The organism is Halorientalis salina, from assembly GCF_005049285.1.
Lineage (GTDB): Archaea > Halobacteriota > Halobacteria > Halobacteriales > Haloarculaceae > Halorientalis > Halorientalis salina.
In genome coordinates this window covers 1-57671 of the sequence record NZ_SOSC01000014.1, presented here as the reverse complement: position 1 = coordinate 57671, position 57671 = coordinate 1, and the positions used below count along the sequence as shown (strand labels likewise).

Annotated in this window: 48 protein-coding genes and 1 pseudogene; 18 read left to right on the top strand and 31 right to left on the bottom strand. The window is 60.2% G+C overall.

Features of this window, described 5'->3' with window-relative positions; translation table 11 throughout:
• Positions 1 to 372 precede the first annotated feature (372 nt).
• Both E2481_RS17230 and E2481_RS17225 read left to right on the top strand, forming a co-directional pair.
• Entirely contained in the window at positions 373 to 828 is a 456-nt protein-coding gene (locus E2481_RS17230; protein WP_136718405.1) for a hypothetical protein, read from the top strand.
• 106 nt (positions 829 to 934) lie between these two features.
• Positions 935 to 1765, top strand: coding sequence for a YihY/virulence factor BrkB family protein (locus E2481_RS17225; protein WP_136718404.1), 831 nt, complete (start codon positions 935 to 937; stop codon positions 1763 to 1765).
• A gap of 307 nt (positions 1766 to 2072) precedes the next feature.
• Here E2481_RS17225 and E2481_RS17220 read toward each other — a convergent pair whose 3' ends face one another.
• Positions 2073 to 2282: a pro-sigmaK processing inhibitor BofA family protein gene (locus E2481_RS17220; RefSeq protein ID WP_136718403.1), complete on the bottom strand. Its 210-nt coding sequence runs from the start codon at positions 2280 to 2282 to the stop codon at positions 2073 to 2075.
• 223 nt (positions 2283 to 2505) lie between these two features.
• On the opposite strand from E2481_RS17220, the gene E2481_RS17215 reads away from it, so the two are divergent.
• The 6 genes from E2481_RS17215 (at position 2506) to E2481_RS17190 (ending at position 10765) form a co-directional block, all read left to right on the top strand.
• Positions 2506 to 3543 carry an AI-2E family transporter gene (locus E2481_RS17215; RefSeq protein ID WP_136718402.1) on the top strand — a complete coding sequence of 346 codons (1038 nt, stop codon included), beginning with the start codon at positions 2506 to 2508 and terminating at the stop codon, positions 3541 to 3543.
• Between the two features lie 838 nt (positions 3544 to 4381).
• On the top strand, positions 4382 to 5734 hold the full coding sequence (locus E2481_RS17210) for a nucleotide sugar dehydrogenase (protein WP_136718401.1): 1353 nt from the start codon (positions 4382 to 4384) through the stop codon (positions 5732 to 5734).
• Position 5735: 1 nt separating this feature from the next.
• Entirely contained in the window at positions 5736 to 6764 is a 1029-nt protein-coding gene (locus E2481_RS17205) for a glycosyltransferase family 2 protein (RefSeq protein WP_136718400.1), read from the top strand.
• The gene (locus tag E2481_RS17200; RefSeq protein ID WP_136718399.1) at positions 6761 to 7840 is read left to right on the top strand and encodes a DUF354 domain-containing protein; all 1080 of its coding nucleotides are present in this window, start codon (positions 6761 to 6763) and stop codon (positions 7838 to 7840) included. The genes E2481_RS17205 and E2481_RS17200 overlap by 4 nt, the downstream gene beginning before the upstream one ends.
• Before the next feature lie 4 nt (positions 7841 to 7844).
• Positions 7845 to 8777 (top strand): glycosyltransferase family 4 protein, encoded by a 933-nt coding sequence (locus E2481_RS17195; protein ID WP_136718398.1) that lies wholly within the window; start codon positions 7845 to 7847, stop codon positions 8775 to 8777.
• A complete protein-coding gene (locus tag E2481_RS17190; RefSeq protein ID WP_250137867.1) occupies positions 8774 to 10765 on the top strand; it encodes a DUF2206 domain-containing protein in 1992 nt (663 codons plus the stop codon). Before E2481_RS17195 ends, E2481_RS17190 begins: the two co-directional genes overlap by 4 nt.
• Positions 10766 to 10864: 99 nt before the next feature.
• Here the strand turns inward: E2481_RS17190 and E2481_RS17185 are convergent, their stop codons facing one another.
• On the bottom strand, positions 10865 to 11359 hold the full coding sequence (locus E2481_RS17185) for a DUF7344 domain-containing protein (protein WP_136718397.1): 495 nt from the start codon (positions 11357 to 11359) through the stop codon (positions 10865 to 10867).
• Between the two features lie 414 nt (positions 11360 to 11773).
• On the opposite strand from E2481_RS17185, the gene E2481_RS17180 reads away from it, so the two are divergent.
• Both E2481_RS17180 and E2481_RS17175 read left to right on the top strand, forming a co-directional pair.
• Entirely contained in the window at positions 11774 to 12529 is a 756-nt protein-coding gene (locus E2481_RS17180) for a DICT sensory domain-containing protein (protein ID WP_136718396.1), read from the top strand.
• Positions 12530 to 12789: 260 nt separating this feature from the next.
• Positions 12790 to 14394 (top strand): methyl-accepting chemotaxis protein, encoded by a 1605-nt coding sequence (locus tag E2481_RS17175; protein ID WP_169302481.1) that lies wholly within the window; start codon positions 12790 to 12792, stop codon positions 14392 to 14394.
• Positions 14395 to 14703: 309 nt separating this feature from the next.
• Here E2481_RS17175 and E2481_RS17170 read toward each other — a convergent pair whose 3' ends face one another.
• The 11 genes from E2481_RS17170 to E2481_RS17120 form a co-directional block, all read right to left on the bottom strand.
• Positions 14704 to 15282, bottom strand: a complete 579-nt coding sequence (locus E2481_RS17170; RefSeq protein WP_443670012.1) for a DUF7344 domain-containing protein — start codon at positions 15280 to 15282, stop codon at positions 14704 to 14706.
• Positions 15283 to 15835: 553 nt separating this feature from the next.
• Positions 15836 to 17566, bottom strand: coding sequence for an asparagine synthase-related protein (locus E2481_RS17165; RefSeq protein ID WP_136718393.1), 1731 nt, complete (start codon positions 17564 to 17566; stop codon positions 15836 to 15838).
• A gap of 10 nt (positions 17567 to 17576) precedes the next feature.
• A complete protein-coding gene (gene glmS / locus E2481_RS17160) occupies positions 17577 to 19391 on the bottom strand; it encodes a glutamine--fructose-6-phosphate transaminase (isomerizing) (protein WP_136718392.1) in 1815 nt (604 codons plus the stop codon).
• 579 nt (positions 19392 to 19970) lie between these two features.
• Complete coding sequence (locus E2481_RS17155; RefSeq protein WP_136718391.1) at positions 19971 to 20315, bottom strand: HalOD1 output domain-containing protein; 345 nt, start codon at positions 20313 to 20315, stop codon at positions 19971 to 19973.
• 44 nt (positions 20316 to 20359) lie between these two features.
• On the bottom strand, positions 20360 to 20896 hold the full coding sequence (locus tag E2481_RS17150) for an alpha/beta hydrolase family protein (protein WP_136718390.1): 537 nt from the start codon (positions 20894 to 20896) through the stop codon (positions 20360 to 20362).
• 385 nt (positions 20897 to 21281) lie between these two features.
• Positions 21282 to 21854: a metal-dependent hydrolase gene (locus tag E2481_RS17145; RefSeq protein ID WP_136718389.1), complete on the bottom strand. Its 573-nt coding sequence runs from the start codon at positions 21852 to 21854 to the stop codon at positions 21282 to 21284.
• A 6-nt stretch (positions 21855 to 21860) separates the two neighbouring features.
• Positions 21861 to 22871: a DUF1616 domain-containing protein gene (locus tag E2481_RS17140; protein ID WP_136718388.1), complete on the bottom strand. Its 1011-nt coding sequence runs from the start codon at positions 22869 to 22871 to the stop codon at positions 21861 to 21863.
• A 102-nt stretch (positions 22872 to 22973) separates the two neighbouring features.
• A complete protein-coding gene (locus E2481_RS17135; RefSeq protein WP_169302479.1) occupies positions 22974 to 23897 on the bottom strand; it encodes a glycosyltransferase family 2 protein in 924 nt (307 codons plus the stop codon).
• Between the two features lie 70 nt (positions 23898 to 23967).
• Entirely contained in the window at positions 23968 to 25482 is a 1515-nt protein-coding gene (locus E2481_RS17130; protein WP_136718386.1) for a hypothetical protein, read from the bottom strand.
• Positions 25483 to 25676: 194 nt separating this feature from the next.
• Entirely contained in the window at positions 25677 to 27302 is a 1626-nt protein-coding gene (locus E2481_RS17125; protein WP_136718385.1) for an oligosaccharide flippase family protein, read from the bottom strand.
• A 224-nt stretch (positions 27303 to 27526) separates the two neighbouring features.
• A complete protein-coding gene (locus E2481_RS17120) occupies positions 27527 to 28462 on the bottom strand; it encodes a hypothetical protein (protein WP_136718384.1) in 936 nt (311 codons plus the stop codon).
• 212 nt (positions 28463 to 28674) lie between these two features.
• On the opposite strand from E2481_RS17120, the gene E2481_RS17115 reads away from it, so the two are divergent.
• Positions 28675 to 30021: a polysaccharide deacetylase family protein gene (locus E2481_RS17115; protein ID WP_136718383.1), complete on the top strand. Its 1347-nt coding sequence runs from the start codon at positions 28675 to 28677 to the stop codon at positions 30019 to 30021.
• A gap of 78 nt (positions 30022 to 30099) precedes the next feature.
• Here E2481_RS17115 and E2481_RS17110 read toward each other — a convergent pair whose 3' ends face one another.
• Together E2481_RS17110 and E2481_RS17100 are read right to left on the bottom strand one after the other, a co-directional pair.
• Positions 30100 to 31680 carry a right-handed parallel beta-helix repeat-containing protein gene (locus E2481_RS17110; protein ID WP_136718382.1) on the bottom strand — a complete coding sequence of 527 codons (1581 nt, stop codon included), beginning with the start codon at positions 31678 to 31680 and terminating at the stop codon, positions 30100 to 30102.
• A 750-nt stretch (positions 31681 to 32430) separates the two neighbouring features.
• Complete coding sequence (locus tag E2481_RS17100; protein WP_136718381.1) at positions 32431 to 33270, bottom strand: helix-turn-helix domain-containing protein; 840 nt, start codon at positions 33268 to 33270, stop codon at positions 32431 to 32433.
• A gap of 460 nt (positions 33271 to 33730) precedes the next feature.
• Between E2481_RS17100 and E2481_RS17095 the strand changes: the two genes are divergently transcribed.
• On the top strand, positions 33731 to 34072 hold the full coding sequence (locus E2481_RS17095) for a helix-turn-helix transcriptional regulator (RefSeq protein ID WP_136718380.1): 342 nt from the start codon (positions 33731 to 33733) through the stop codon (positions 34070 to 34072).
• Positions 34073 to 34141: 69 nt separating this feature from the next.
• On the opposite strand, the gene E2481_RS17090 is transcribed toward E2481_RS17095, so the two are convergent.
• A complete protein-coding gene (locus tag E2481_RS17090) occupies positions 34142 to 34912 on the bottom strand; it encodes a TrmB family transcriptional regulator (protein WP_136718379.1) in 771 nt (256 codons plus the stop codon).
• A 390-nt stretch (positions 34913 to 35302) separates the two neighbouring features.
• Here E2481_RS17090 and E2481_RS17085 point away from each other — a divergent pair, with 390 nt between their 5' ends.
• The gene (locus E2481_RS17085) at positions 35303 to 36103 is read left to right on the top strand and encodes a TrmB family transcriptional regulator (protein WP_136718378.1); all 801 of its coding nucleotides are present in this window, start codon (positions 35303 to 35305) and stop codon (positions 36101 to 36103) included.
• Between the two features lie 330 nt (positions 36104 to 36433).
• Positions 36434 to 36718: a winged helix-turn-helix transcriptional regulator gene (locus tag E2481_RS17080; protein ID WP_136718377.1), complete on the top strand. Its 285-nt coding sequence runs from the start codon at positions 36434 to 36436 to the stop codon at positions 36716 to 36718.
• Between the two features lie 70 nt (positions 36719 to 36788).
• On the opposite strand, the gene E2481_RS17075 is transcribed toward E2481_RS17080, so the two are convergent.
• Both E2481_RS17075 and E2481_RS17070 read right to left on the bottom strand, forming a co-directional pair.
• On the bottom strand, positions 36789 to 37199 hold the full coding sequence (locus E2481_RS17075; protein WP_136718376.1) for a TRAM domain-containing protein: 411 nt from the start codon (positions 37197 to 37199) through the stop codon (positions 36789 to 36791).
• A 271-nt stretch (positions 37200 to 37470) separates the two neighbouring features.
• The gene (locus tag E2481_RS17070; RefSeq protein WP_136718375.1) at positions 37471 to 37701 is read right to left on the bottom strand and encodes a hypothetical protein; all 231 of its coding nucleotides are present in this window, start codon (positions 37699 to 37701) and stop codon (positions 37471 to 37473) included.
• A 345-nt stretch (positions 37702 to 38046) separates the two neighbouring features.
• On the opposite strand from E2481_RS17070, the gene E2481_RS17065 reads away from it, so the two are divergent.
• A complete protein-coding gene (locus E2481_RS17065; RefSeq protein WP_136718374.1) occupies positions 38047 to 38748 on the top strand; it encodes an urease accessory protein UreF in 702 nt (233 codons plus the stop codon).
• Between the two features lie 188 nt (positions 38749 to 38936).
• Here the strand turns inward: E2481_RS17065 and E2481_RS17060 are convergent, their stop codons facing one another.
• On the bottom strand, positions 38937 to 39263 hold the full coding sequence (locus E2481_RS17060) for an SHOCT domain-containing protein (RefSeq protein ID WP_250137865.1): 327 nt from the start codon (positions 39261 to 39263) through the stop codon (positions 38937 to 38939).
• A 311-nt stretch (positions 39264 to 39574) separates the two neighbouring features.
• Between E2481_RS17060 and E2481_RS17055 the strand changes: the two genes are divergently transcribed.
• Positions 39575 to 40978 (top strand): permease, encoded by a 1404-nt coding sequence (locus E2481_RS17055; protein ID WP_136718372.1) that lies wholly within the window; start codon positions 39575 to 39577, stop codon positions 40976 to 40978.
• Positions 40979 to 41469: 491 nt separating this feature from the next.
• Here the strand turns inward: E2481_RS17055 and E2481_RS17050 are convergent, their stop codons facing one another.
• Positions 41470 to 42471 (bottom strand): potassium channel family protein, encoded by a 1002-nt coding sequence (locus E2481_RS17050; RefSeq protein WP_136718371.1) that lies wholly within the window; start codon positions 42469 to 42471, stop codon positions 41470 to 41472.
• A 279-nt stretch (positions 42472 to 42750) separates the two neighbouring features.
• On the opposite strand from E2481_RS17050, the gene E2481_RS17045 reads away from it, so the two are divergent.
• Positions 42751 to 43113 (top strand): SHOCT domain-containing protein, encoded by a 363-nt coding sequence (locus E2481_RS17045; protein ID WP_136718370.1) that lies wholly within the window; start codon positions 42751 to 42753, stop codon positions 43111 to 43113.
• Between the two features lie 351 nt (positions 43114 to 43464).
• Here E2481_RS17045 and E2481_RS17040 read toward each other — a convergent pair whose 3' ends face one another.
• The 8 genes from E2481_RS17040 to E2481_RS17005 all read right to left on the bottom strand — a co-directional run bounded on the left by E2481_RS17040 (position 43465) and on the right by E2481_RS17005 (position 52670).
• Complete coding sequence (locus tag E2481_RS17040; protein WP_136718369.1) at positions 43465 to 44718, bottom strand: phage integrase SAM-like domain-containing protein; 1254 nt, start codon at positions 44716 to 44718, stop codon at positions 43465 to 43467.
• Between the two features lie 64 nt (positions 44719 to 44782).
• On the bottom strand, positions 44783 to 45010 hold the full coding sequence (locus tag E2481_RS17035; RefSeq protein ID WP_250137864.1) for a hypothetical protein: 228 nt from the start codon (positions 45008 to 45010) through the stop codon (positions 44783 to 44785).
• Positions 45011 to 45235: 225 nt separating this feature from the next.
• A complete protein-coding gene (locus E2481_RS17030; protein ID WP_136718368.1) occupies positions 45236 to 46417 on the bottom strand; it encodes a tellurite resistance/C4-dicarboxylate transporter family protein in 1182 nt (393 codons plus the stop codon).
• A gap of 114 nt (positions 46418 to 46531) precedes the next feature.
• Positions 46532 to 47785: a Glu/Leu/Phe/Val family dehydrogenase gene (locus E2481_RS17025; protein WP_136718367.1), complete on the bottom strand. Its 1254-nt coding sequence runs from the start codon at positions 47783 to 47785 to the stop codon at positions 46532 to 46534.
• A gap of 121 nt (positions 47786 to 47906) precedes the next feature.
• The gene (locus E2481_RS17020; protein WP_136718366.1) at positions 47907 to 48209 is read right to left on the bottom strand and encodes a hypothetical protein; all 303 of its coding nucleotides are present in this window, start codon (positions 48207 to 48209) and stop codon (positions 47907 to 47909) included.
• Between the two features lie 22 nt (positions 48210 to 48231).
• Positions 48232 to 49536, bottom strand: a complete 1305-nt coding sequence (gene gdhB, locus E2481_RS17015; RefSeq protein ID WP_250137872.1) for a glutamate dehydrogenase GdhB — start codon at positions 49534 to 49536, stop codon at positions 48232 to 48234.
• Between the two features lie 2 nt (positions 49537 to 49538).
• The gene (locus tag E2481_RS17010; protein ID WP_136718364.1) at positions 49539 to 49682 is read right to left on the bottom strand and encodes a rubrerythrin-like domain-containing protein; all 144 of its coding nucleotides are present in this window, start codon (positions 49680 to 49682) and stop codon (positions 49539 to 49541) included.
• Positions 49683 to 49793: 111 nt separating this feature from the next.
• Entirely contained in the window at positions 49794 to 52670 is a 2877-nt protein-coding gene (locus E2481_RS17005; protein WP_136718363.1) for a bacterio-opsin activator domain-containing protein, read from the bottom strand.
• A gap of 228 nt (positions 52671 to 52898) precedes the next feature.
• On the opposite strand from E2481_RS17005, the gene E2481_RS17000 reads away from it, so the two are divergent.
• Entirely contained in the window at positions 52899 to 54536 is a 1638-nt protein-coding gene (locus E2481_RS17000) for a sensor histidine kinase (protein WP_136718362.1), read from the top strand.
• Between the two features lie 112 nt (positions 54537 to 54648).
• Here the strand turns inward: E2481_RS17000 and E2481_RS16995 are convergent, their stop codons facing one another.
• From E2481_RS16995 to sufB, 3 genes and pseudogenes are all read right to left on the bottom strand, one after another.
• Complete coding sequence (locus tag E2481_RS16995; RefSeq protein ID WP_136718361.1) at positions 54649 to 56184, bottom strand: sodium:solute symporter family protein; 1536 nt, start codon at positions 56182 to 56184, stop codon at positions 54649 to 54651.
• Positions 56185 to 56187: 3 nt separating this feature from the next.
• A complete protein-coding gene (locus E2481_RS16990; RefSeq protein ID WP_136718360.1) occupies positions 56188 to 56403 on the bottom strand; it encodes a DUF3311 domain-containing protein in 216 nt (71 codons plus the stop codon).
• Positions 56404 to 56551: 148 nt separating this feature from the next.
• Positions 56552 to 57544, bottom strand: a pseudogene (gene sufB, locus E2481_RS16985) (Fe-S cluster assembly protein SufB); the annotation flags it as partial.
• Between the last annotated feature and the right edge of the window lie 127 nt (positions 57545 to 57671).

Below are 57671 nucleotides of genomic sequence, written 5' to 3'. Positions count from 1 at the left end.
TGCAAACCAGCAAATCTTCCAACGCTGTGGTACGGGAAGCCCGGTCGTCGTCGGCCTCCGGCCGACTGCCTGAGGGATCTTCGATCCCTCTCCGTTCACGACGGGGAGGAGGTCACGTACCTGAATACCTGTTCAACCACTGGCTCGAAAACGGGTCTCTATCCGCTCGTGTCGAAATTATCGGCTCTATAGTAAGTCCGAGTGCCCTGCAAAGACCCCTGTATGAAGAGCCATCCCCTGGCGATCCTGGTGCTGGTGATCGTTGTGTTGTCTGCGGGCTGTGCAAGTCTGATCTCGGCAGGAGATTCGTCGACGTCGACGGACATGCCGGATCGGACAGCCATACCAACGACCCCTTCGGGACAATCGGATATGTCGACGCAAGCACCGGACCAGACTTCGACCGCGTACCCGGCGTGGAGTCAACCGAGACCTCCGAACCGACACCTCGAAAACAAGATCGAACCAGGGCGGGTCCCCGATGTCCAGTTCGTGAACACGGAACCGCGCCGGAACGGCGAGGGCTACGCGAACTTCGACCTCCAGGTGACCGCGGACACTCGGATGGAGAACGTCGACCCCGCGAGCCACGGCGATGTCGAGGGCGAGCCATACTTCATTGTCTACGTCAATGAGCAACGATTCGCGCGGATGGACAACCTCCAGATGCGAGAGAATGGAACGTTCTCCATCCGGATGGAGAAACGGGGACTCGAGCAGTTCGAGCGCGGCGAACTGGACATCAAAGTGCGCCTCTTCGATGAGGACAGCCAGTGGGACGACATCTACGGCGTCTGGACGGGCACGGTCAAGTACAATCCCGAGTGATGCCGACATATCGGCGGCCTGCCCTGCCGGGGCTTGCCATCCGGCGATGTTACGAATCGCATAATTAACCGCCGGGAGCGCTGGGTCTCTGTATGCGAAAAATACGATGAGCAGTGATACCACGATTCGCCGGTACGTTCCCGCTCCCCTGGAGAGTGCTGGCTCGACCATCCGTGGCGTCTTCGCGCTCGCAGTGGACCGCAATCTCACGTATCTGGCGGCCGCGCTCGCTTTCTACGCCTTCGTCTCGATCATCCCGCTGATACTGCTCGCTGTGGCGGTCGCCTCGTTCGTCGGTGGCGACGCACTGGTGAGCCGCGTGACGGCCACGTTCAGCCAGCAACTCTCCTCAGCGGGCCAGGACAGTGTGACGCAGGCGCTCACAGAGACCTCCGGCCGAGGGGCTGCGTCCGTCGTCGGATTCCTCGGGTTGGTCTGGAGTGCTCTGAAACTCTTCCGCGGCCTCGACCATGCGTTCGACGAGTTGTACCTCGACGACGCGGACACATCGCTGCTCGAACAGGTCCGGAACGGCTTCGTCGTGGTGGTCGGCATCACGTGCGCCATCGGACTGCTCGTCGCCGTTGGCGTCGTGCTCTCGCTCCTGCCGCCCGAAATACCCTTTATTGATGCTCTCGGGTCGCTACTGTTGATCGGCGTTCTCGGACTCGCGTTCTTGCCGATCTACTACGTGCTCCCGCCGGTTGACGTGTCGATCCGAGGGGTGTTTCCGGGGGCAGCTGTCGCCGCTAGCGGGTGGGTCCTTCTACAGATCGGGTTCCGAATCTACGCGGGGAACGCCACTCGCTACGCAGCGTACGGAGTGATCGGTGCCGTCCTCCTGTTCGTCACGTGGCTGTACTTCGCCAGTATCGTTGTCCTGCTCGGCGGTGCTGTCAACGCTGTCCTTCGAGAATCCAGGCTGGATATCGGGTAGCGTCCCCGGGATCGGTCTGGTGTATACGGGTCCACAGAAGATTTGATCCGCTACTCACTGACACCCCGTCCAACTCTGATCGTGCACCCGACCGCCGGCCAGCAGTGTCCGAACAGCCAGCCACCCCCGATAGCCACGCCAGTCCGGCAAGCGTCCGACCACATCGAAAATACGGCGTAATCCGTAAGCACCAGCAACAGACAGCGGCCAGGGCGGGTGAGTGAGAACTCAACTGTCGGTGCAGCACGCCCAGAATTCCCCCAGCTAGTTTCGACGCCAAGCGCGGGTGTCCGTCTTCGGGCCGGTCTCAACCGAGGAGCGCCGGAACGACCGCGGCCACGAAGGCGATATCAAACACTGCGAGCAGTATCACCAGGATCGCCCCGGGGACCCCGAAAACAGCACACACCAGCAGTGTGATGAGTGAGATCTGGACGCCCAGACCGACGGCGTTCGCGATGATCAGGGCAATCAGGCCGACGACCGCGTTAACGACGAGAGCTCGTAGAGAGATCATGGCCGTATATGCTGGCACTGGGCATATTATTATGTGTCAGCTAGTCACTAGCAGATGACGTATTTGTCCTGGTGTGCCCGTCTTCTCTCTATCCGCGACCTTTCGTATCTACCCAGCACGACATGCCAGATCAGCTCTCCTACCACTTTCACCCGGTTTATCAACACGTATTCTCTGATCAAAATGCTGATGATTGAAACATATGGTCACGTGTTGTGAGACGATGGCAAGTAGGCCCGAACCGCCGACGAGCTTCGTTGGGCAGTCCGGACTGACCGCGCTCGCACTGTTGGCCGGCCTTCTCGCACTTTTCGTTTTCCTGCCGTATCTCCAGTTCGTCCTGTTCGGTGTGGTTCTCGCATACATCTCTCTCCCTGTCCAGCACCGGGCCGAACAGTATCTCAGACCCACGCTCGCGGCACTTGCCACCGTCGTGGGGATGTTACTCCTCGTCCTGATCCCCCTCATTTTCGTCGTACTAGTCGCCGTCCGACAGTCACTGATGCTCGAGCGGGCCGTCAGGAGCGGTCAACTCGACGTCGCATCGATCGAGAACCTCATCGAAACTGCCGGCTACGCCGTCGATCTCACCGCTCTGTACGGGTCGAATCAGGGCCGGATTGCCAGTGCCCTCCAGACGGTCACGTCGAGCGTATTCGATTTCGTCGGCAGTTTGCCAGGGCTGTTCATCGGACTGACGATCACTCTGTTCGTCCTGTTCGCCCTATTGCGCGACGGAGCGAAACTGGTGGCGTGGGTCCAATGGGTCCTGCCGATTGATGGGGACGTTCTGGACGAACTTCGCGAGGGATTTGATGCGCTCATGTGGGCATCAGTCGTCGGGAACGTTCTCGTTGCGGTAATTCAGGCGGTGCTACTCGGGGCCGGATTGGCGATTGCCGGCCTCCCCGCCGTGATCTTTCTCACAGTCGCCACGTTCGTGCTGACGTTGCTCCCGCTGGTCGGTGCGTTCGGGGTGTGGATTCCAGCTGTGCTCTATCTGGTCGCAGCCGGGCGACCGGTTGCGGGCGTGGCAATAGCCATATACGGCATGCTCATCAGCGTCTCGGATCTGTATCTTCGACCCGCGTTGATCGGCCGGTCCAGCGCGTTGAACTCCGCGATCATCGTCATCGGCATCTTCGGTGGGCTCGTCGTGTTCGGTGCCGTCGGTCTGTTCATCGGCCCCGTCGTCGTCGGCGGCGCGAAACTCGTCTTCGATTGCTATGCTCGAACACACACGAACGAGTCGACTGCTTGAATCGGATTTCGACGCGTTAGAACTCCGTTTTGAAGGGCAGAACGCGGTCTGGGAACTGCAGAGAACGCGTCCGAATTGCCCCCGTCAGAAAACCGAACGGGCCGTCAGCATCTCGGCCCGATGAACAGCCTCGCGGTGACGGCAGCGACCTCCCCCACTTTTATCTCGACGTTCGCGGTAAGCTGTTTTTCGTCTGATGCGCTGCCTGGCGGGCGTGTTCAACCGCAGCTTTCGCGTTTTCGGTCGCGGTTTCGGGGGCTTCCCGGTTTTCGGTCGCGGTATCGGGGTCCTCCCGGTTTTCCTCTCGGGGTTCAGCTTCGGTATCGCTTGACCGTCGTTTGCGAAGGGACCGAAACGCGACTATCCCAACTACCGCCGTTCCAATAATCAATGGAGCTTTTTTCAGCTTTCCCATACTGGCTATACGAACACATCACACGTTATTATTGACACCCCAACACCGAGACCTGGAACCTGTCACCGAATTCGAGTTTCAATCAACCACCAATTCGGACCGCGGCTGTCATCCATCGTTCTTAATTGAAATTTAAGCGGGCTGAGACACAGCCCTGGCAATCGTGGATTCGCTGGAGGCCACTGGCCTGACCCCGTCCCGCGTAGCGGTTCGCCGGTGGTGTGGCAGGACGCATGCTTAGGAAGTTGCTCGTTGGGCGGCGAATCCGTGCTTGTGTGCAGGTATTTTCGCCGAAATACGGCGGAATGGCGGTCGATAGCCTTAGTGACCATATAGGAAACCCCGACGGAGACGGTGATGAATCATGGTCGGCCTGTCTCCGCTGCCGCCGATGGAATCCGGGCCGATTAGATCTGTGATTTCATGAACTCGCTTTCAAGCAATCAGGCGGTCGACGCTCGCACCCCAATCGACGAAACACGGCAAATCGTGCCACAGGAGACGACCGTGTGTGTCGTCGGCCTCGGCTACGTTGGGCTCCCGCTGGCAGTCAGGTTCGACGAGACGGGCTACGATGTCGTCGGCTACGACATCGATGCCGACACGGTCGCACAACTCTCCCAGGGAACCGACACGACGGGAGACCTCGGGGACGAGACAGTCAAGAGCGGTGACGTGGCATTCACCACTGACCCGGCAACGCTCTCGAATGCAGGCTACGTATTGCTGACTGTCCCGACCCCACTGGACCAGAACAACCGCCCGAGCGTCGAGTTCGTCAAGAGTGCCGCCGAGACGGTCGGCCAGCACATGACGCCCGACACGACGGTCATCCTCGAATCGACTGTCTATCCCGGGGCGACCCAGGAAGTACTCGTTCCCGCGCTCGAAGACGCGTCCGGACTGGAATGCGGTGAGGAGTTCTCCGTCGGCTACTCGCCGGAACGCGCCAATCCCGGGGACGAGGAACACGGGCTGCGAAACGTCGTCAAAATCGTCAGCGGACAGAACAGCACTGTCCGTGCGGACGTGGCGGAACTCTACGAGCATGTCATCGACGCGGGCGTGCATCGTGCCCCGACGATGGAGGCTGCAGAGGCGGCCAAAGTCGTCGAGAACGTCCAGCGCGACGTGAACATCGCGCTGGTCAACGAACTGGCGATGGTGTTCGACGACCTGGAGATCGACACCCAGGCGGTTCTGGCAGCGGCCGGGACGAAATGGAACTTCCACGACTACGGCCCAGGGCTCGTCAGCGGTCACTGCATCCCGGTCGACCCGCACTTCTTGCTTCACAGCGCACAGGCCGAGGGCTCGGTTGCGAACCTCATCCGAACGAGCCGGGAGGTCAACGAAGAGATGCCAGCCCACGTGGCCGACCAGATGGTGAAGGCGCTGTCCGAGGCTGGTCGGCCGCTCGCTGACAGTTGTGTGCTGGTTGCCGGTCTCACGTACAAACCAGACGTGCCTGATATCCGGAACTCGAAGGTCGCTGCGGTGCTGGATACGCTCCGAGAGTACGGCATCGACCTCGTCGGGTACGACCCGCAGGTACCGAACGAAACGCTGACCGAACAGTTCGATATCCCGGCGCTGGATTCCCTCTCGTTCGAGGAGTTCGACGGGCTACTGCTGGCGACACCTCACGAGGAGTTCCGGGGGCTGAACCCTGCGGCTGTCGCGGACCAACTCATCGCCCCGCCGGCTATCGTCGATGTGTACGGGACGTTCGAGTCGTCGCAACTGCCTGCCGATGCCATTTACCGGGGCATCTGAGATGTTTCGCAACCACACAGTCGGTGTCATCCTGCCGGCGTACAACGAGGCCGACCGCGTCGGCAAGGTCATCGAGGCGATGCCGGAATACGTCGACCGGGTCTACGCAATCGACGACGCTTCGACCGACGACACGTGGGGCGCCATCTGTGCCTACACGACTTCACGGGAAGCGATACTGGGACCAGCGCCCGAGGACGGGGACCCCTCCGAAGTCATCGCGGCGGACGGGAGCGGACACGGGGACCTGGACGTGGTTCCGGTCAGACACGCGATCAACCGAGGTGCTGGGGGAACGCTCAAAACTGGCTACGGGCTCGCCGAGCGCGACGGGATGGACATCACCGTGACGATCGATGCCGACGGACAGATGGATCCCGAGGAAATGGATGCGCTCATCGCCCCCATCGTCGAGGGGCGGGCCGACTACGCCAAGGGGAATCGGCTCGCAGGCGACGGGTCCTCCGACGGGATGCCGCCGTTCCGATTGCTCGGCAACTGGATGCTGACGCTGCTGACGAAGCCAGCGAGCGGCTACTGGCGGATTCGTGACCCGCAGAACGGCTATACGGCGATTTCCCTCGAAGCGCTGTCGGCGGTCGACATGGCGGCCGTCCCGGACGATCACGATTATCCCAACGACCTGCTCGCACGGCTGAATGCCGACGGGGTTCGGGTCGCGGATGTCCCGATGGACGCGATCTACGGCGACGAGCGGAGCACGATAGCGTTCTCCAGCTTTGCTCCCCGGACCGCGAAAACGATCCTCCGGTCGTTCATCTGGCGGATCCGCCGTGAGGGGCAAGACGGGAAGGCACATCTCCCGGTACTCTACGTGCTGGGAATGCTCGGGTTCGCGCTGGGGCTGCTCTCGATCGGGCAGACCGCCTGGCGTGCAGTCCAGCCCGTCGCCGCGAAGGTGTCCAGAACGTGGCCTGGGGCGGCCCTTCTGTTCCTGTTCGGCATCGTCGCCTCGCTGATCGCCCTGCTGGTCGACACTGACGACGAGCCCACGGTGGTCCGCGAATGAAGGTCATCGTCACGATCCAACACGCCGGGCACGTCCACTTTTTCAAACATGCCATCGCGGAACTAACCGATCAGGGCCACGAGGTCCGGGTGTTCGCCCGCGACAACGAGTCCTCGGTCGAACTCCTCGACCGGTGTGATATCGAGTACGAACTCCTCGCTGGCTCGGCCGACTCACTGCCGTCGCTCGCGGCTGCCCAGGCTGTCTACGAGGCACGACTCCTGCGGGCGGCCCGCGCGTTCGACCCCGATGTCATGACAGCCATCGGTGGCGTTGCGGTCTCCCACGTCGCATCTGTGACCGATGCCCGGAGTGTAGTGTTCTATGACACCGAACACGCGACGCTCATCCGGCGACTGGCGTTCCCGTTCGCTGATACGGTCTGTACGCCCGACTGTTTCAGTGGCGATATCGGAGCCGCTCACGTTCGCTACCCGTCCTACCACGAACTCGCGTACCTGCATCCCGACCGGTTCACTCCCCAGGACGAGGCCGATGTGCTCGCCGACCTCGACGTCGACCCGGATGGCCCGATCGTCCTCCTTCGACTGGGAGACTGGGGCTCCTCACACGACATCGGGGCCAGCGGTGTTTCGGATCCGCTCGCGCTCATCGAAGCGCTCGAAGCTGACGGTGCGGACGTGCTGGTCACCGCCGAAGGTGAGGTCCCTGCTGCAGTCGCGACTCGACTGTTCTCGTTGGCACCAGAGCGCTTCCACGACCTCCTGGCCGCAGTCGACCTCTACGTCGGTGAAGGCGCGACCACGGCTGCCGAGTGTGCTGTCCTGGGAACGCCCGCTGTCTACGTCAGCACACTCCAACTGGGATACCTCCAGGACATCGAATCGTCGTACGGGCTGGTCGCCAACTGCTCCGGGGACGACCGGGGGCGGCGAACGCTCGAAGTCGCCCGGAGGTTTCTCGACACCGACACCGAGGAGTGGGAGCGACGACGCGAGATGCTCCTGGCGGATAAACTCGATACCACTGACGTCATTCTTGACCAACTAACCCCGGCGGTGGACCGTCCGTCCAAGGCGGCCACCCCCGATCCAATCCCTGGAACATCTGACTAAACGAATGCGAACGCTACAACTCACAACGTATCGGCGCTCGTTTTTCGAAGAACAGATCGCGGCCCTCCGGTCTCGTGGAATCGAGTGTACTGTTCTTGAGGTCCCTGGGGAGTACACAGCCGACGACCCGCGAACACTGACTGAGTACCTCCAGTACTATCCCGAGGTGCTCGAACACGGCCTGGATTCCTACGACCTGGTCCACGCGAATCACGGACTGACGGCCCCGTTCGCGCTCGCCCAGCCCACCCGTCCGGTCGTGACCACTTTCTGGGGGAGTGAACTCATGAGTCAGCGGGGCTGGCAGACGAAATTGAGCAGAGCCAGTGCGCGACTCTCCGACCGAGTGATACTCCCCAGCGAGCGGATGGGTGAGTTCCTGGACTCCCCGTACACACACATTCCGTTCCCCGTCGACACTGACGTGTTCGAGCCAATCGAGCGGGCGACGGCAAAGGCATATGTCGGCTGGGAGGCTGACTCGGCCGACATCCTGTTCCCGTACGACCCCAGCCGCCCGGAGAAGGACTTCGAACGGGCCGCAGGTATCGTCGAAGCAGCCAATATCGATGCCGAACTCCGAACAGTGAGTGGCAAAGCTTACGCGGAGATGCCCTATTATCTGAACGCGAGCGATGCCGTCCTCGTGACCTCGAAGCGCGAGAGCGGCCCGATGATCGTCCGCGAAGCCGCCGCGTGTAACGTCCCCATCGTCTCGACAGATGTCGGCTTCGTCCGGGAGACACTCGACGGTATCGAACAGTGTGCGGTCTGTGAGTCGGACCTCCAGTTGGCTGGTGCGCTCGAAGTAATCCTCTCGAACGAGTGGCGACCGAACGGCCGGGACACAATCGAAACCCTGCATCCCGAGCGATTCGGCCGCGAACTCGAGACGCTCTATGCGTCCGCGCTCGACCGACGGGAGGTACCGGCGTGAGCAGCATCCGGCACAGACTGCATCGGAAATTCTCCCCCCTCCGATTTGACCTCGTTGCCGCCGTTGCAGGGCTCGTCCTCGCCCTGCTGTTGTTCCCGTTGCGGTTTTTCGCCTCACAGATATACATCAAGACAGTGCCCCCGGTCCTCGGAGTGGCCTGTCTCCTGTACCTGGTCGCCAGCTATGGTGAGACCAGCAGCAGTACCGGCCTTCCATCCCTCTCTCCGGGAATTCAGCGGACACTTCCGATACTGGTGTTTGGCTGTCTGTCGCTGCTCGTCCTGCTCTCCGTTCGGTCCGGTGGCCGGTCACTGCTGTTTTACGACGTGGCGGGAGTCACTGGAACCCTGCTGTTCGGACAAATCGTCTTTGCCAGTGACAACCGATTCGATGCTGGGCGGGTACTGATACAGATCGTCCTGCTGGCAGCCGTCGTTCGGCTGAGCGCAGTGTATGCCAATCCGGGCCTCATCGGCATCGATATCTGGACGCATATCACGCGACTCGCCCAGGACATCCAGACCTCCGGGTCACTGGAGGCTATCTCGGACGACAAACACGTCACGTCGCCGCTGTATCACCTGCTGGTCGTGGGCACCTCGCTGCTCGCTGCCGTGCCGTTGCGTGAGGCACTTTATCTCACGCTCGGGCTTACGATGCCCATCTCGATCGTGGCCGTGTACATTTCGGCGAACCTCCTGATCGAGCAACGCTGGGCGGTCCTCGCGTGTCTGCTGTTCTCGCTGGGAGACTACGTCATCGAATGGGGCATCCATCTCATTCCGACCAGCATGGGCCTGATGCTGTTCCTCGGCGTGCTCTACCTGTCGGTCCGGGTGATGCGGACCGACTACGGATTCACGGAGTTCGGCCTGCTCGTCCTGTTTAGCGTCGGGATAATCCTCACTCACCAGGTGTCGTCGTTCATCATGCTCGTCCTGCTCGGGTCGGGCGTGGTCGCCTACCTGCTCCTCAAGCTCGACGTCTTCGGCGGCTCCGCGAGTGATTCTGACGCGGTCGGGGCCCGCAATCCCGTGAACCTGCTCGGACTCGTCGCGTTCGACGCCGGACTCGCCGCGTTTCTCTGGTCGTTCACTCCCTACAACGGGAACTCCTTCCTGGTGACGGTGATGAGCTATCTGCAGGAAACGCTGGCGTCGAGCGCCGGTGTCCTGAACCTCGCCGGGCCTGACTCCGGTGCCAGCAGCGGGGCGGCGGCGGCCGCCAGCGGCCCGTCACTGATCGAGACGATTGTGACGTACGTCAACACAACCGGATTTCTCCTGCTCCTGTTCGGAACGTTCGTCGGCTCACTGTATGTCCTCCACCGCCGTCGTGCGCGCCAGTCGGTGTTTACACTGCTGGTCAGCGCTGCGGTGATGCTCGTGTTCGTCCTCGGCCTCCCGATGTTCGGCATCCGGAACTTCATCCCACAGCGCTGGTTCGCGTTCCTGTATGCGCCGATGGTGATACTCACCGTTATCGGACTCCGGTATTTCTCCCTCCAGTTGAACCGGTACGCCGTCGTCGGGATTGTGCTCGTCTTCGCGGTGGTGTTCCCGAGCGTGATGCTCATATCGAGCAACGGAACGATCGACAACCCGGCCTTCGAGGATCAGCAGGCGTCGTTGGCCTACTCCCAGGCTGAAATCGATGCCGTCCACACGATCGGGCGGATGACTGGCTCGCCTGAGGGGGACGACATCCGCCGGGACCAGGTGTTGTTCACCGACCACCCCTATCAGACGCTGTTTTTCCGAACGGAGTCCTACCCAGCCGACACAGCCACCATCAACGACTCCGAACCCGTCACGCACGATATCGTCGTCTATCGGCAGGAACAGACCCGGGCAGCGACCTACTTCCTCAACAGTCGGGGTGTCGGTGAAATCAGAAACATCCACCCGAACCGACTCTGTCGCCCCTCCAGGGCCGTCGTCTACACGAACGACGAGGTGTCGATGTGCGTCGCATCGCCTGCTACCTGACGATACTACCCTGACGGCGTCGGTGGGATGTCGATTTTCCCGCGAAGCAGTGATATCCGTGACTGTCAATTCATTCGTCCGCTTGGAATCGAGTATTTGCTACCCGGACTGGCTCCGAAACTGTCGAAAGCCCAGTAGAAATATCGTGCTGAGGTGAACCACCAGCATAACTGCGAGCGGGTAACGAGCGACGTTCGAGGAGAGGACCGCTGCTGCTCCAGCCAGTACCACCGTTAGAGAACTTATCGCGACGATTGTCATCCTGGCCGACTCCGGGGTTGCTGCAGGTTGACTCGTCGGGAGACGGTTCGCGATGGCGGGTAGGCCGGGACCGGGCCTGACGGTTTTGGCCTCGAGGTCGTACTCGATGAGATCGACTTCGTCCAGTTTCGGCAGATGGTTCTGACACAAGGAGATGTAGACGCTGTCGTAGATCTCCTCCGGCGAGGTCGACGAGTCAGTGATGTCTGCCGCCACCGCCCTGGAAAGGTCGCTTACGGACCACTCCGTACCGGACTCGACGAGTCGTTCGAGACAGGCTCTGCGTCGTTCGTTTCCCAGGAGTTCGTAGAATGTATCATCGGTGAGAGTCATCTGTGGTAGTGTTGTAATTATTCCGCGCGACGAACACGGAGAGTGTATAAGATACTGTACTGACCGGGAGTAATCTATTCAGCACCTAAACCCAGTGTCCCGCCCGATACCGGGGATTCCACTGGTGGATACGACATTTCGAGACTGGTGTTCGGTCAGCGACTCGATCCGTTCGGTGGTGGCCAGTCTATCGATTCAGTGGAATAACTGTCACGGACCTTACCGAACGCAGTGAAACAGTGATATCTCCCAGTCTATTGGTAGGTGAACCGGTGAAAGATACGGGGAGTGAATACAGCATAATTTCGAGTTATACTCTACTTCTGTCTGAGTACCTAACGCATACATCATGAAATATCAAATATGATATGAAAACGTATGTATTTATAAACCGGTCTTGGTGTATGGGGACATATGGACCTTCGAGAGACGATCGAACTCATTAGAACACTCGAAAAGGAGCTAGCGTTGTTCAATATCGACGCTTCTGATTCCATCCATGAGCAACTCCAGACATTCTTTGAGACGCAGAACGTCAGAATTTCCAGCTACCAAACGCCGTCTGGCTCTCCAAGAGATATTGCTGTTCTCAGTACCGATGAAGAGGTTTTGGCTCTCGTCGCTGTGGAGACACTGCGGAAGCTTGTAAATCAATCACCGTCCTCTGGGGATGCTACTGGCGTCTCGGATGCGGAGTACGAACATATTCTCGGACATCTCAAGGAAACAACATTCACGTCCTTCAATACTGAGCAAATGCACCACGCGTCGCGCGAGATCGAGGACCGCGCTCGCAGAATCGGCTCTGGAACGATCCATGCAGGATTCCAACAGTGTTCACTCATGACCGCCCAGCAAGAAGTCTACACGACCCTTGCACAACATGGGCTCAAGGTTCACATGTACGGCGTACCAGATGTCACACCGCCAGCTATCGATGGTGGATACGTACACACGGCCGAGATCGACGAAATCGCACAGATGTGGTTTGTCGTCTTCGACGGGGGCGGAAACGAGACACAAAAGTGTGCCCTGCTCGCCGAAGAGCGTGATAAGAATTCCTTCTATGGGACCTGGACGTACGACGCGAAGATCGTCGACAGCGTTCTCACGTATCTTCACAGAACGTATGTTACGCCTGATGATACGTGCCCGCAGACTGAATCTTAATCAGCATAAAAACTGCTTGTAAGACCGTGGGTTAGACACTAATAGCGCAACCCCGAATATAATCGGTTTGCTACTTATATTGTCACTATGTCTTTTTGATAATCAGGGTGAACGCATTAATATGCGTATTGAGAATCGGTAATATGAGCAAGCAGAGCGAGCAAAGAGACCAGTCGACCAACCAGACGGAATCCGTTGACTGGAAAGACGCTTCGGATAACTCGACTAGACTCCGGGACAAACTCCTCGGTGGACTCGGCATGGAGTCCGAGACTGATCCATCCGAGTCTAGTGACACGATCTCGTCTGCTGCAACCGACAATGGCAATGAGGAAGCAGCCCGTTCGGACGAAGCCCAGGCATTCGTCCGGAGTATCCTCAATGGGTTACAGGAGCCCACCATCGTGGTTGATACCGACGGTCGAATCACCCACATCAACGAGCAGGCACTGGAGTTGTACGACTTAACCGAATCGGAGGCAGCCGGAAACAAGCCACAGGTGTTACAGGCTGACGAAAGCCCGGCCAGCGACATCGTACAAGAGGCCATGCGCCGTGATGACGACATCCAGCAACGTGAGGAGACAATGCTCGTCGCTAGCCAAGAGACTCCGCTCGAACGGACAGTGACACTACTATTCGATGATGACGGTGTCTCCGCTGGTGCGATGCTCGTCGAAAAAGACGTCACTGAACGCAACCGTCAGCGACAGAAAAAACAGTTCCTCGAACAGTACCAGCGAGATGTTCTTGACGAATTACAGGACAAAGTCGAGCGGTTCGCAGCGGGTGATCTGACGATCGACCCGACGGTGCCAGAACCCGATCAGGACTACGACGAGGCAATGGATGTCTACAACGAATACACTCGCCTGAACGACCATCTCAATACTGCCGTCGATAATCTTCGAGAGATTATCGATTCACTGACTGCCAACGCGGCCGACCTCGACGAGAGTGGTGATACACTCAGTGCCAACAGCGAAGAGGTGACGGCTTCGATTCAGCAAATCGATGCTTCTTCGACCGAACTGGCAGATGGTGCTGAGGACCTCTCACAGGAGACACAGCAAGCCAATCAGAATGTCGACGACCTCTCGGCCTCCATTGAGGAGATTACGGCCACGATTCAACAGATCGACGCTCAGTCCGAGGAGGTAGCGGACATCGCTTCGGATGGTGTCCACAGCGGAACGGAGACAGTCGAGCAAATCCGCGACGCGACGGATTCGACATCTTCGGTCGCCCAACGTATCGAATCGCTCGATCAGAGCATGGAGAAAGTCGGTGAAATAATAGATATTATCGCTGACATCGCCGAGCAAACGAACATCCTCGCGTTGAACGCCAATATCGAAGCTGCCCGCGCTGGTGAAGCGGGAGAAGGATTCGCCGTCGTCGCTAACGAGGTCAAAAACCTCGCTGAAGAGTCACAGGCGTCGGCCGACAACATTACAGATATTGTGACAGACGTCCAGAATCAGACCGCAGACCTTGTTGAGAGCATCACCGATGCTAACGAGGATGTCGAACAGGGCGCAAATGAGGTCCAGTCCCTCGTCCACCAGCTCGAAACCGTCGAAGAACGAGCAAAGCAAACCAGTGATGGGATCGATGAAATCTCTGACGCTGTCGAGTCACAAGCTGAAAACGCCGAGGCTGTCAGCAACGTCATCGCGGACACAGCCGGGATGAGCGAGGAAATAACGGCCTCCGTCCAGCAGATCTCGAGCGGAATCGACGAACAGGCCGATGCGATGGAGGAAGTTGCTGGGCGCGCACAGCAACTGACTGCGATGAGCGACGAACTGCACGAGCAGGTCGACGTATTCAAACTCGCGGCCGACGAGAACGCGTCTCTGTGAACCGGACCGGTCACCGGTTTGGGAAATCGCCATTATTCCTCCGCTAATAGCTTCAATTATACCGATCTGAGGGTTATTTCTCCAAAGCTAGAACATCGGGAGAGAAGATTCTGATTGCACCAAATCTGAGCGAATCCATCTGCAAGATATGCGCGTTACATCTTGCACGACAATTTTTAACAATGTCGCCAATTTGAGTGGTGTTTCGATGAGTTCGGGAAGAGCCAATGTCACTTCGATAGACTCGTCCACAGCGAAACGGTGACAGAAGTGCGTACGCTTGGTCTTCAGTAGCGACGAGCGAAGAAGTCAGTTATCCGTGGACTCTGCCACCCAGTGAACGGCTGCAAGCAGTGTAAACAGGACACCAGCGATGACTGCGATGCTGATACCGGAGGGAAGAGCCAGGGACGACCCGGCGACGCCGAGCGCCGCGACTCCGGTGGCACTCACGCCCGCAGCGGCCATGTACCGCCGAGGCCACGCTGAATCTCGCTCGACCTGCAGTAGTTGTGCGTCCACTTCGGCCTGGGGCTCTGCCTCGACTTCGGCCTCAGTCTCGGACTCGGTTTCGTCTGCTGGCAGGACCGACGGTTCGTCGGTGAGGTATGGCGTGAACTCGGCTGTGAGCGCAGTCGGTTCGACGTAGCCACGATTCTGGTTGTAGTTGATGATGCCCGCCTTGTCCATCTTGGGCAGGTGTGACTGGTAGAGTGCGATGTAGACACGCTGACGTTCCTGGGACCGCAGCGCTCTGACGGTGGTGTCGTGTTCGAGCGCGGCGATGTGTTCGGCGATATCGCTCATCACGACTGGTTTCTCACCGGTGTATTCCTGAAGGTACTTCAACACGAGCCGGCGGCGACGGCATTGCAGCAAGTGGAACATATCGTCCCGGGATAACTCCCCCTCGTCAGTGGTGTCTGCTGTGTCCGCATCTATCTCTTCAGTGGCGGTTATTTCGTCTGTTGCTGACCCCGTCATTTCTACATTATTTTATTAATACCACCTTGATATACCGGTTAGATCGTTTTGTGGATTGTGCCGTATCCCGACCATCTCAGCAGTTTTACGGCCGGTTAGCGGCTGTTTAGCTCTCTGTGAAATCGGCAGGAAGGTACGACAAACCCCCCTCCGGATTCCGTGTACTGGGGACCCGAATGTCGGAGGGTGAGTCCCCTCTGTCGGGGAAATCTGACTCGTTCCTGGATGCAGTAACCGAGTTGAGAGCGGAGTCGCAGACTCCAGTCAGAGGGCTTCAAACCAGCTGACTCCTCGACTCCGCGAGCACGCTTTCTTGCGAGGGTCCGACCCAATCATACCGAACACAGCGGAGTTAACACTGTATTTTCCGAGTTGTACACTGTTCAACAACAAGACCAGAAAATAATTGCCGCAATATGAGTCCCTGTTGCGGGGTGGAACCGCAAACTGAGTGCTCTCAGGATGTCGGCTGTTGGACTGGATTCGACCGAACGAGTGCCGATGAATCGACTGGCGACTGGCCGAGGGTGGCGTCCAGCCACGTATTGATGTCGTTGATTCTGAGTTTGAGCCGCCACGGGAGTTCCTGAATCGCGGGATGGTCTCCAAACAACTCCTCGTCGAGATTCCGGTCCTCGTAGAGTTCCTTGCGGTCGGGCCAGGGCCCCTCGTAGCCGGACACCAGTGGGATCACGCGCTGGAGGAAGTTCCCGATCTGATTGAGGGTGTAGGAGTCGGTTGCTCGGTCAGGGGGACGGTGCCGGAGGATATCGCCGTCGAGTTTCCGCATTGCGCGGATGAACGTCTTCGTGTTCCGGTGTTCCGGCGGCGTTGCGAGGTGCCACTCGATCAGTTCCCTGTCGAGGACGAAACAGGATTCGATGAAGTTATCGCCGAGATGATACCGGAACGAACGGCTCGGCTGGTTCTGGATCCCGAGCAGGGCCATCTCGTTGGCCTTCCGGTCGAACCGAGCGTCGTACTTCGCGGATACCTCGGCCACACGGCGTTGAAGGAACTCCGTTCCCGACTCGTCTGTCGAGACGCCAGTCCGGGCCAGCGACTCCGACGCCGGGAGATAGCCGAATATCTCGGTCAGGAAGGTGCCGACATCAGGGTCGGTATCGAGGCTGTATGGCGGACACTCGTGGTCGAACAGCTGGATGCCACTGATGGGAAGGAAATGGCCTCGCAGGAGCGAATCGGCGAGCCCACCGTGGAATATCGTCTCGACGTCCATCTGGTCGGTGTATCCAGCGTGGTGGATATGGAGCGATTCCATGATTCCGTGTCCGTAGCGGACGGTTTCGGCGTCGGTGTTCAGGTAGCGATCGTCCACGTGCAACTGTGTGTGCGATGCGCCGTACTGCGAGGCGATACGACGGGCCGCGGCGAGCTCTGAACTCCCTGGTTTGGCGACTGTAAACGCGGCCTCGATGTCGGGGATTCCTGCCAGGGCAACCCGGGAATCGTACCCGCCACTCAGGAGCAGGCCGTTCCGGCCTGGAAGTCCACGCCGTCGGGAGAGTGCTCGCTCCAGGCGCTCGGCCAGTTCGCTCGCGTAATCGAACTCGCGTGGCTCGTAGACGAACCGGTCGAACCGTCTGGTCTCGGCCGCCGTCAGTCCGCTGTCGAAGGGAATCCGCTGGAGCTCCGCGATCGCTGTCCGGTCGTCCAGCACGACGCCGAAGTGGAGTAACTCCTGGAGCGGTTCTTCAGCGAGTGTCGGGTCGGGAACGGTCTTCCCGACGGTGGACGGGTCGGTGCCGAACAGGCGAGTCCCCGTTGCATCGGAGAAGTAACACTCACGACTTCTGACGCAGTCCGTTGCGATGAGCCCGTCTCGACGTTCGTGGTCCAGAATGGCCAGGTACGAGCCGTTGAGTTCGTTCAGTACGTCGGGACCGCGTTTGGCGTACTCCTGGAGGACCCACTGTGCGAGACCCATCCCATCGACCTGCCGTGGATACACCTCTCCCCAGAGAACACACACGCCTCGTGGGGTCTGGAACACGGTGGTACGGCCGGGGATGCCGAGTTCCGAATTCCGAACACCGGCGGTAATCGTCGGCCCCTCGACGACACGGTCGAACGTCTCTGGTGACCGTTCCCGCTCGAACGCCGACCGATCACCGAAGACACCGAACAGTTCCTTGTGCATGTGGAGGGCCGACTCCGTTTCGGTCATCGCGACGAAATCATCCGACAGTCACGCTCTTGGCGAGGTTGCGGGGTTTGTCGATCGAACGCCCGAGCAGGTCGGCGGTGTGGTAGGAGATGAGCTGGAGCTGGACGTTCGCCAACAGGCTCTCACAGACTGGATGGGTCGCCGGAATTTCGAGATAAGCGTCGGAGACGCTCTGTCCGGGGCTGTCTGCCGAACCGATGCCGATAATGTCGGCTCCGCGTGTCTGGGCCTCCTTGGCGTTCGTAATCGTCTTCTCGATTTCCTCTCCGGTGAACAGCGAGAAGACCGGCGTGTTCGGCGTCACCAGCGCCAGCGGGCCATGTTTGAGCTGTCCGGAGGCGAACCCCTCGGCATGCTCGTAGGTGATCTCCTTGAACTTCAGTGCCCCTTCGAGTGCGACCGGTAGACTGGACCCCCTGCCGATGAAGAAGTACGCATCGTATGTGAGAAGGTCCCGTGCGAGTTCGGCCGCCTGATTCTGGTCGATGACCTGCTGGACATCCTCCGGAATGCGTGCGAGTGCCTCCAGCAGTTCCGGAAGGTCCTCGCGAAGGGTGGCCTGGGGCAGTTCACCGGCGATTTTTTGCGAAAGCAGTGCCAGGGTGACCGCCTGGGAGGTGAACGTCTTCGTCGCTGCGACACCGATTTCCGGACCGGCGCGAATAAATACCGTTTCGTCGGCTTCACGTGCAGCGGTCGATTCCATCACGTTCGTCACCGCGAGCGTCGGTGCTCCCCGATTTGTTGCTTCTCGCAACGCCGCGAGCGTATCCGCCGTCTCTCCGCTCTGAGTGACCGCGATTACGAGTGTCTTCTCGGAGATCGGACCCGACGTTTCGACGTACTCGCTGGCCCGAAACGCTCTGGCGCAGATACCAGCCCTGCTCATCAATCGGGCACTGTACAGCGATGCGTGATGTGACGTTCCACACCCGACGAAATGGACCTCTTCGATCCCGTCGAAAATACCCGTATCGAGTTCCTCGAATACGATTTCCTGCTCGGCATCGATGCGGCCACGAACCGTGTTCGTGAGCGAGGTGGGCTGCTCGTTGATCTCCTTGAGCATATAGTGGTTGAACGCCCCTTTGCCAGCCTCCTCGGGGTCCCAATCGACAGTCTCGTGACTTCGCTTGACGGAGGATCCGTCGGGATCGAGGATCCGAAGCTGGTCCGGTTCGACGATGACGACATCCCCGTCTTCGAGATAGATGACGTCGCTAGTGTGTTCGAGAAACGCGGGCACGTCGCTCGCCAGGTAGTACTCGTCGTCGTCGATACCCACGACGAGTGGTGAGCCATCCCGGGAAGCGAAGATACGCGCTTCGTCTTCGAAGACGGCGGCAACCGCGTTCCCGCCTTCCAGATCGTCGACAGTTCGACGGAAGGCCATCTCCGGACTGTCTCCCGCTTCGAGATACTCCTCGATGAGGTGCGGAATGACTTCCGTGTCCGTCTCACTGGTGAACTCGTGGCCGTCCGCGCGAAGTTGCTTGCGGAGGCGACGATGGTTCTCGACGACACCATTGTGGACGACTGCGACGCGCTCCCTGTCGCCGGTGTGTGGATGAGCGTTCTCGTCCGTTGGGGGGCCGTGCGTACTCCAGCGAGTGTGGCCGATGCCGATCTTTCCCGTCAGTGGCGCGGCCGAGAGGTCACTTTTTAGGTCCGAGATCTCGCCTGCGCGTTTGTAGACGGAGAGATCCGACCCGTCGCTGACCGCGATACCAGCGGAGTCGTATCCGCGGTATTCGAGTCGGTCCAGGCCCTCGATCAATCCGTTTACCGCATCATCGGTAGCGAGGTGGGCAATGATTCCACACATCAGTTCGATACCTTCTGTCGAATCTCTCGCGTGTGCCCGATGCCTGTCGTCTGAGCGCTTGCGTTCGATAGCCGATGTGATTCGACCGCTCCCATGGTGGGATGGACGGACGAGCTACCCACGGTGGGTCGGGATGTGGAGTCCGTTACTGGAGCCATCCCGGTAGCTGAATCAGTTTCGTCGGATGAGTGTACTTGCATAGTCATGTATTTTCATTTGAGCCGTCTGCAGACACGATGACTCTGTACAGAACCAAGCAGCTACCAGCCTATTCCTATAAGGTAGGTAATCGAACCCACCGTCCCGGTGATGGCCGTCCGGAATCTGGACCGAAATGTATACAATTGCTATCGGACTGTCTCTAGTGATATCCCCGTGTGTGGGTGATTTTGGAAGACTGAGCGGCCAAGACCAGGAGTCCGGTCAGCTATCCGCCCGGTTTGAGCCTATCGATCTGGAGCACTTACTGTCGTGTTAACTGGTCTGAGCAGTTTCCTAAACCGTCTGTCCGCTCGGTCTCCTGACTTCCGTGTCCACTGCCAGTGTCTGCCCACTGGCGTTGGAACCGGTGAATCACTCTCACCGGTGTGGGTCCTCGTTGGGGAGCGGTGCGAGGACGAGAGATCGATCGGAATACAGTGTAATCCGACGCGAACCGAACTCGAAAATCAGACAGCCTCGGTTCCCCTCGGCCGCTGCCTGGTCGAACTGGAAGACCGAGTCCAGCGAATCCGGGTCCACAGCGTGGGCGATCGGGGGGAGGTCTTCGAGATACTGGTCGGTGATAGCCGCGACAGCCATCGCTATCGTGGCTCCGACGTTATCGGCGGTCTCGGGATTCAACGTTACGCTATACGTGTCAGTACGTGCGTCGTACTGAACGTCTTCGATGGTCCCGAGATTCCGAATCGATCTGTCACTCATGCTCAAATCGGCTCCGGTCGGTGTGTGGCTGTTCGAGCCCGCACTCAGTTCTGACAAACATTTGTAATAGTTGTGAGTACATTCGTCCAAAGGTCCTGGCGGTGTGGGCTCTCGAAGAGTCGTTGCCCATGTGCCCCACCGTCGTATATTTCGAGGTGCTTCGGTTCCGGTGCTCTGTCGTTGAGTTCGCAAGCCATATCGACGAACTCCTGTTCGTCTCCCCTGCTGACGACGAACAGTTGCGCTCCGGTGAGCCGATTCGCTCGCACGACACCACCGGCAGCCGAGAGTGTAATTACTCCATCGACACGATCCGGTTTCGTTGCCGCAGCGACGACGGCGGCCTCCCCACCGGTACTGGCACCCATCAGTACCACGTGGGAGATGCTGTGTTCGGTTCGCAGGTACTCGACCGCAGCGAGAACGGCTGGCACCCGGTCGCTGCCCTCGTCGATTGGCAGTGCGACCAGGCCCTCTGAAGCGAGGCGCTCCGCCTGCGGATGCCAGCTCTCACGGTCGAGGTTGATCTGGGGGACGAGGACAACGCCACAGGAGCCACGCCCGTACAGTGTTGCCTCCACAGTTGCGCCTGTCGAGGAATCGAAGGACACATCGCTCGGTTCCGGAAGTGGCTCATCGACAGTTTCACGGGATGCAGAGCGTGTCGTGGACGATTCCGTTCCAGCCACGTCCCCTGTCGAGAGACATCCCGACGCCCCGCCAGCGAGGACGGTTCCGCCGATGCCCAGCACGCGACGACGAGTGAACGGTACCTGCATACACTCCTCTATTCGAGACCACCCTTTGCCTATTGAGCCAGTAAATTCCGGGACGGCTTTCGGACGTACAGGATGAACAGGTAGTCTCTCTCGCAGACCGTTGTCGATATGCAGTCGCAGAAACCGACGGCTCGAACCTTCACGGGCCGATACGCTGGCTATATGCCTGCCCTTCGTCATCGTCCAGTTACGTTATTTCGGAATTAAAACGCGACGGAACATCGAATCCAGGGTGGCCGTCGAGAATCCAGACCACCGCCGTCGTCCCGAGCAACGCGATCTCCAACACCAGAAAGAGAATGCCGCGTGGCGTGCCGAGGAACGCGAGAAAGCGGACGGCATAGTAGGCGAAGTTCGCAAGGAAGCCACCGCGGGCCGGCCCTGCAGCCGTGACGAGCGGCCAGAAGAACGCTCCGAGGTTGAGTCGACCCCCCAGGAAGACTGGATACACCATATCGGCCGGAATATGTGAAAGGTAGCCAATGGCGAACGCGATGCCGAGTTGTCGGTGCTCGAGTCGCCGCGCGAGGAGCACGACACACGCCGACAGCCCAGCGGCGGTAAACACCGAATGGGCCACCGAGACGCCACTCGGGAAAATCGTGAACGTCCAGGCAAGCGTCTTGTCGACGAGGTCCGGAAACTGAGTCCCCAGGACCACGAGTAGCGCTGGCCCTGTGGTCGGCGACTCACTGTTGGTGAAATGGACGTATCCCGAGTAGAGCAGGTACCCGATCGCCAGGTGTTCCCATGGCCACACGACCGATCAACTCCCGCCTCCGCCATCGACGTCTATGGGCAGGCGCAGGACGCGATAGGCGGTGTCGATCGACGGATCGGTGGGTATGTCGCCGCGATACAGCAAGAGTACGAGGCGGAGGTCGGAACCACTCATCGACGGGGACACGCTCATCGGCTGTGACCAGTTCTCGCCCTGATCGAGTGTAAAGCGCTGTTGTGTGATGCGGTCCGTTTCGACCACACGTTCGTCGGTATCCGTCCGGTTGACGCGCTGCTGGAGCACGACAAGCCCGTAGGCCGTCTCCTCGTTCTCTCGGTTAGCCACCGTGACGGGGAGCGCGCGTGTCTCGCCGGCGGCGAACTGAGAGGGATACATCGATTCCGTCTCGCCGGTCACGTCCCCCGTCTCGATATACAGCTCGGTGAATCCGTCGCCAGTCGGTGGGTTGACTGCTGCATACCCCAGACTGGAGGCAAACAGCACGATGGCAATCACGAGTGCGATATTGAACGGATACGGGCTAGACCCAGTCGAGCCGAACGTGGGGGTGCTTCGGGTGTACAGGAGCGTCGACAGAAACGAGAAACTGGGGGCATACCGCTGGGACGACGGGACTCGGAGCCGCCGGACTGCTGTGCCGAGAACGAGCACTCCGGTAAGCCCGGCGAGTCCAGCGAGAATCGGCTCGACGGTGATTCCCCAGGGCGTGAAGTTCGTCCCGAGGACGACAGCAGGCACGAGTATGAGGCTAGAGAGGACAGCGAGCACGATTCGCTCGACGGTGTCGATGCCCTCTTTCGTGGGGATCGACTCGGATAGCCCGCCCTCGGTCTCGTCGAACACTCGGGGGGACGCCCGCTCTGTTCTCGGGTAGAGAAGCCCGATGAACGCGTAGCCCGGCAACACTGTCACCAACGGGACGACGAACCCTATTCGGAGCCACCCTGGGACGTCGCTTATCACCATCACCACTGCCACCGCTGTAAGACAAACAACGACCGTCAAATCAGAATACCAACGACCGAACGGAAACATTACTGGTCACTCCACACCAGCCGGCCATTATTATTGAGCGGGTAAGCCGCTGTCTGGGCTGGACAGACCACGCTGGGAGTGGTTTGCCCCGTATCTCGGCGCTCAGTCCGGGCGTGCGGATACGGCACTGTTCCGGATGCCGGTGGCCCCGCTCCAGAGAACACCCGGGACGTGCCGGGGTGGGACGTGAGCCGCGGCCAGATGGTCCGCTGCCGTCTCGAACTTCCCCTCCGCGAGATAGAGTTTCGCCATGAGCAGTGCGTGTGCTGCCCGAACTCGGTATCCGTTTTCTTCGGCAGCCTCGACGAGGGACGCGTGCTTGGCGAGGAACTGTTCGTCGGCGCGTGCAGCGACTGCCGCTGGCGGTGACCCGGTCTCGTGTCGTGACACGAGTGGCTCGTCGACGTACCCGACGAACCCTTCCTGGACGACACGCAAGAGGAAATCGGGGTCCTGAAACCAGTCGAGTTCTTCGTCGAAACCGCCGATTTCGCGCGCAACGGCCGTTTCCACGAGGAGTGTCGACCCGGCCCCCGAGTGGAGATGGTCGGCCAGTATTTCACCCACGAGCATGTCACGCCCCGCTTTCGGCCGGTCCCCGTCGGCCATGGCCAACACCCCGGCGACGGCTGAGAGGACGCGGCCGCTGAGACCGCCGACTTCCATCTCGAAATCACAGTACACCGCAACACAGTCCTCGGGTCCACTGTCGTATCGCGTCAGTTGGCGGTCGAGTTTCGTTCGCTCCCACTCGTCGTCGGAGTCGAGGAAGGCGAGACACTCGCCCTCAGCGTGGTCGATCCCGGTGTTTCGTGCGACGTTCGCTCCTCGATTTGTCTCATGGGTAATCACACGCAGCCGCGAATCCGAAATCGAGTCGAGTAGCGACTGGGTTCCGTCCGTCGACCCGTCGTCGACGACGAGGAGTTCGAGCTCCTGGTGCGTCTGGTTCAGGACGCTCTCGATTGCACGGGGGAGTTCCGCTGCGCGATCGTACGTCGGAATGACGACGCTGACCCTGGTCATGTCGCCACAGTGCCGGTGCTGTCGGATTATTATCCGCTCGATAAGCGACCGGTTGGAACGTTCGGCAGTATCAGTAGGACGTTCCGGTCGCGAGGACCTCGCTGGCCCCGTTATCCTCGATTCCGTCGGGGAAGCCATTGTTCTTGAGGCGGATCGAGTTCGCAGTGCTTCCGAGAAGCACGGACTCCTGGGCGCTGTAGGAGTTGCAGTAACAGTCCTCGACCCAGACGTCGTCACCGGCGATGGTCAGCGGACGGTCCGTGGTCCGGAACTCACACTGGTAGACCATGTAATCACGACCGGTGAGCGCCAGTCCGGACCGTTCGGAGCCGCCCCACTGGTCCATGGTTATCCCACGGAACTCACAGTGATCGCGTTCACAGCGGATGGCGTGGCGGAGTACCTGACCGGATGCACCGCCGGAGATGCGCCCGTCCTGAACGATCACCTCGCCGTCGTCGTCACCCTCGATCCGGATCGCGTTCGCACTGGCGTCGATGTCGATGTCGACCCCATCGAGATATGTTGGACCGGCACTGGGGTCGACGAGCACACCGGTTGCGGGTTCGTTGCGGATTTCGATGGTGGAGTCACTGATAGCCCCACCGCCAGCCCCCGATTTGAACTGGATCGCGTCCCCGTTTGGCTGTGTCAGTTCGATACTGACGTTCTGCACGTCGAACCAGCTCCCGTCCTGGAACCGAATCGGAACCTGTGCCCTGTGATACCACGACGGATCGTCGACGACGAACTCGCTTCCGGTGATGTGTCCGCTGTCGGTGTCCATGCGAACGTTCACGGTCCCGCTGTTGTGAAACGCTCCACCCGTCACCTCGACAGTGCCCGACCCGGTGGCATAGAGGCCGTTGTCCGGGAAGTCGTCGATGACACAGTCGTTGAATCGAAGCGTTCCCTCGATCTGGGCGGCGAGAATGCCAGTCGGACCACGCCAGAGACTGCCGGGTGTCTCGGTTTCCCAGGCACCGCCGTCGGCCGCTCGGAACCGCTCGACACGACCACTCCCACCGGAGTCGGTGATCCTGAACAACGCCGGACCCCAGGTACCGCTGTCGTGGCGGCCGACGATAGTGACGTCCCTGACGAGGAGGCCATCGCTCGCAGTTATCTCGAACGCGCGGATGCCAGTGTTCGCCCCTCGCTGGTCGACGGTGAAATTCTCCACCCGGATGTCCTTGCCGGGACTGTACGAAACGCCCAGTCGAAACAGGCGGTACTGGGGACCGTCGAACTCGTCGTAATCCGCAGGAACCAGCGTCGCGTCAGCTCCCACGAGGCCGACGTTCTCGAATCCCGTGAGTCGAACCTGCTCGTCCATGACGTATCGACCCGAGGGAAATTTCAGCAACGTATCGTCACCGATCAGGCTCTGGACATCCGAACTCACTGATTGCGTGCCCGTGTTGTCGGCACCGGCGTCAGTTACGTCGACGACGGTTCGATACTGGTCTTCGATACCTGTCGCCGCGGCCGAGCCGAGAAGACTCGACCCGAAGATGCCTGTTGCTGCTGTTTGCAGGAACGAACGCCGACTCCCTCCCAGTGGGCCGGATTCATCTATCGTCACTGATCGATCGGAGTGACCACTTGTGCTTACTTATTGCACAGATAAGGTCGGTATACCGATATCTGTAGACCAGTGATAGTCCGGCGAAAACGTCTCCTGTCCCTCTGTGGGAAATGAGGGTATTGTCGTGTCAGGACATGGCTCGGATCTGCCACTCGTGGTGTTTTCGACCGGCCCATGGGGTCGTCGAGACCCTATAGCATAGTATCGAAGGCGGCGACAGCGGTCCCTGCCGCAAATAGCAACAGGCCGATCACCAGCAGCCAGAGCTGGTTCCGTTCGGGCAACAGTGTCGCCATGCTTCGTGTCCGACGGCGAGTATCGAATCGATCGACGAAACTCCCGATTGGGTCCGGGAATGCGGCGAGCAGGTCCAGACATTCCTGAACGGTGAGCGCCCCGGTCAGGAACGCAGCGGTGAGGTAGACGACCAGTCCGACCGGGGGGACGATGAGGAGCGGTGCGATCGATCCTGGCAGGAGGCGTGAGAGCAGGACGATCGGGACTGCAGCGATTGCGACCGTGGCACCGATGCGAAGGAGTCGTGCGTCGCCGATCGGGTCGAATCCGAGTTTCCGGGCGCTCCAGACGTGAAAGAACAACATCGACCCGTATCCGATGCTGGTTGCGACGGCTGCGCCGCTCATTCCGTATCGTGGTATCAAGAGGAAATTACAGCCGAGATTGAGTAGTGCTGCGGCCGCGGTGGCGAGGACCGGATATCGAAGCTGGCCGTGCCCCTGCTGGATGGCGAGCGTCGGTCGAACCGTTGCAAAGCCTATCGCCCCCGGTAGGAGTAACAACAGCGGCGAGATCGCTGGGAGCGCCGCGTCCCCCCAGTAGATCGGGACGACAATGTTTGCCAACGACCCGAGGCCAAGTGCCATCAGGGCCGTCAGGAGGAGTGTATAGCGTGTCGTCCGTGCGGCGAGGTCAGCGATGCGGTCGAAGCGGCCCTGCGACCACAGCTCCGAGGTCGAGTGAACGTAGACCGTCTGGAGTGTGATCGGCACGAACCAGAGGAACTCCGCCAGCACGAGGGCTGCCTTGTAGTTCCCGACCTGCGTGCTCCCGGCCAGCGTCTGGAGCATGATGATGTCGACGTGATACAGCGACAGCAGGAACAGTGAGAGGGCCACTGCCATGACGTTGTACGTGACCATCTGCTTCCGGGGGAACGCCGCCGGTGCTGATTGGAAGAGTGCTCGGACTGGTATCTGTCGAGTAACCAGGACGAGCCCAATGATGCCGACCAGCAGCGTCCCGAGTACCTGGCCGGCGAGGGCACCGATCACGCCGTACCCGACGTACACGAGTGCGAGCGCGCTGGTGGCGAAGACCAGCCGATAGAGTACCTTCAGGGGTTCCGAATACCGCTCCAGGCCGAATCCCATGAGCGTCTTGCGCGCGTACGCCCACACCTGTGCGGCGACGACCATGACGATCATGAGACTGAAATACGTCTCGAATTTTGGGCCGAACAGCCAGTCGACGAGACCCAGTTGGATGGCTGCAATGTAGCCTACTACCCCCAGTAGCGCCAGCGCTACCGCAATCCGAAAATAAAACCCCACGACGTTGGGCTTCCAGCCTGGTGTCCCGGCGCGGTCCTCGGCGACGAACTTTCGGACGCCGTCGGTGATGCCGGAACTCACGAAGATCATCAAAATCGCGTGGACAGACAGCACTGTCGTGTACTCCCCGAACTGTCCGGGCCCCAGCAACCGATACAGGATCGGCGTGGTCATGATCCCGATAACCATGGTCACCACTTTGCCGGAGACGACCGACAGGACGCCGCTGACTATGTTTCGTTGCATGTTCTCCGGGGGTTCACGGTACTGTCCTGCCAACTCGTCCCGGTCGACAGACTCCCGGTCTAATTCGGTCCCGCTCGCTTTCGGCCAGTCGGTTGCCAACCGTGCCGCTGGAGATGTCTGACTGAACAACGAGGAGTGACCCGTGGATGGGGCTTTTCGTGTGACTCGGTGGTCCGGAGCGACCAGCACCAGATACTCGATGGACGAAGGGACTCCGCACGGGCTTAGGCATACCCCAGGTCTCTGAGGCGTTCCTCGACGACCTCCGATGCGACATCGTCGCGGTCGTCCGCATCGCTCTCGGAATCGCCCGCGGTGATCGACCGCCGGGGACCGTTGTCGGAGACGAGCCACGGGACTTCAGTCAGTTCTGGCGTGTGGATTCCTGTCGGGTGCCCGTACTCCCGTACCGGTATCGGAAAGGCTCGTTCGCCGAACATCTCGCCGTGATCGGCACTGACCACAGTCCGACCGGAGAGTGACCCCAGTAACCGGCTGATGCTCGGTAGTGCTGCCTCAAGGTTCTCCTGATACGCCTTTCGGAGGGTTCTATCCTCGACCTCGATTTCGCCGTTCAGAACCTTGTTGAAGAAGTCGAGCGAGTCGTTGTCGAACGCGTCCTGTCCGGTCGGTCCGATGTAGGGGTAGTGCGGTTGCAGAAAGTGGACGAGGAGTCGCTTGTCCGGGTAGCGGTCCGCGGCCCGTTCGGCGGCATCGGCGACTGTTTCCGGCCGGACCGTCCTGAACGCATCGTCCCACCCGTCTTCCTGCCAGACTTCGATTACGTCGTGGAAATCGGCCGAGATGTAGTCGCGCTCCTGTTTGCGGTAGTGTTGTGGATTAGCAGTGACGTACACGGTGTCGGTCAGGTCCTGCTCATCGACGTACCGCTTCAAGAACTCGATCGTCGAGCTCGAATCGGTATGTCTGGCGTCCAGTTGCCCCGGCAGGTCGTGGACGGACGCGAACGTATCGTACCGACAGGCATCGAGCAACAGGAGGTTGTCCCAGTCCTCCTCGAAGAACTCGAGTCGATCACGGTCGTCGGCGTACTCCGAATGGAGGTCGTAGAACCACTCGTTGACCTGGCGCAGTACGAGGTGAGGCTCCCGGAGTCCGCGGCGAATCTGCTCGGTTAGTGGGGATCGGGGTCGGTCCATATACGAACGACGTCGCCCTGGATCGTCCTTATTATAGACCTGATAGGGACACCTGCAGGTGGTTCCGCTCGTTTGTACCAGACCACAGTCAAACAGGTGTTCGGAACTCGGACAGCCAACGTTCCCCCGACCGACACGATTGGTTGGGAGTCCCTCTATGAATCACATAAACAAAATCGTCACTGATATTCAAATATCTTAGCGTCTCTATAGTGATAGCCATCGGGTATGATGGCATAGGTATGAGACAAACTGCATCGAACCGACGCCAATTCCTCGCGGGAACGGCCGCAGCGGCAGCACTCGGCCTTGCGGGCTGTTCCATGGGGTCCAGCGATACAACGACCAACTCGACATCGCCGGGGGATGGACAGACACCGGACGTAAATGAGGACACACTCGAAACCACTTACAAAAGTCGCGAGCGGTATGCCCACCCGGGAACGTCGTTTGACGACTTCGAGGACCTCTCGAAGTGGACGGCACTTACTGGGGACGTGGAATCGAACGACACATCGTTTGCCGGGTCCCAGAGTGCGAAACTTCTCGGCGAGAATGGGAGTAACACCCTCATCGAACGGGCAGCCGATAGCAGGGATTTCTCGGACACCGAGCTATCGATGGCGGTTCGGACGACGACCCCGTCCAAAATCGCCGTCAACGTCCGACTCGTCGACCCGTTCGGTAATCAAATGGTCCGGTCGCTGCGAAGGATCTCGCAGGATGGCGACGACGTGGCGTGGTTCCGCACCGCACCTGGGACGTTCTCGACCAGCGGTGACGCGTTCGATATCACCCAGATCGAGCGGGTCCAGGTGCACATGCTCAACGCGACCACCACTGATGCAACAATCAGCCTCGACGACATGCGTACCCATCCGAAGCCTGATAAAGGGTACATCGTTCTGAGCTGGGACGACAGTCGCCGGAGCTACTACGAAGACGGTGCGCCGATCAACGACGAGTTCGGTTTCAACGTGACGATGGCGACAGCACCACGGCTCGTGGGCGGTGGGAATTTCATGTCGGTTGGACAGCTCAAGGAGCGCGAGGAAGCTGGCGACGACATCTGCACTCACGGGAGTCTAGCGACCAACTACACCGAAGAGTCCGGCGAAGAGATCAGAGAGACGATGGCACAGAACAAGCAATGGCTCCGCAATCAAGGGTTCGATGGAGCCAATGCGATCGTGTATCCCGGCAATAACTACAACGCGACTGTGCTCTCGGAAGCCTCGAAATATCACTACATCGGGGGCATGAACGCGTCGGGGAGCGTAAACACAACCGGCCTATACAGTTTTGATCCGCTAGTGTTGCCCCGAACAATCGGGAACGACCTCTCGACTGCGAAGGAAGTCGTCGACAATGTGGCGGAGTTCAAGGAATGCGGCATCCTCAACTTCCATGACTTCAGCCTGAATAATACGATGACGGCTGGAGAGTACGAACAGCTCCTCCAACATATCGACGAGACGGGTGACGCTATCGAAGTCATCACGCTCGATGAACTCTGGGAGCTACGCAAACAGGGCGAAAACGGTTCTTCACCGGCTTGAGGTCGCTGATGCCGGACCGTTGTTCGCGGATGCGACCGCCAGTAGTCACGGGCGGTGCCGGTGCCGTGGACTACTGCGTCAGTACTCGTTGCCGACGGTTTTGAGGCCCTCAGAGCCGTAATCCTCGATGCCGCCGCGGAGTTTGTTGTTCTTGAGGTACACGTCTGCGCTCTCGTCGTAGAGACAGATCGCCTCGGCGTCGCCGTGGGACTTCGCGTATACCTCCTCGACCCAGGTTCCGGTTCCGAGGTCGATGATCGGATGCTCGGTGGCTCTGTAGAAGCCATCGTAGATCTTGAGGTTATCGCCGGTGTTGACGACCGCCCGGCGGTTGGTTCCACCTGGTTGGTCGACGGCGACTTTGCCGAACCGGACGTTGTCTCGGTCACATCTGATTCCGGCGGCCCCACTCTCGTCACCCGCTTCACCGACGACGTTGACGTGCTCCAGGATGACGTCGCCGGCACCCTCCTCGCCGTGAATGCGAACCCCGAACCCGCCGGGTGTATCGAGTTCGATACCGGAATCGAGGAGGACGACGTCTCCACATTCCGGCGAGATGACGACTCCGTGATCGACCTCGTCGCCGGAAATTTTCACGTTCACGTCCTCCATCCACACCGATTCACAGGAGTTCATCACGGAGACGCCGTGACTGTTCGGGAGGGGTTCGTAGTTCCGAATCGTGACGTTCTCGGCCCGGAGGTCGTTCCCGTTCTCCAGTCTGAGTCCGCGGTGACTGCTGTCCTGTGGTCGATTCTGGTCCACTTCGATCGTCGCGTTCCGCACGACGCTTCCCTGGCCACCAACCCTGACGCAGGCGGCATTGCTGTTTTTGAACACGCCGCCGTCGACGACGATCTTCCCAGATCCGCCGGACGCGTACAGTCCATTGTCGGGGAACCCTCCGAGGACGCAGTCCACGAACCGGAGCGTTCCGTTGTTGCTGTTTGCGAGCAAGCCTGTCGGCCCCCGCCAGAGGTTCCCGTCGTTGGGCGTCTCGTCGACCCAGGCACCGCCGTCGGGTGCCTCGAAGTTCTCGACCAGGCCCGTGCCGCTTGCGTCCGTGATCGTGAATCGGCCGGGGCCCCACGTGCCGCTGTCGTGTTGGCCTCGGACCGAGATGTCCCGGACTTCGAGGCCGTCAGTGACGACCGCATCGATAACGCGAATGCCGGTGTCAGGTGCGGTCTGGTCGATGTCGAACCCATCGAAGACGAGCCGAGTCCCCGGGCTGTACTCGACGCCCAGACGGAACAGGCGATACTGTGGGCCGTCGAAGGTCTGGTAATCAGCGGGTACCAGCGTGGCGTCGTTGCCGGCCAACCCGAACTTCTCGAAGCCAGTGAACCGGACCTGTTCGTCCATGTAGTACTCCCCCGGTGGGAACACGAGCAACGTATCGTCACCGCGATGCTCCCGGATGACGTCGACAACTGATTCCGTCCCAGTGTTGTCCGCACCCGCTTCGACAATGTCGATAACCGTGCCGAACTCCTCGAAATACCGGTCGAGTCGGTCGGCTGTCGAACCGGCTGCTGTGGTCGAGCCGAACCCGAATAGTGCACCCGCAGATGCAGTCGTTGCGAGCCCACGGAGCCAACTGCGCCGATTTGTCGTCTTACCGCTGTCGATTAGTGCTCCGATAGCGCCCTCCATCTCGTCTCCATCTCGGTTCTGGTCATTCACAATGAATCTAGGTAGAGAGAGCGTTTCTGTGGGGAATAATACTATCCTGGCCGATTGCAGAGTTTAAGAGGTAATTATCAGTATATTAAATTGCAACCGATTTCGATCCCGTTCTATCCCAGCCAATCCCAGTTCGCAAACAACTGGTTAAGACACTGTTATCCTGCCCAGTAGCCGATCTCTTGGTGGTCTGGAGTTTTGTGACGTGCTGCCGGGATCGTCCACTACCTGGGTCGGAATTCGGTATTTTCACGCTGTAACTGGTGGGGCACCGCGTGAAAACGCTACAACTGTACCGTTCACGGTCACCTTCTCCGCCCTGAAGGGCAGAGCTTGTCGGTGGACTCCCGTTCTAACCACTAGCGGTGGTAGGCGTGAAGATGCCGTTCACATTCAACGTCCCCGACTTGAGGGCAAGGTGACTGGTTGCCCCTCCAGCACCAGACTTGTGCCAGTTCTGGAGTGGTTTCCGAGTGATGTTCTTCGCGGTCGCCAGACTACGTCTGGCGGGCAGCCAGAAATCTTCGATTTCTGGTGTACGAACGAGAGCTTCGCTCTCGTCAACGCCCTGTTCGCTCCTCGGTTCCGACTGGTGTCGGAACACTAGTCACTCACGGGAAGGGCGGGATTCCCTCGCTGTATCAAGATGGAATCCTGCCCAGCCACAGAGTGAGGACTGTTGATGTGGTCTATCGCTGCATGAACGCCGATGTCGAGCGGCTACTGGTTCGAGCCAGCAGTGTCGTCGGGCAACACCGTTTCTTCGAGGATCTGGGCCGTGGCCCGCCGCAGTCGCTGGGAGACGGCTGACGAGGAGATTCCGAAGTGGTCGGCGAGTTCCTGCTGTGACACCTGTCGTGGGACGTCGAAATAGCCACTCCGGTGGGCTTCTCGAACTGTCTCCAGTTGGTTCGGACTCAACCCGAAATCAGTTCGGTGGTCCGCACGACTTGTCCAGTACAACTGCTTTAATGTGAACGAGATATCGTTGTTCTCACAGTACTCTCTGAACGCGCCGAGCGCAGCCCGGGACCGGAACTGTCCGCGAACTTCCCATTTCCCATGACAACTCTCCACATTCAGTGGACGGGCGCCGGCCTGGACCAAGTCGGGCGTGATCCAGCGCGTGTCATCCGTGAGTTCGACCCTGAAGACACGACCGTTGGTCGTGCGCTCGATCACCAGTGGGTCCGATACCGTCGTACTGTCGTCCAGGGCCGTCTCGAACGGCTCCAGTCTTTCGCCGCGTGCTGTAAACACCATCAACCGGGAACCCGTAGACGCAGTCACCCGTGTCGGTCGAACAGTGACACCTGGCACACGACGTATAACGCCCGACAGCGCAAGGTCGGGATGAGACAGGGCCAGTTCACCGATGAGTGATCCATCTCTGGCCTCCGTCTGGTCAGCTCCATTCTGGCTGTCTTCGCCGGGCGGGTATCCCGGTGTGTCTCTCGAAGGGGTGGTTTCTCCGTTCGCCGATACGTCTCTCGCCAGATCTCGCATGGGCGTAACTAGGATAATTCCGCATATGGGGGTTCTCGCTACGATGGTAGTCATCCGAGTTGGAACACGACATCGGCAGACAGACGAATGACTATCGAGAATACACACCGCGTCTCTGTGGAGGGGATTCCAGCTGGGTCAGTGCGTGTACAATGTACAGTGACAGTACGCTTTCTTTCGTCCCTTTTTTTTGTCGTAGTCTCCACGCCTTTGAAACCCTTTCTTAGAGTCTCTTCGGGTGAAAGCGGATGAAACGGTTGCGCATTGCTATCTTGACTGGTGTGTTACTCATATAATAACAAACTCGATTTCCGTGAAAATGTCAGCCCTTGATGGGGGTGCCGCGTCTACTGTATATCATGTCTAATCAGTGGTCGAATCCGTTCTTCATCGGAATTTGTGAGTGGCTTGAACTGAACCTCGTCTCGCTAGAACAGGACGAGTGCAGGAATCCGCTGGGCTGGTCGCAGGGGTCCTCGAATCGAGCAGCGATGCCGGTATGGGACGGTGGCGGATGCCTAAACTAACGCTAGAGCGGCTGAACAAACTCGTTAGTACGCTCCTCTCCGTGGACTCCACCTCGGCCACCTCGGCTGGCGAGGAAACGGTGGTCGAGCAATCAGAGCAGCCACCCGTGAAGGGGATGGAGGAGTCGCTGCAAACCGACGAAGAGCAGATTCTGCAACTCCTTGCTGAACACGACCATCGGCTATGGCAGGGGGATGTCGTGGCCAAAACAGGGTTTTCGGAGAGCAAGACCAGCCGCCTGCTGTGTAAGATGGAAAACAATGGAAAGATATCCAGAGGGCAAGTCGGGCGACAAAAGGTCGTCGACCTGCCGGACTCGGACGAGTAGCAGGGAACGGTTTTCGCTGCGCCAGACGCCTCGGTATTCCTGATTGCGGGAGGATGGCGTGTTGAGTTGTCAGGGGAAAATCGCGTTCAGCACCACGACCAGACTATTCGTTTCACCCTCGCCCCAGATCGCGGTCTCCGATCGTGGGTTAGATGGTGACGCGTCCGACTCGTCGACGAGTGCGCTCACGAGTGTTTTTCGGCCGTCGATCAGCAGAAGCCGCCCTGCCGACATATCCGACCAGGCCGAAGGCGATTCGGACATCGTCGCCTCGGGGATCTCGTCTCGGATGCGCTCTTGGACAGCGGCCGAGACGCCACCAAGCTCGATTGAGACGCCACGCTCCGCGGCCTCGCTCAACCCATCTATCAGGTCGTCGGTGAGGAGATCCTCGGAAGTCTTGTAGACGATTTCCTCCTCCGCGTTCCCGAAGAACTCGATGATTCGTTCCGTGACTGCCCGCTGTCCATCGACCGTCCAGATACCGCGCTGTTCAACTCGATGTTCGACGGGTTCGAGCTCGTTCAGTGCCGTCCGCAGGATGCCCGTCCGGCGGTGTAACTCGTTTTTAAACGTTCGGCTCGCGGTATCGGCGGAAATCGCCCAGAACTCTTTCGGTGATGATTGGAGGATATCGACGAGTCCTCGGTCGTGCAATTCGTCGATCGCATCGTAGACCTGGGTACGTGGCACCTCTGACACCTGGCTTACGTCCCTGGCCGTACCCGACCCCAGACTCGCGAGTGCCACGAACGTCCGCGCAGCGTACCCACTCAACCCGAACCGTTCGAGTTGCTCGAGGGCTGCAGACCGAGGGTCTTCAGTTGGATCGTCGTTCATCGAATTGGATGACTTTCGGTAATACGATCCCGCCCACCCCGCGATGACGTGACCGGGCTGGCATGCAGCAGTACGGTGTTGGGACACAGAACTAGACTGCGTGTGGGCAATTCGAGGTGGGCCAGCCTATTATCTCTTTTGTGATTATCTGGGTGAATCGCTTTTTTGCCTGGTTATCCAGCTAGCGTATCGTAGAAAGCTTGGAACCCTATTGTCACTGAGAGAATTACAAACATATCGGATCGCAGCTCTTCCAATGACAGTATACATGGCTGGAGTTGGGTATCACTGTTGCATCTGTATTCTTTGTCATGTTTAGAGTGACAAAACATATCCGTCCTGGGTGGTAATTATCAGGAAATCCCGGGGACACCTGGGACATTGGGACAGATGGATACACCAGAAAACGTGGAAGATGCGGTCGAGGTCCTCCAGAAACTCGGGTTGAACGAATACGAGGCGCAATGTTTTGTCGGATTAACTCGTCTCAATACGGGCACTGCGAAGAAGCTGAGCGAACTCACTGACGTTCCACGGACGCGGGTATACGATGCGATACGCGTCCTGGAGGTCTGGGGGCTGGTCGAAATCCAACATTCGAGTCCACAACAGTTTCGCGCGGTCCCGCTCGAAGAGGCGATCGCAACGCTCCGCGGTCAGTACGAGGGGTACGTCGAACGACTACACGACGCCCTCGATACGGTCGACGTCGTCGAAGAAGACGACGAGTCCCCCGTCCAGCAGATCTGGGCGATGTCCGGGCAGACCGCGATCGAAAACAGGGCGGCTCAACTTATCAAGAAGGCCACAGACGAGATCGTGCTCGTCATCGGCGACGAGTCACTCTTGACCGAGAACCTCGTCGATACACTCAACGAGGTCGACGACGATATCGATTTGATAATTGGAACATTGACCGAACCACTTCAGGAGCAAGTTCGAGCGGTTGTGCCGGACGCCACAACGTTCGTCTCCGGCCTGGAGTGGTTACACGGTGAAAGCACGACCGAAAACAAAACGTCGATCGGTCGACTCCTCTTGATCGACCGCTCAACGATCCTGGTGAGTTCGATCCTTCCCGATACCAAAAAAGAGCAGGCGATTTTCGGCGAAGGGTTCGGGAACGGCCTCGTCGTGATCGCCCGACGAATCATGGCCCATGGACTGATTCCCGCTCGTGACCCTCAATGAAAGCTCTCAGGCGATGAATTGCAGCAGGAGCCCACCTCGTCGCTGCTATATACACACGGCATTTTCCGCTCGGGATCGCACTTCGCACTCACCTCTCATTCGCCCCACAACTACCGGTCGTTACACCGGAAGGCGCACGTAACGAAGCGATTCCAATCTGAGATATCGGGGACTCGACTGTAACTGATGGCCGCGTGCTTGCAAACACCTTGCTCTCTGGTTTCAATTCGCGACTGTACGCCGGACATAACCTTTTGAGGGTTGCTATCGATAGGTGGTCCGTCGGAACGCTCGCAACCACTCCACAGCAGTGAACCCTCCACCACAGCAATGACCTCCAAATGGGACGACATAAGCTTCGTAATCAGTTCGCAGTACCGAATTGCAGTTCTCAGACGGTTAGCTGACGGTCCAGCGACGCCCTCACGGATCTCAGACGATCAGGATCTGGGAATCGCCCACATCTCGCGGGCATTACAGAGCCTGACAGAGCGTGATCTCGTGTCGCTCCTCGTTTCCGAAAACCGACGCAAAGGCCGGGTCTATGGACTCACCGACCACGGAGAAAGCGTCTGGGAGCAGATCATTACCGAAGGGATGGTGGATCCACCCTGAGTAGCCCCTGACGGACTGAAACTGGGGCGGTGAGTGCCAAACGGTCGGAAACGGAGCGATCCGTCGAGCGCTAGTCGTAGTAGCTCACCCGTTCTACGACCTCGGCAAAGGCGACCGTCTCGCGGACGTCGGTGATCTCGACGGTAACTCGTTCACCGGTCTCCGTGTCCGGCACGATCACGACGAACCCGCGCTCTACCCGCGTGATGCCGTCACCCTTATCGCCGATATCGTCGATTTCGACCGTTCGCTGTTCGCCTTCCTCGACGGGTGGTTGCCCCAGTTCCTCTGTCCGCTCCTCCCGCTCTGTAGTCGTTCGCTCGTTCTCGGCTGCTGACGGGAGTATCGCCACGCGATACGTCTCGTTAGCGTCGATATCGCCGAGTTCCAGTTCTACTTCGGGGACGTCGATGACAACCGAGCCCTCGCGCTCTTCGAGTTGCGCAGTAAATAGACACCGCAGTTGATCCGGAATTTCCATCAGTGTATCTCTATCCCATGATATGGAGACTTGCTACTTGACTCTACTGCCGTCCGCAGCTCCGATATACAGGACACGTCTTCGCCGTGGTTCCAGTAGCACGCGTGGAGATACAACCGGGAGCATGGGTCAGCAGTGCTATCTGCCGGTTTTTTGTGTTATTTATTATAGTGGAGGTCGGCGTCGAAACTACCATCGTGAGCTTGGCGTAGGATCAGACCATTACAAATGTCGATCGAGCAACCCGGTTTCGATCTCGATTCCGGTTCGATTAATACCCTCGTTCTTGCTTCCATGCTCCGCTCTCATCCATCGAATCGATCACGTCGTCCCAATCCGGAATCGTCCCGTTGGGGTACCGATACCGATCACGACGGAGGTGTCGGGGTCGCTCGTAGTTCAACTCGTTCCACAGGCTCGCAGAGGCGTCCAACAGGTCCAGCAGTAGCCGCTCGTCGTCGTCGGATCGCGGGCGTACCGCCAACGTGTTGGCTCGCCTCACGACGATAGATGTTTGTGGCTGTGTGTCTAAATGTCTTTTGGACACAAATGCGACCGAACATCGACATATCGCACACGCTGAATGGACGAGTGAAAGACTACGCCAAACAGCAGGATATGGCTCTTGATGAAGCCTACCGAGAGATAATCGAAGCGGGTCTGGAAGCGGTGGAACATCCAGACGAATCGTAGTGCGTGGTTTGCGACGATGTGCTGTCGCTTGGACCCACCCCTGCAGGAGTGGGCTTCCGCTCGCTACGTGTCATACGCATGGCGAAGACAGCAGTCACGGACACGGCATCGGCCCTCGAACGATTTCGACTGATGAGACTCGGGAGCGTCAGCGATGACTGACCGAGAAGACGGGGAGTCACTGCTGGCGGCGATGCAGTTCGCCGATTCGTTCCTTCCCGCGGGGTCGTTCACCACGTCCTATGGGCTGGAGGCGTTCGTCGCTGCATCCGACATCGAGAACGGAGCCGGACTCCGAGAGTTGCTCGAAACGTACGTGCAACAGCAACTCGGACCGTGTGAGATGGTCTCGCTGTCGGCCGCTCACGACGGGGCAGATACCGGCGAGATCGACCGTCTCGTCGCCGTCGACGAGCGCCTGACGGCGGTCCAGTTACCGTCGGAGTTCCGAACGAGTGCCACGAAGACCGGCAGCCAGTTGCTCTCACTGGTGACGGAGACAGAGCCCCACGAGGTGGTGTCGGAATACGACCGTCGCGTGACGGCCGGGGAGGCACCCGGAAACTACGCCGTCGTCCTCGGTGTCGTTGGCGCCTGTACCGGGATGAGCCCACGCGAGACAGCCATCACACTGGGCTATGCGTTCGTCAGAGACCTGCTCGGGGCGGCACAGCGGGTCCTCCGACTCGGCCACACCGAGGTTCAGCAGGTGCTGACCGACCTCCGTCCGAAACTCGTCGAGGCCTGGGAACGCAACCGGGACCGGTCGGTGACCGAGATGACGACGTTCGCACCGCTGGTCGACGTCGCATCCATGGAACACGAACGTGCGGACAGACGGCTCTTTGTGAGCTAACGACCACGGACGCGGCTGTTTGCGAGGCGTCGGTCGGTTTTTACCGCGACTAGGGTGCGTTCGATGGTCGCGTCCGCGTCTCCTCACTCTGCCTTGCCAAGCCATTGTAGAACTGTGAATCTTCGATTGAACGACCATCAGTGGCCGTTACCTCGGGTTCCCGAGGCACGGCCAGCGAGAGCCATCGGTTAGCTTGACCGGTCCATCTGCCGTAACTGCTGTCGTCGCGTCTCGAACTCCTCGTCGTCGATCTCACCACGCGCGTATCGCTGCCGGAGCTCCGAGAGCGCGTCGTCACTGGGAGCACCACCGCCACCGCTGCGGGTCGCGATCGCGTAGAGGCCGAGCGCTGGGAGACCGATCAGTACCAGCCCCCAGATGAGCATCCAGCCCATGCCAAGCCAGCCCCAGTTGCCATGCGTCCCCATCCATCCGTCGTGGTGGTGGAGTCCATCGTCGCCGTCGTGTGCGACGGCAGTGCCGGTAACGCCGGTGATCGCAAGCGCTAGCAGCACCAGGACCACTGCACCGGACCATAGTATACGGTGTCTCATATCTAGAGGTACGCGGGGATAGTTTACGTCGGTTGTGCCTTAAATATCGAAGTGGCGAGCTGACCACGAGCAAGTAGTCACATACTGGGCCAGTTGTGGGTTTTAGATGCTCAAGACTCCGTTCTGAGTCGGAACAGCTCTGATTCTTGCCGACAAGGCGGCGGTGTAGTAGAAGAGTGGGGATTCGAGGTTTGGAATCGTATGTAAAGTTCGGTTTCGTGTTTGGTTTCGTAACGACAACCGGCAAAGTCCATGACTGCGATTGTCTAAACATGCAAGCCGCTCTCGTCGAGGGGATTCTCGAATCCTTACGGATCGGTGTGGGCTTCCTCTGGACGGCAGCCTGGGCGATCATCATGGGACTCGTCATCACCAGTCTCGTCCAGGTCTACGTCTCGAAGGAACGGATGGCACAGGTGCTCGGGGACGAAGACATCAGTGGTCTCATCAAGGCCACGCTGTTCGGCGCTGCGAGCAGTGGGTGTAGTTTCGGTGCTGTCGCAATCAGTAAGGGCCTGTTCAAAAAGGGCGCCCACGTGGTGAACGTTCTCGCCTTCATGTTTGCCTCGACGAACCTCATCGTCGAACTCGGCCTGATGATCCTGATTCTGCTCGGTTGGGAGTTCCTCGTCGCAGAACTCCTCGGTGGCGTCATCCTCATCGCAGTCATGGCGGTCATCGTCCACCTGACGTTGCCCGAGAACCTCTTCGATCGGGTTCGGGCGCAACTCAACGAACGCGATCACGACCACGGCGTTACCGAAGACCCGACCTGCGGAATGGAAGGCAAAGACGAGTACTCGCTCACGACCGACGGCGGTGAGACGCTCAAATTCTGTTCGGCGGGCTGCATGGAGACCTACCAGCAGGAGATCGCCAGCAGTGGCGGCTGGCGGGAGGAACTGCGCTCGTGGGGCGGCTGGTACAAACTTGGCAACCAGTACCGCAAGGAGTGGTCGATGATCTGGAAGGACGTCGTCGCCGGCTTCCTCATCTCCGGGTTCGTGATCGTGTTCGTTCCACAGCAAGTGTGGAACGCGCTCTTCCTGCAGGGCGATGGCATGCTCGTGAGCGCGGAAAACGCCGTGATGGGCGTGACGATTGCGGTGCTCAGTTTCGTCGGGAGCATGGGGAACGTCCCGTTCGCCGTGGCGCTGTGGGGCGGTGGCATCAGTTTCGCGGGCGTCATCGCGTTCGTCTACGCCGACCTCATCACGATTCCCGTCCTGAACGTCTACCGGAAGTACTACGGCTGGCACGTGATGGCGTACATCCTCGGCGTCTTCTTCGTGACGATGGCGTTCACGGGCTTTCTCATGGAAGAGTTGTTCACCGCCCTCGGCATCGTCCCCGATCTCGCCGGCGGCCAGACCGCGACCGAGCAAACGTACTTCGAGCTCAACTACACGTTCTATCTCAACCTGATCGCGTTCGCACTGTCGGGCTTCCTGTTGTACGTCTACCGACGCGGCCTCGGCGCACCTGGCCAGTACCGCGACCCCGTCTGTGGGATGCGAACCGACGACAGCGGTCCGAGCAGTACCCACGACGACGAGACGTACTACTTCTGCTCGAACAGGTGTAAGGAGGCGTTCCAGAAGCGTCCGTCCGACTTCTCGGATAAACACCCACAGGCGTCGGGTGCAGGAACCGCCGGCGGACACGACCACCACTGATCGACCATGGCTGACCCTCCGTTCACGGTATTCGGCCGGCAAGATGGTGCCGGGTCCCGACAGTGGACGCTCCCCGAGACTCCCTCTCGACTGGCGTCGTGGGTACGTACGTACTCGTCGCTGGCTGTACTGTTCTCCGTACGACCCGCTCTGGAACAATTTGGCATAGGGTGTCGTGCTTCTCGGAGTGGGTGCGGCCATCCTCGCCCATCGTACCTCGTCGTACGCAAAGCACGCCCTGTTTGCGTTCGGGATTCTGGCATTTCCGCTCGGCATTCCTGCGCTCGCTGATGCGTATCGCCGCCACGGCAAGGAATCAGCTACCCACGACTGAAGTCGTGGGCTTCCGTGCTGTTCCTCGTGTGACCCGCGTTGGAATCTCGGGACCGATGCGCGACCTCTCCAGATTTGCTTTACAATCACGATGCTACGACGGCGGGTGATACCGTGACTCGTCACGGTGACGAGGGAAGCTGACATCGTATCGGCCATCAGTCGTCTTGGCCGGATGGCCAGTCACGAGCGTCGCCATCGACGATCCCGCGTAATTGCCGTCGCCGCTCCGTTATTTCAGTGAGCGACTCCACAAACGTCTCGTCGGACACTGTTGGAATATCGTCTTTTCGGAGGCGATCCAGATCCGGCGGCGGTGGGCTTTGCTCGGCAGTGTGCGCGAACGGCGACGTGACGGCGTCGATGTAGTTCCCGACGCTCGCACGCGCACTGTGGATGACCACCGTACTCGGCCGTTCGGCTTCGGGAACGCCGAATCGCAGGAGTGTCAGTGCCTCGTCGAGGGCGACGATGCTGAGGACGGTCACGTAGTCACGCCGTTCGGTGTAGAAGTAGTGGAGGATCGGATACGCGTAGTGGTTCGTCGTGAGTTCGTTGACGTCAGCCGCGATCGAATTGAGCGGCAGTTCGAGCCCGGAGAACGTCTCGCCGTCCCACGCAGTCCGAACGATGGTCGTCCCGTCCTGCCCGAGCCCGCTGACGTCGCTGGCGAACGCCCGCTTTTGCGTCACGGCGTCGAGGACCGAAATGACGTAGCTCACGATCAACGTGATGAAGAGCATTCCGCTCGCGGTCGTGAGGACGGTGAGGATCTGCCAGATGCCGTCCGTCGGAATGAAGTCGCCATTGCCCAGCGTGAACAGCGAGGAGCCGACGAAGTAGACCCGTTCGGTCCAGGAGATGGGACCCGGCTCGCCCGTGCCGATAATGGCGTTCTCGATCCCAGCGAAGACCAACGTCCACCCCACCCAGAAGAGTGCGATCCACACGAGGAGCCCGAGCACGAGAACGATTGGTCCGGAAACAGTGAGAATCCGCTGCGACCGACCGCTGACAGCCCGGAGCGCTCGCCACGTCCCACGCATCAATCGGGACGTGAGCGGCCCTGCACCGCCCTCGACCCACAGCGTCGTCCAGAGGAGATCAGTGACTGTGACTCCGAGCAGTACTGCCCCCACAAGGAGTGGGACGACGTTCACCGGGACACCTCACACGAGCACCGGTGACTATGCAGCCTTGCTGTTTCGTTCGTTGCTCGCTGGGCGACGGACCTGCGCGAAGCGGTTTCGAGTGACGCGACTGCGCTCGCTCCTGTTGATCGGACCATGTCGCTCGGGAAGCCGGCTCTAGTCCATCCTCGGGAGCTCGGCATAGATGAGTGGTGCTTGCATCTGCACTTTCTCCGGGTGTTCCTCCCCGAGAGTCACGGAAACGGGAGAACTCACATGGTGGTGGCGACCAACAGAGGCGATACGTGTATGGAAACACAGCACTCGAACGATCGTTCGTTTCGAATCGTCGTAATCGTGCTTGGGGCCATCGTTCTCTTTCCGCTCATAATGATGGCGCTGATGATGCCGATGATGGGTATGATGGGGTGGTCGTGGGGGAACGGGATGGCTGGCGGTCTCTCACCGATGTGGGGCATTGGAATGATGGTCGGCTGGCTCGTCGTCCTGCTCGGGATCGGGTATTTCCTCTACAACGGAGTCGTGAGCGGGTTCCGCGGTGATGGCGCGTCTGATCCGGCCCTGGAGGAACTCCGACTCGCGTATGCCCGTGGCGACCTCACTGACGAGGAGTTCGAGGAGCGACACTCGCGGTTACGAGACGAGGAGTGACGCTTTCTCCAGACGCCTTCGCCGAGTTGCTGCTATCGATTCTCGAAGCGAGTCAGACACGATAACGGCAGAGATCGCAACCGTCACTACTGATGCGAGCAGTCTCGGCCGTACACAGACTGTCCGTTACAGATATCTGTTACAGACGGTGGGAGTCCGTTCGCAGCTACTCTCGAGATGTGACTGCAGCAGGTCCCTCTCGAACAGTTCGTCAACGAGAGTGATACCAGCGTCGTCCGTGGCCTCGACCGAATCGTGTATGAAAACTGTGCGGCGCTGTATCCCCTCCCTGCTCGCGCCTTCCCTTCGGTCTGCGCTCGCTGAGGAAGGGGGCTTAGCGCCTCAATTCAGCTAATTATTACCGAGACTGTCGATCTCTTCGAGTGCCTCCGTCGCGACGTCTCCCAGCTCACCCGCTTCGATGTGCGAATAGCGCTCTCGCACCATTTCCTCGGAGTTGTCGAGATACCGGGCGGCGACAGTGTAGCCGAACGCGCGAACCAGAACCTCGCCCATCCCACGTCGCCCGCCGTGGGGCGCGAGATAGTCGTGTTTCGGATGGTCGATCTCGATCGCTGTCTCGTCCGAGAGCCGCTGGAGAATCGACCGGGCACCATCTGTCGTGATCGATGGCGGACGAATGTCCTCGTCGAGCGCCAGCAGGAGGTCACGAGCGCACTCCTCACGTCGCTCGTCGACGGCATCCGGACGATCACCTCGATCAGCGAGTTCCTCCCGCACGAGCGTCGCCAGCGTTCGCTGATCGAAGGTCGGGAACACCGGCCAGCGCTCAGTCGGCGGGTCCATGAGCGTACGGTAACTCCGAAGCGGCGAAATCACTGGATCGGGCAGACTCGCGGCGTCCCATTGCTGTTTCTTCCGATAGACGTCCATGCTCCCGTCGTCGAGCGCGATCTCTTCCCACCGGACCCCGCGCCGGCGAGGGTCGTTCGGGTCTCGGAGTAGTTCGCCGACGCGGACGGCGGTGTACGCGAGAAGGAACACGAGCGCGCGGTCACGCGCGGTCTTCAGCGCCTCATAGCGTGCTCGCTGCCTGTCGAGTGGATCGGCATCCTCCGGGAGTGTCGTGTACGTCTCGATGGCAGTGCGGGCTTGCTCGTCGACGTGACGGGTAAGCGCGTGGCGTTGCTCGGACGTCCAGGCCTGCTGGTCGCCGGGCTTTCGGCCGTCGTCCTCCGGGAGTGGTGCCATCGCGCTCGCTCGTTGGGCGTAGTGCGCCTCAAGGTACCCCTCGTTGACGCACCAGCCACACCACGCAGAGATGTAGCGGTAATACGTCTGGACGGTGTTCTGTTTGAGTCCGCGATCTCCGGCGAGATGTCGGGCATACTCCCGGAACACTCGTTCGTCGAGGTCGTCGAAGGTGGGTTCACGGTCGAGGTCGTCGGGGACGATGCCGGTCCAGCCGTCGTCGCCCCGGTCGCCGCCAGCCCACTCGGCGAATCGTTCGAGTTCGCGCGACGCGTTGCGCCGGTAGTTTCCGCCGTCGCCACCGCGGCCTTTCCCCTTGTCCTGCAGGTAACGCTCGAAGGAACTCGCGAGCGGTGTCGAACCATCACGTGTCGATGCGGTATTTCGATTCATACGGTTTTGTCACGAGAGCAGGTGGCAACCCGGAATCTCACCGATTCCGGTCCACGAGGGGCTGTTAGCGACTGCGACCAGCCCCCTCCGAGAGGTCACCCGCCGAATAGCGCTCGTAAATCGGGATCTCGTCGTCGTTGGTCATCGCTCGCCGAAGCAGCTGGGGAAGTTCCTTTCGTCCGAGTTCGCTACTATTGAGCCCGTCCAGATGCACGGAATCGAGTTCCGTTGGGCCCTCTTTGACCGGGCCAGCACGGAATTTGATCGTATCGGCGATCGATTCCTGACTCATAGGGAGCGATACATGGGCCGGTTTGATAAGGAGTTCCCCTGTTGCCACGACCGCGGTTGCCGGTGGCCAGTCGACGAATCCTTCGAATTGATCTGCTGCATCGGTCACCGTGTTCGAAGCCGTATATCTGTCCGCTGTTGAGCAGGCTGTGGCCAACACCACTCACAGCGACGAGCGACGTACCGATACTTGCAACTGACACATATCGAGCGGAAGCTGTCCTTTTTAGACCGATTCGTCAGCGCTGGGTTTCGGTCTTACTCCCCGGAACAATACGGACAGGCTGGCACGGACGGTGCCAACGAGCGTTAGTGCCCAGACGAATAGCGCGAACCATCCCCAGTAGACGGGACCGAGTGCCAAGGATTTGAACGCGCTAATGCCGGCCAGATTCACAGTACAGGCGGTGTACATACCCATCGGGAAGACCCGTCCCCATGCAGTCGGAGCGTACGTGTGGAGGCGGTTGCCGAATCCGAGCCGTGACCACGGGACGGTGAGCACCCATACTGGCGGTCGGCCCTCGATATCGCCAGTTGTGAACTTCCAGATGTCGATGGCGAGCAACAGCGGAATCCACCAGGAGGCAATCGCCCACGCGAGGAACGTGACTCCGACGAGTAGGGGTGCGATCGGTTCCCAGGCTGTCACTGCCGTGAGTCGCGGTCCCAGCGTCGCGCCGGCCAAGGTCGTGATAGCCGCCGCGCCCATCGTGATCCAGTACGGCCCGGTCCAGTCGTCGGGCCGGACCGCCCCATCGAACAGTCGATAGATGACGATCGTGACGACGACAAAATAGAGAACGTATCCCGCTGCGAAGTAACTCATGCTCAACAGGACGATCCCGTTCGAATATCCCGTTACTGCCGTCGACAGGGAGGCTCCCAGAATCGCTAACGACTGCAGACAGACGATCACGAGCAGGAACGCACCGTCGATGCGCTCGCTGACATCGGCTTTGTTGGCCCCGATGATCTCAGTCGCGAACAGGTAGTACAACAGGAGCGGTGTGGCTACGACAGTACTCAGCCAGAGTATCGCCGCGACTTGGACGGCCTCGAAGAAGATTATTGCCTGGATGCCGACGGTGTTCGTTGCGACGATACACGTTAGCGTCCCCCAGTGTTTCTCCCTGTCGCGCAGGTCCGCGACGAACCGACCAGGAAACACCTTGAGTCTGGCCCCGAACAACCCGAGCAGGAGTACGTAACTCCCGATCGTGAGCAGCGTCAGTGGCCAGGCGACGACGTCGATCCCGAGTTCTCGGAAGGCGATCGAGACGATGCCCGTCGACATCACGAAGCCGAAATACGCCGGGTCGAGCAGTTCGACAGCGTCACTCACACGGGCTGCAGTCGATCGGTCAGTGGCGATGGGCGGCTCCGGTTCGTCTCGTGAGTCAGTCATCCATCTGGCTCGCTCGGGATTTTGCTAGTACCGTGGCGTCAAAAGGGCGTTTCCATCCGGAAACTTACGCTACACGGGCGAGCGTCGTCTCGGAATTTTGCGTAGAGACTGGCTTCAGGGCCAGGTTCCGGCCTCTTCACCGGCATCGATGACGCGTTCCAGTGCGACGACGTAGGCGGCAATCCGGAGCGACGGGAGGTCCCGGCTCTCGTAGGCGTCGATGAGGGTTTGGAACTGGTCGACGATGGTCTCGTCGAGTTCCTCGTTGACACGATCCTCGGACCAGTAGAACCGCTGGCGGTTTTGCACCCACTCGAAGTACGACACCACGACGCCCCCGGCGTTCGCGAGGATGTCCGGCACGACGAGGACGTCTTCCTCCCTGAGAATCTCGTCGGCGGCCGGGGTGATCGGGCCGTTCGCGGCTTCGGAAATCACGTCCGCCGCGATGTCGGGAGCGAGCTGCTCGTCGATGGCGTTCTCGAGTGCGGCCGGAACGAGGAGGTCGACGTCCAGCGTGAGCAGTTCGTCGTTGGTCAGTTCCCGGTCGGCGTCCGGGTACCCGACGACGCTGCCTGTCTCGCGTTTGAACTCCTTGACGGCGACGGGATCGAAGGACTCCTCGCGATAGATGCCACCGCTGGAGTCCGAAACGGCGACCACGTTCGCTCCCATCTCGTAGATGAGTTTCGCCGCGATCCAGCCGGCATTGCCGTATCCCTGGACCGCAACCGTCGCCCCTTCGAGGTCCTTCCCCAGGTACTCGAACGCCTCGCTCGCCGCGACGACCGTCGACCGGCCCGTCGCTTCGACCCGACCCTCGCTCCCGCCGCTGGAGATGTCTTTGCCGGTGATGACGCCCGGTTCGGTCGTGTTCTCGATCGTCTCGTAGGTGTCTTTGATCCAGTTCATCTCCCGCTGGCCCGTGTTGACGTCGGGTGCGGGCACGTCGCGATCAACACCGATGAGCGGGGTCAACTCTTCGGCGAACGCGCGCGTGATTCGCTCGAGTTCGGCCTCGGAGTAGTCGCTCGGATCGATGACGATGCCGCCCTTCCCGCCACCGAGCGGGATGTCGCTCGTCGCCGTTTTGTACACCATCCACCCCGACAGCGCTTTCACCTCGTCGCGTGTCACGCCGGGGTGATACCTGATCCCGCCTTTGTACGGGCCGCGGTCGCCGTTAAACTGCGACCGGTAAGCCCGAAATACCTCGATCGATCCGTCGTCCATCTCCACGGACAGGTTCGTCTCCAGCACTCGTTCGGGCGTTTTCAATCGCTCGATCTGGCCGTCGGCCACGTCCAGGTACTGTGCCGCCTCGTCGATCTGTGTCCGTAAACTCTGATACGGATTCACATCGGACATGTATCGGGCACAGAAACCGAGCTACCAAAAGATGACTATTTTATCCGGCATTTTACACGATATTTGAGTTTAGATACCTCTAATAGAAGGGCTAATTCGTTCGTTTTTGCTGATATTAAGGCTATAGCACGATTTTTCTATCAAACTCCGTTACCTTTTGGATGTTGTCTTTTGCTGTCACTTCTACTGTGGTATCGGTCTCGATTACAACCGACTCCGCAACTCGGTGGCACTCGCTGGCCGGTACGTCCACGCGGTCGATGTTGGGGAGGAGACAATCGCGACGCTCCGACAGTTCGAGAAGCACGTCCCCGCTCGGGAACTGCCAGATACGACTGACGGAGCGGAAACACGGTGACGCCGCTGGCTCCTCGACGTACCTGACGGCTCGCGTCTTCTCGAAGAGGGTCTGGAGTTGCATCATGTGCTAAGCGACTATCACGTCGTTACGGCCAGAGTCCACGCGCGTCGTGGGCCTCGGCGACTCGGGCAAGGGCGACGATGTACGTGGCGTCTCGCCACGTCACGTCACGAGCCTCGTACGCGTCGCGAACGTCGCGCCAGGCGGCCAGCATCTCGGTTTCGAGTTCGTCGTTGACTCGTTCGAGCGACCAGGCTCGGCGGTTGATGTCTTGGAGCCACTCGAAGTACGACACGGTCACACCCCCGGCGTTCGCGAGGATGTCCGGGATCACGGGGATCGAACGCTCCGCGAAGATCTCGTCGGCAGCAGTCGTGATCGGGCCGTTCGCCCCCTCGATAATGATATCGGCCGCGACGTCGGGCGCGTTGGCTTCCGTGAGCACGTTCCCGATCGCGGCGGGGACGAGCACGTCGACGTCCAGTTCCAGCAGCTCGTCGTTGGTCAGCGTCTCGGGTGCGTCCTGTCGCCCCACGCCTTCGGGTTCCTCGTCGTGTGACGGGATCGATCGGGGGTCGAGCCCGTCCGGATCGTAGATCGCGCCGTTGACGTCGCTGACTGCGACGACGGTCGCTCCCCAGTCGTCGAGGAGGCGGGCCGCGTTCGCCCCGACGCTGCCGTACCCCTGGACCGCAACCGTCGTCTCCGCGAGGTCCCGCGCGTAGTAGTCGATGACCTCCCGCGTGATGATGGCAACACTGCGGCCGGGCGCGGCTTCGCGGCCTTCGCTCCCACCGACGACCGGCGGCTTGCCCGTCACGACGCCAGGGACGGTTTCACCCTGCTGCATCGAGTAGGCGTCCATGAGCCAGGCCATCGTCTGCGGGTCAGTACCCATGTCGGGCGCGGGAATATCCCTGGTCGGACCGATGATGTGGCGGAGTTCCTCGGCGAATCGTCGGGTGAGGCGCTCCCGTTCGCTCTCGCTGAGGGCTTTCGGATCGACGGCGATCCCGCCTTTCGCGCCGCCGAAGGGCAAATCCATGACCGCGCACTTCCAGGTCATCCACATGCTGAGTCCGACACACTCGTCGCGGGTCACCTCGGGCTGATAGCGGAGGCCGCCCTTGTACGGGCCGCGGACGCTATCGTGCTGGGCGCGATAGCCTGTGAACACCTCGACGGTTCCGTCGTCGCGTTCGATCGGGACGGTGACCTCCTGGACCGTCGTGGGATGCTTGAGACGTTCGACGACGTTGGGATCGATATCCAGGTATCCGGCGGCGCGTTGCAACTGTTGGCGTGCCGTCTCGACCGCCGATTCCGGCTCCTGGGGCTGTAGCTCGCCGTCCGTTCGGTCTTCGGGGGCGACCGGCGAGTCGGCCGGCATCGTCATTCGAGCGGGGTCTGCCGGTTGCGCATCTCGCTTCCGCATTCAGGGCAGGGGTCGGGGTTGTCCTCCGCGATGACGACAGCCCCACACTCGAAGCACTCGTACGGCGTTTCCTCGTCGGGCGTTTGCGTAACGTCTCTCATTGTAGATTCACGAATGCCTGCCGTCGGTCTGCGGCACTCGTTTGCGATAATAAGTGTATAAGGGAATAGCCAATAGCTTAGCAACAAAGCAGCTGGGAGAGTGGTGGTTTACTATTGAACCCTGTCGGACGATGCGGCGACCGAGACGTTCCGTTCTTCGAACATCGTGGTGAACAGTTTCCGCTGTACCGTCCGGATGTGCTGATAGAACGCCGGCGGGGAGATATCGAGCGTCGCCGCGACGTCCTCACCGGTGCTCTCGCGCGGCGACTCGAAGAAGCCGCTGTAATACGCCGTCTGGACGACCTCGAGTTGCCGGTCGGTGAGGTCCGCGAGGTAGTCCCCGTAGACGTCGCGTTCTCCGGCCTGATCGAGGGTTTGTTTGCTCTGAAGGGCGACCCCGGAGAACGACTCGTCAACGAGTTGCGTGATGGTTCGAACGTCGATGCTCTTGGGAACGTCGATGGTGAGCGTCGTCGTCGCCGGGTCAGCGGTCGCCTCCCGAAAGACGGCACCGTGATCTGCGAGTTCGAGGGCGAGGAACGGTTGCGTTAGCCCCAGTCGGAGGACGCCGCCGTCACCGTCCGCCGAGATCCGTCGGATGTCGTCGATCCCGACCAGTTCCGCTGCGGCCTCTTCGACGATTTCCGTGTCGGCATCGTCGACGGTGACGAACACGTAACTGCCGTCCGTAGTCTGTTGGACGCCGCCCGAATACGAGAGTGTACAGTCGGCGTCTTGTGCGAGACGCGAGAGGACGAACGTCGGGTCGTCGATCTCGAAGACGACACGCGTCATCGACGTCGTGAGAAGGGCATTTTTTCGTTCGAGGGCACTGAGCGCGGACGCGATCGTTTCGCCGAGTTCGACCAGCACGGCCTGTGCCGTCTCGTCGAAGGCGTCACGGGTGTCCGCATAGACCGTCAGCACACCGTGAGTGAGGTCGTTATACACCAGCGGGATGCTCAACACGGACATGAAATCACGGGTGAGGGCGGCCGAGCGCCACGAGTCCTCCCGGAGGTCCGCCGCGACGGTCGGGACCATCGTCACCTCGCCCGTCGCCGCGGTTTCACCTGCCGGCTCGGCCCCCGACGCGTCGACGGCGAAGCGTTGACTGTCCAGATACCCCTGTTCGTCGCCGGCCCACGCCCGCGGTTCCAATGTCTCGGTCGTGGGATCGACGGTCCCGAGCCAGGCGAAACTGAACCGATCGTCGCCTGTCAGGAGTTCACAGACGGTGTGGTCGATCTCGTCCCGCGTCTCCGCCTGGACGACCGCCTGATCGATCGCCCGAATCGTCTCGTTGATCCGGTTTAGCGTGGTCAGTTGCTCGTTTTGCTGTTGGAGTTGTCGCTCCTGTGCGCGGAGCTGTGACTCCCGCGAGACCCGATCCAGCGCCGCCTCAGCAGTCGCCGCCAGCAGGTCGGCGAGTTCTCGCGTTACGTCGGTGAACGCCCCCACGTCGTCGGACCCGACGACGAAGACGCCGTGATCTCCGAGCGGGATGTAGCTCGCGCTTCTGAGGTCGGTCGCCCGATTGGCGAGTCGATCCGTGTCGTGGACGTCCTCGAAAAACAGCGACTCGCCCGAAATGAATCCGTGTCCGGGCAGCGTGTCGCCATCCGCGTGAACCCGCGGTAGCGGGCCGTGGAGCGTCCGCATCGCCTGGGAGTGTGCTGCGGGCCGGAGTTCGTTGGTGTCCGTGTCGAACAGATAGACCGCGCTCGCGTCCAGGTCGAGGACGCTCGGCGCGTCGTCGACGATGTGCTGTGCGATTTCGTCGTGTGTCCCGGCATACAGGAACGAGCGCGCGAGATCCTGCAGCGTGGCCAGTGCCTCCTCGCGCTGTTTTCGCTTCGTGATGTCCCGGCAGCTATAGAGGAGCGTCCCGTCCTGAATGTCGACTTCGCGAACGTTGACCAGTAGCGTGTGCTCGCGGCCGGCCTTGTCGGTCGCCGTACACTCGATGTTCTTGAGAATGCCGTTGGCCGCGAGTTCCTCACGGTCGAAGAGGTCCGCTCCGAGCAGTTCGGTGATCGATCCCTGCTCGTGAATCTCGTCGGCGGTGTAGCCGAAGATGAAGTGCACGTTCGGACAGACGTACGTGTATTCGCCGTCCTCGTCGGTCATCAGGACGGTGTCGGTCATGTTGTTGAGCGTGACGCGGTGGAGCTTTTCGGACCGTCTGAGGTCGCGTTCGAGCGTGACCCGGTCCGAGATGTCGACGCCTTCGATGACGACCGACATCAGATCGCCGTGGTCGTTTTCGACCGGACGCACGGAGAGATCGATCACGTGTCGAGACCCGTCGTCGCGTGGATCACAGATGATCGCGTTGCCGAACGACCCGTCCAGGGCTCGCTCCACCAGTTGTCGGACGTCGTTCCGGGTCGCGTTCGAGTGAGACCACCACGGGAGCTGCCAGAAGGGTTCCCCGATGGTCGGGTCCTCGTCGATCAGGTCACACGCTGCCTGGTTCACACGCGCGAGCGATCCGGTTGCGTCGAGTACCCACGTTGCCGTCTGTGTGTCCCGGAACACCGCGTCGAATTGTCGCGCTCGTTCGCGCCGGTTGCGGGCCTGCCGTGCCGAACAGATCGCCTCCTCGATTCGGTCGAGAAGCGTTTCGAGGGTTCGGTCGAGTGGCTCCTCGACCACGAGGTACTCGGTCACATCGGCGGCGATCGCTTCACTGGCGATCGCTTCGCTCCCGTCCGCCGTTCCGAGGAGCACGGGCACGGTCGACGTTACCGTTCTGACTTCCCGCAGGAACTCGACGCCAGTCGTCCCGTCGAGGGCGTACTCCGTGACGACACAGTCGACAGTGTCGTCCTGGACGGCCTCCAGTCCCGCCGCTGCCGTCGCGACTTCCTCGACGGCGATGGCGGGGTGCGATACGAGTTTAGCCGCGAGTTCGTCGAGCCACGTTGTCGTCCCCACGAGGAGAACACGGGACGACTCCGGCTCGGACCGTGTGCTCCCCATTAGTCGGCTCCAGCGAGGTCACCACACGGCAGCGATCGACCGCCACCGACGAGATACCGGACCTGCTTGATCTCTCTTGTCGTACGAACCGAAAGCATGGGACAGAATAGAACCCCTCTCAGTAAAACAGTTCGATAATCAACCCCGATATCGGACTCGGGACTGCTGACGTATCGGGAGCTGTCAATGCTGTCTTTTATATCGCTGTGTTCGGTGTGACTAACGGCGATGGTATTCCTCTCCGCGAGCTATTTTTTGCACGTCTCGCTGTTCGTTCTCGCGGCAGTCGGTTGTTTCGTAAGTATCACTCGACTCGGACGGATCACCGATCGTGACACCCGGCGGGGACTGCTGGCGCTCCTTCTCACGAGCGGTGGCTGGGCGGCTGCTCACGTGGGATTTCTCGTCTCCCCGACGCGGCACCTCAAGCTCGGGTGGTACGTCCTCGGCCTGATTCTGGGCCTTGCAGCGGTCGGCGCGTGGCTCTTCTTCTGTTCGGCCTACACCAACCGGACCTACCACAACAACTCCACGTACCGTCGCCTCGCTGTCGCCCTGTTCACCGCGCTGGGCGTGGTGAAAGTGACGAACCCCCTCCACCACGGCTACTTTACGGCGACCGAGGTCGCCGCGCCGTTTCCACATCTGGCCGTCACTGTGGGACCGCTGCACTGGGTCGCGATGGGGCTCTCCTACGCGCTCGCCTTCGTCGGGTATTTCATGCTCTTCGAGCTGTTTACCGAGATCGACTTCGACACGCGGCCCCTCCTGCTGTTAGTCAGCATCACTGCGCTCCCGGTCGGCCTCGACCTCATCGGGTATACGACGCCCGTCCTCATCGATATGACGTACGAGCCCCTCGGGGTGGCCGTCTTCGCGATCGGGGTCGTCTTCGTCTACGTCGACCGGTTCGACGCCGTGCAACTCTCGGCGGAACGGGACGCGCCCGTTATCGCGCTCGACGCGGACCGGCACGTTCGGAACTCGAATCAGGCTGCCAGGCGTCTCTTTCCATCCCTCGATGCGACAACGAACGTGTCGCTGGACTCGGCGATGCCGACTGTCGCGGAACGCCTCGGCAGTGATGACCCCGTTATGGAAATCGAACGGGACGGACGAACACGGTACTTTCGCCTCACAGAAACGCCGTACGGAACGGCAACGACCGGACTCGGGAGTACGCTGCTCTTTACGGACGTGACCGAACGCGAGCAGTATCGCCGGGAACTGGAACGCCAGAACGATCGCCTCAACAAATTCGCCGGTCTCGTGAGCCACGACTTGCGGAACCCTCTCAACGTCGCGCAGGTACGGTTGGACCTCCTTCGCGAGGAACTCGAACGGGACGACGAACACGCTGGGGCCATCGAACGGTCACTGGCACGGATGGAGACGCTGATCGACGAAATCCTCACGCTCGCCCGCGAAGGCAAACAGGTCGAACAGTGGGACGCGGTTCGGCTCTCCACGATCGTCGAGGACTGTTGGGCGATGGTCGAAACGCAGGCTGCCAACGTAACCATCGACGGTGATCTCACCTTCGAGGCCAACCCCGACCGGCTGAAACGGCTGTTCGAGAACCTGTTTCGGAACGCCGTGGAGCACGGGGGGTCGGACGTGACCGTCACCGTGGGGCCGCTCGCTGATCGAACGGGCTTTTACATCGCTGATGACGGCCCCGGTATTCCAGCGGCGGAGCGTGACCACGTCTTCGAGCCGGGTCATACGACCAGCGAAACCGGGACCGGCTTCGGACTGGCCATCGTCGCTGACATCGTCGCGGCGCATGGCTGGGACGTTCGTGTGACCGACAGCGCCGCTGGCGGGGCCCGGTTCGAAATCACTGGCGTCGACCCCTTCGATTGATCCATGGGGTTCACACCGTCTGATCGATCCCAATCCTGCTAGCGAGACACCACTCCGTTTCCCCGACGGACGAGTGTCCAACTCCCTGTCGGAACGTAGAAAGGGCAAATCGTCACTCGGCTTCCGAACCGGTGACCGAGTACGCGAGCGTGTTCTCGCTGGCAGCCGTCTCGGTCGCCGCCGAGACACCCACGGTCAGGACGAACCCGAGCAGCATTCCGGCGATGGCCGGAGACCAGCCGAGGTAGTCCTGGGGCAGACCGATCGCCGGCCGGCCGATGACAAATTGCGAGAGCCATCGTAGAACGTCGAACGCGCTGATCGCGTAGAACAGTTGCGAGCCGGCGATGCCCGCAGTGATTCCCCACTTGGTCGTCCGGTCCCAGTACAGGGCGACGATGACCGGGAGCGCGAGTTGCGCGAAGCCGCTGAAGGCCGTGTTCCCGATCTGCACCAGTGTTCCCGGGGCGTAGAGGCTGGCCACGAACGACGCCGACGCGAAGACGACGACACCGATGCGGGCCACTACTGCTTCGTGGCTCTCCGCTTCGGCGTCCGCTTGTGCATCGCTGCGACCGGTTACCGGCCGGTACAGGTCTCTCGTCAGATACGAGGCACCGGAGAGCAGCATCGAGTCACTGGAGGACATCATCGCAGCCATCGCCCCGGCGATGACGACCGCGGTGAACCACGGTGCGGTGTACTCCCCCAGCACGACCGGAATGACGTTGCTGTTCGCCGGGACGTCGACGCCGAGGCCCGCGGCCCACGTTCCGAGCAGGAAGGTCGGAACGAACAGCAGGACTACGAGAACCGGCCAAAGCGAGAGCGTCCGCTTGAGCACGCGCTTGGACCGCGCGACGAAGAATCGCTGGTTTATCTGGGGGAACATCGTCACCCCGAACGCGATGCTAATCGCAGTCGAGAGCATGTACTGCGGCGAGTAGAGCCCGCCGCCGAGTCGCAGGAACTCGGGGTTGGAAGTCGCCAACTCGCTCGTCGCTGCCCGCGGACCGCCGACCGCGGCGAGCACCCAGGCGACGGCCACCCAGACGATGCCGAGCATGAACAGCCCCTGGAGCGTGTCCGTCCAGGCGACGCCCCGCATCCCCGAGAGCACGACGTAGAGGACCATGAACAGCGTGATGCCGCCAGCACCGACCCAGAACGGGACTGCACCGTCAGTTAACCCGACGATCGCCTGTCCCGCGCCCTTCTGCTGGAGCATCACGTACGGGAACAACCAGAAGATGCTGACGACGGCGACGCCGCCCCGGAGCCACGTCGAGCCGAACCGGTCGCCGAGCATCTCGCCGAGGGTGACGTACCCGTGTTTCTGGCCGACGAGCCACTGCTTGTACCCGAGAACGTACCACAGAACCGCGAAGATGATGCCGTCCATCAGCCCCATCACGAGGATCCACTCGGGACCGGCCGAGTACGCCAGGTTCGGCCCGCCGAAGAAGGTAAAGGCTGACAGGAGCGTGGCGAACGTCGTAAAGAGCAAGACGACGGTCCCAAAGGTACGAGAGGCCAGGTAGTAGTCCTCGGCCGTCCGCTCGGTCAGCCGGTAGGCGACGACGCCGATACCGAGCGCGACCACCAGATACACGGCGATGATGGCGAGTTGGAGCGTCGTATCGGCCACGAGTCACACCTCCTCGACGCCGACGCCCCAGGCCCGGTTGGCGAATATCCGGAAGACGACTGCGGCGAGTCCCATCCAGCCGATGTGCCACCACAGCCACAGCGGCAACCCGGCAATGACTGTTCCGTCACGCCAGAGGAACCACGGGATCGCCAGTGCTGCGAGGACGACCGCTACCAGACTCCAGACGATACGTTCTCTGCCGTTCCACAGCCCCATTTGTAGGAGATTCCATTTCGGCGAGTTCAATAAAAGATTTTGCTAATACGTCAGGCGGGATCGAAAACGATTATTTTTCGATTTCGCTCCCAGTAATCTTGGCTAGCACTCACACACCACCAGCGTCATGGTACGGTTGACAGCCGGCTCACCCGAGACTGCCGTCCATCTCGAGTTTGATGAGGCGGTTGAGTTCGACCGCGTATTCGATGGGTAGTTCCTCGGTGATCGGTTCGATGAAGCCGGCGACGATCATCTGCTTTGCGTCGTCGTCGTCCAGGCCGCGGCTCTGGAGGTAGAACACGTCCTCGTCACCGATCTTCCCGACTGTTGCCTCGTGTGCGACGTCGACCTTCTCCTCTTTGATCTCCATGAACGGCATCGTGTCCGACGTGGATTCGGCGTCGAACATCAGCGCGTCACACTCGACGCTGGTCGACGAGTTCTCAGCACCGTCGGCGATGTGGACGAGGCCGCGGTAGTTCGTCCGCCCGCCGTCTTTGGCGATGCTCTTGGATTCGATCGTCGAGTGTGTGTCCGGCGCAGTGTGGTAGACCTTCGCGCCAGTATCGATATCCTGCCCCTCGCCGGCCAGGGCGATGGTGACGTGGTTGTCCGTCGCGCCCGGACCCTTGAGTACCGACGCGGGGTAGAGCATGGTCGCTTTCGAGCCCATCGAGCCCGAAATCCACTCCATCGTCCCGTCCGCCTCGACGATGGCCCGCTTCGTGTTCAGGTTGTAGGTGTTTTTCGACCAGTTCTGTACTGTGGAGTACTGGACGTGTGCCCCCTCTTTGACGAACACCTCGACGCACCCGCTGTGGAGGTTGTGACTGCCGTAGTGCGGTGCCGAACACCCCTCGATGAGGTGGACCTCCGAGTCGGGTTCCGCGATGATGATCTTGTGCTCGAACTGGCCCATCCCCTCGGCGTTCATCCGGAAGTACGCCTGGAGCGGCATCTCGACGGTGACGCCTTCCGGGATGTAGACGAACGAGCCGCCCGACCAGACGGCACCGTGGAGCGCCGCGAACTTGTTGTCGCTCGGCGGGACACACGTCGTCATGAAGTGCTCGCGGACGAGTTCGGGGTGTTCCTGGACTGCCTGGTCCGTGTCACAGAAGATGACGCCTTTCTCCTCTAGCACTACTTCTGGGGTTTAGACTGGAGACGAGCAAATTTGGAGTCGAGTATCGACGAGGGACGCTCAACTCGTCGGAATCTGCTACGGTTTAGCGCGACTCCATCTGAGATTCGACGTTCCGACT

Coding starts and splice junctions, on each gene's coding strand:
- E2481_RS17200 (WP_136718399.1), top strand. CDS start 6,761: ATGAAGGTCATCGTCACGATCCAACACGCCGGGCACGTCCACTTTTTC.
- E2481_RS17180 (WP_136718396.1), top strand. CDS start 11,774: ATGGACCTTCGAGAGACGATCGAACTCATTAGAACACTCGAAAAGGAG.
- E2481_RS17065 (WP_136718374.1), top strand. CDS start 38,047: ATGACTGACCGAGAAGACGGGGAGTCACTGCTGGCGGCGATGCAGTTC.
- E2481_RS17205 (WP_136718400.1), top strand. CDS start 5,736: ATGTTTCGCAACCACACAGTCGGTGTCATCCTGCCGGCGTACAACGAG.
- E2481_RS17215 (WP_136718402.1), top strand. CDS start 2,506: ATGGCAAGTAGGCCCGAACCGCCGACGAGCTTCGTTGGGCAGTCCGGA.
- E2481_RS17165 (WP_136718393.1), bottom strand. CDS start 17,566: ATGACCGAAACGGAGTCGGCCCTCCACATGCACAAGGAACTGTTCGGT.
- E2481_RS17085 (WP_136718378.1), top strand. CDS start 35,303: ATGGATACACCAGAAAACGTGGAAGATGCGGTCGAGGTCCTCCAGAAA.
- E2481_RS17135 (WP_169302479.1), bottom strand. CDS start 23,897: ATGACCAGGGTCAGCGTCGTCATTCCGACGTACGATCGCGCAGCGGAA.
- E2481_RS17005 (WP_136718363.1), bottom strand. CDS start 52,670: ATGGGGAGCACACGGTCCGAGCCGGAGTCGTCCCGTGTTCTCCTCGTG.
- E2481_RS17120 (WP_136718384.1), bottom strand. CDS start 28,462: ATGGACCGACCCCGATCCCCACTAACCGAGCAGATTCGCCGCGGACTC.
- gdhB (WP_250137872.1), bottom strand. CDS start 49,536: ATGCCGGCCGACTCGCCGGTCGCCCCCGAAGACCGAACGGACGGCGAG.
- E2481_RS17000 (WP_136718362.1), top strand. CDS start 52,899: ATGGTATTCCTCTCCGCGAGCTATTTTTTGCACGTCTCGCTGTTCGTT.
- E2481_RS17040 (WP_136718369.1), bottom strand. CDS start 44,718: ATGAATCGAAATACCGCATCGACACGTGATGGTTCGACACCGCTCGCG.
- E2481_RS17170 (WP_443670012.1), bottom strand. CDS start 15,282: ATGTTCCACTTGCTGCAATGCCGTCGCCGCCGGCTCGTGTTGAAGTAC.
- E2481_RS17095 (WP_136718380.1), top strand. CDS start 33,731: ATGCCTAAACTAACGCTAGAGCGGCTGAACAAACTCGTTAGTACGCTC.
- E2481_RS17125 (WP_136718385.1), bottom strand. CDS start 27,302: ATGCAACGAAACATAGTCAGCGGCGTCCTGTCGGTCGTCTCCGGCAAA.
- E2481_RS17055 (WP_136718372.1), top strand. CDS start 39,575: ATGCAAGCCGCTCTCGTCGAGGGGATTCTCGAATCCTTACGGATCGGT.
- E2481_RS17030 (WP_136718368.1), bottom strand. CDS start 46,417: ATGACTGACTCACGAGACGAACCGGAGCCGCCCATCGCCACTGACCGA.
- E2481_RS17140 (WP_136718388.1), bottom strand. CDS start 22,871: ATGTTTCCGTTCGGTCGTTGGTATTCTGATTTGACGGTCGTTGTTTGT.
- E2481_RS17175 (WP_169302481.1), top strand. CDS start 12,790: ATGGAGTCCGAGACTGATCCATCCGAGTCTAGTGACACGATCTCGTCT.
- glmS (WP_136718392.1), bottom strand. CDS start 19,391: ATGTGTGGAATCATTGCCCACCTCGCTACCGATGATGCGGTAAACGGA.
- E2481_RS17035 (WP_250137864.1), bottom strand. CDS start 45,010: ATGAGTCAGGAATCGATCGCCGATACGATCAAATTCCGTGCTGGCCCG.
- E2481_RS16990 (WP_136718360.1), bottom strand. CDS start 56,403: ATGGGGCTGTGGAACGGCAGAGAACGTATCGTCTGGAGTCTGGTAGCG.
- E2481_RS17100 (WP_136718381.1), bottom strand. CDS start 33,270: ATGACTACCATCGTAGCGAGAACCCCCATATGCGGAATTATCCTAGTT.
- E2481_RS17225 (WP_136718404.1), top strand. CDS start 935: ATGAGCAGTGATACCACGATTCGCCGGTACGTTCCCGCTCCCCTGGAG.
- E2481_RS17230 (WP_136718405.1), top strand. CDS start 373: ATGTCGACGCAAGCACCGGACCAGACTTCGACCGCGTACCCGGCGTGG.
- E2481_RS17090 (WP_136718379.1), bottom strand. CDS start 34,912: ATGAACGACGATCCAACTGAAGACCCTCGGTCTGCAGCCCTCGAGCAA.
- E2481_RS17195 (WP_136718398.1), top strand. CDS start 7,845: ATGCGAACGCTACAACTCACAACGTATCGGCGCTCGTTTTTCGAAGAA.
- E2481_RS17075 (WP_136718376.1), bottom strand. CDS start 37,199: ATGGAAATTCCGGATCAACTGCGGTGTCTATTTACTGCGCAACTCGAA.
- E2481_RS17155 (WP_136718391.1), bottom strand. CDS start 20,315: ATGAGTGACAGATCGATTCGGAATCTCGGGACCATCGAAGACGTTCAG.
- E2481_RS17110 (WP_136718382.1), bottom strand. CDS start 31,680: ATGGAGGGCGCTATCGGAGCACTAATCGACAGCGGTAAGACGACAAAT.
- E2481_RS17185 (WP_136718397.1), bottom strand. CDS start 11,359: ATGACTCTCACCGATGATACATTCTACGAACTCCTGGGAAACGAACGA.
- E2481_RS17010 (WP_136718364.1), bottom strand. CDS start 49,682: ATGAGAGACGTTACGCAAACGCCCGACGAGGAAACGCCGTACGAGTGC.
- E2481_RS17025 (WP_136718367.1), bottom strand. CDS start 47,785: ATGTCCGATGTGAATCCGTATCAGAGTTTACGGACACAGATCGACGAG.
- E2481_RS17080 (WP_136718377.1), top strand. CDS start 36,434: ATGACCTCCAAATGGGACGACATAAGCTTCGTAATCAGTTCGCAGTAC.
- E2481_RS17020 (WP_136718366.1), bottom strand. CDS start 48,209: ATGATGCAACTCCAGACCCTCTTCGAGAAGACGCGAGCCGTCAGGTAC.
- E2481_RS17045 (WP_136718370.1), top strand. CDS start 42,751: ATGGAAACACAGCACTCGAACGATCGTTCGTTTCGAATCGTCGTAATC.
- E2481_RS17220 (WP_136718403.1), bottom strand. CDS start 2,282: ATGATCTCTCTACGAGCTCTCGTCGTTAACGCGGTCGTCGGCCTGATT.
- E2481_RS17210 (WP_136718401.1), top strand. CDS start 4,382: ATGAACTCGCTTTCAAGCAATCAGGCGGTCGACGCTCGCACCCCAATC.